At 46.1% G+C, this 57,671-nt stretch carries 41 protein-coding genes (1 of these 41 only partly in view); 25 read left to right on the top strand and 16 right to left on the bottom strand.

Features of this window, described 5'->3' with window-relative positions:
• Positions 1-43 precede the first annotated feature (43 nt).
• The 5 genes from ACFOEK_RS13290 (at position 44) to ACFOEK_RS13270 (ending at position 12,734) form a co-directional block, all read left to right on the top strand.
• Positions 44-2,122, top strand: a complete 2,079-nt coding sequence (locus ACFOEK_RS13290; protein ID WP_386721738.1) for a methyl-accepting chemotaxis protein — start codon at positions 44-46, stop codon at positions 2,120-2,122.
• Positions 2,123-2,165: 43 nt separating this feature from the next.
• A complete protein-coding gene (locus tag ACFOEK_RS13285; protein WP_386721736.1) occupies positions 2,166-3,041 on the top strand; it encodes a CheR family methyltransferase in 876 nt (291 codons plus the stop codon).
• A gap of 51 nt (positions 3,042-3,092) precedes the next feature.
• The gene (locus tag ACFOEK_RS13280) at positions 3,093-11,057 is read left to right on the top strand and encodes a hybrid sensor histidine kinase/response regulator (RefSeq protein WP_386721734.1); all 7,965 of its coding nucleotides are present in this window, start codon (positions 3,093-3,095) and stop codon (positions 11,055-11,057) included.
• A gap of 12 nt (positions 11,058-11,069) precedes the next feature.
• Complete coding sequence (locus tag ACFOEK_RS13275) at positions 11,070-12,215, top strand: chemotaxis protein CheB (RefSeq protein WP_386721732.1); 1,146 nt, start codon at positions 11,070-11,072, stop codon at positions 12,213-12,215.
• A 69-nt stretch (positions 12,216-12,284) separates the two neighbouring features.
• Complete coding sequence (locus tag ACFOEK_RS13270) at positions 12,285-12,734, top strand: chemotaxis protein CheW (protein ID WP_386721730.1); 450 nt, start codon at positions 12,285-12,287, stop codon at positions 12,732-12,734.
• An 87-nt stretch (positions 12,735-12,821) separates the two neighbouring features.
• Here ACFOEK_RS13270 and ACFOEK_RS13265 read toward each other — a convergent pair whose 3' ends face one another.
• Positions 12,822-13,550, bottom strand: coding sequence for a 16S rRNA (uracil(1498)-N(3))-methyltransferase (locus ACFOEK_RS13265; protein ID WP_386721728.1), 729 nt, complete (start codon positions 13,548-13,550; stop codon positions 12,822-12,824).
• A gap of 129 nt (positions 13,551-13,679) precedes the next feature.
• On the opposite strand from ACFOEK_RS13265, the gene ACFOEK_RS13260 reads away from it, so the two are divergent.
• Positions 13,680-15,368 carry a Na/Pi cotransporter family protein gene (locus ACFOEK_RS13260; protein ID WP_386721726.1) on the top strand — a complete coding sequence of 563 codons (1,689 nt, stop codon included), beginning with the start codon at positions 13,680-13,682 and terminating at the stop codon, positions 15,366-15,368.
• Positions 15,369-15,388: 20 nt separating this feature from the next.
• Here ACFOEK_RS13260 and ACFOEK_RS13255 read toward each other — a convergent pair whose 3' ends face one another.
• The 12 genes from ACFOEK_RS13255 to ACFOEK_RS13200 all read right to left on the bottom strand — a co-directional run bounded on the left by ACFOEK_RS13255 (position 15,389) and on the right by ACFOEK_RS13200 (position 28,796).
• A complete protein-coding gene (locus ACFOEK_RS13255; protein WP_386721724.1) occupies positions 15,389-15,793 on the bottom strand; it encodes a hypothetical protein in 405 nt (134 codons plus the stop codon).
• Positions 15,794-16,023: 230 nt separating this feature from the next.
• Positions 16,024-16,869 (bottom strand): methylenetetrahydrofolate reductase [NAD(P)H], encoded by an 846-nt coding sequence (metF, locus tag ACFOEK_RS13250; protein ID WP_386721722.1) that lies wholly within the window; start codon positions 16,867-16,869, stop codon positions 16,024-16,026.
• A gap of 181 nt (positions 16,870-17,050) precedes the next feature.
• The gene (gene ahcY, locus ACFOEK_RS13245; protein ID WP_386721720.1) at positions 17,051-18,448 is read right to left on the bottom strand and encodes an adenosylhomocysteinase; all 1,398 of its coding nucleotides are present in this window, start codon (positions 18,446-18,448) and stop codon (positions 17,051-17,053) included.
• 58 nt (positions 18,449-18,506) lie between these two features.
• Positions 18,507-19,718 (bottom strand): methionine adenosyltransferase, encoded by a 1,212-nt coding sequence (gene metK / locus ACFOEK_RS13240; protein ID WP_386721718.1) that lies wholly within the window; start codon positions 19,716-19,718, stop codon positions 18,507-18,509.
• 65 nt (positions 19,719-19,783) lie between these two features.
• A complete protein-coding gene (locus ACFOEK_RS13235; protein WP_386721716.1) occupies positions 19,784-20,782 on the bottom strand; it encodes a metalloregulator ArsR/SmtB family transcription factor in 999 nt (332 codons plus the stop codon).
• Between the two features lie 188 nt (positions 20,783-20,970).
• Positions 20,971-22,872: a hypothetical protein gene (locus tag ACFOEK_RS13230; RefSeq protein WP_386721714.1), complete on the bottom strand. Its 1,902-nt coding sequence runs from the start codon at positions 22,870-22,872 to the stop codon at positions 20,971-20,973.
• A 286-nt stretch (positions 22,873-23,158) separates the two neighbouring features.
• Entirely contained in the window at positions 23,159-23,842 is a 684-nt protein-coding gene (locus tag ACFOEK_RS13225; protein WP_386721712.1) for a DUF799 domain-containing protein, read from the bottom strand.
• Positions 23,842-24,195: a DUF4810 domain-containing protein gene (locus ACFOEK_RS13220; protein WP_386721710.1), complete on the bottom strand. Its 354-nt coding sequence runs from the start codon at positions 24,193-24,195 to the stop codon at positions 23,842-23,844. Before ACFOEK_RS13220 ends, ACFOEK_RS13225 begins: the two co-directional genes overlap by 1 nt.
• Before the next feature lie 124 nt (positions 24,196-24,319).
• Positions 24,320-24,982: a CsgG/HfaB family protein gene (locus ACFOEK_RS13215; protein ID WP_386721708.1), complete on the bottom strand. Its 663-nt coding sequence runs from the start codon at positions 24,980-24,982 to the stop codon at positions 24,320-24,322.
• Positions 24,983-25,204: 222 nt separating this feature from the next.
• Entirely contained in the window at positions 25,205-26,659 is a 1,455-nt protein-coding gene (locus tag ACFOEK_RS13210; protein WP_386721706.1) for a flavin-containing monooxygenase, read from the bottom strand.
• Positions 26,660-26,714: 55 nt separating this feature from the next.
• Entirely contained in the window at positions 26,715-27,785 is a 1,071-nt protein-coding gene (locus ACFOEK_RS13205) for a hypothetical protein (RefSeq protein WP_386721704.1), read from the bottom strand.
• Positions 27,786-27,812: 27 nt separating this feature from the next.
• On the bottom strand, positions 27,813-28,796 hold the full coding sequence (locus tag ACFOEK_RS13200; protein WP_386721702.1) for a hypothetical protein: 984 nt from the start codon (positions 28,794-28,796) through the stop codon (positions 27,813-27,815).
• A 283-nt stretch (positions 28,797-29,079) separates the two neighbouring features.
• Between ACFOEK_RS13200 and tkt the strand changes: the two genes are divergently transcribed.
• From tkt to ACFOEK_RS13130, 14 genes are all read left to right on the top strand, one after another.
• Positions 29,080-31,077, top strand: coding sequence for a transketolase (tkt, locus tag ACFOEK_RS13195; RefSeq protein ID WP_386721700.1), 1,998 nt, complete (start codon positions 29,080-29,082; stop codon positions 31,075-31,077).
• Positions 31,078-31,166: 89 nt separating this feature from the next.
• The gene (locus ACFOEK_RS13190; protein WP_386721698.1) at positions 31,167-32,222 is read left to right on the top strand and encodes a glyceraldehyde 3-phosphate dehydrogenase NAD-binding domain-containing protein; all 1,056 of its coding nucleotides are present in this window, start codon (positions 31,167-31,169) and stop codon (positions 32,220-32,222) included.
• A gap of 66 nt (positions 32,223-32,288) precedes the next feature.
• Positions 32,289-33,449: a phosphoglycerate kinase gene (locus tag ACFOEK_RS13185; protein WP_386721696.1), complete on the top strand. Its 1,161-nt coding sequence runs from the start codon at positions 32,289-32,291 to the stop codon at positions 33,447-33,449.
• An 88-nt stretch (positions 33,450-33,537) separates the two neighbouring features.
• On the top strand, positions 33,538-34,602 hold the full coding sequence (fba, locus tag ACFOEK_RS13180; RefSeq protein WP_386721694.1) for a class II fructose-bisphosphate aldolase: 1,065 nt from the start codon (positions 33,538-33,540) through the stop codon (positions 34,600-34,602).
• 285 nt (positions 34,603-34,887) lie between these two features.
• Positions 34,888-37,068, top strand: coding sequence for a transcriptional regulator NosR (gene nosR / locus ACFOEK_RS13175; RefSeq protein WP_386721692.1), 2,181 nt, complete (start codon positions 34,888-34,890; stop codon positions 37,066-37,068).
• Between the two features lie 68 nt (positions 37,069-37,136).
• Positions 37,137-39,044, top strand: coding sequence for a TAT-dependent nitrous-oxide reductase (gene nosZ, locus ACFOEK_RS13170; protein ID WP_386721690.1), 1,908 nt, complete (start codon positions 37,137-37,139; stop codon positions 39,042-39,044).
• 293 nt (positions 39,045-39,337) lie between these two features.
• Positions 39,338-40,684 carry a nitrous oxide reductase family maturation protein NosD gene (locus ACFOEK_RS13165; protein WP_386721688.1) on the top strand — a complete coding sequence of 449 codons (1,347 nt, stop codon included), beginning with the start codon at positions 39,338-39,340 and terminating at the stop codon, positions 40,682-40,684.
• Complete coding sequence (locus tag ACFOEK_RS13160; RefSeq protein WP_386721686.1) at positions 40,681-41,640, top strand: ABC transporter ATP-binding protein; 960 nt, start codon at positions 40,681-40,683, stop codon at positions 41,638-41,640. Before ACFOEK_RS13165 ends, ACFOEK_RS13160 begins: the two co-directional genes overlap by 4 nt.
• Positions 41,633-42,460: an ABC transporter permease gene (locus ACFOEK_RS13155; protein ID WP_386721684.1), complete on the top strand. Its 828-nt coding sequence runs from the start codon at positions 41,633-41,635 to the stop codon at positions 42,458-42,460. Before ACFOEK_RS13160 ends, ACFOEK_RS13155 begins: the two co-directional genes overlap by 8 nt.
• The gene (locus ACFOEK_RS13150) at positions 42,460-43,104 is read left to right on the top strand and encodes a nitrous oxide reductase accessory protein NosL (protein WP_386721682.1); all 645 of its coding nucleotides are present in this window, start codon (positions 42,460-42,462) and stop codon (positions 43,102-43,104) included. The genes ACFOEK_RS13155 and ACFOEK_RS13150 overlap by 1 nt, the downstream gene beginning before the upstream one ends.
• A 99-nt stretch (positions 43,105-43,203) precedes the next feature.
• Complete coding sequence (locus ACFOEK_RS13145) at positions 43,204-44,190, top strand: alpha/beta hydrolase (protein WP_386721681.1); 987 nt, start codon at positions 43,204-43,206, stop codon at positions 44,188-44,190.
• A 51-nt stretch (positions 44,191-44,241) separates the two neighbouring features.
• The gene (locus ACFOEK_RS13140) at positions 44,242-45,999 is read left to right on the top strand and encodes a tetratricopeptide repeat protein (RefSeq protein WP_386721679.1); all 1,758 of its coding nucleotides are present in this window, start codon (positions 44,242-44,244) and stop codon (positions 45,997-45,999) included.
• 102 nt (positions 46,000-46,101) lie between these two features.
• Positions 46,102-46,719 (top strand): penicillin-binding protein activator LpoB, encoded by a 618-nt coding sequence (locus tag ACFOEK_RS13135; protein WP_386721677.1) that lies wholly within the window; start codon positions 46,102-46,104, stop codon positions 46,717-46,719.
• Between the two features lie 66 nt (positions 46,720-46,785).
• Positions 46,786-47,814 (top strand): LPP20 family lipoprotein, encoded by a 1,029-nt coding sequence (locus tag ACFOEK_RS13130; protein ID WP_386721675.1) that lies wholly within the window; start codon positions 46,786-46,788, stop codon positions 47,812-47,814.
• Between the two features lie 90 nt (positions 47,815-47,904).
• On the opposite strand, the gene ACFOEK_RS13125 is transcribed toward ACFOEK_RS13130, so the two are convergent.
• Together ACFOEK_RS13125 and serA are read right to left on the bottom strand one after the other, a co-directional pair.
• Entirely contained in the window at positions 47,905-48,510 is a 606-nt protein-coding gene (locus tag ACFOEK_RS13125; protein WP_386721673.1) for an LPP20 family lipoprotein, read from the bottom strand.
• Between the two features lie 141 nt (positions 48,511-48,651).
• Positions 48,652-49,881 (bottom strand): phosphoglycerate dehydrogenase, encoded by a 1,230-nt coding sequence (serA, locus tag ACFOEK_RS13120; protein ID WP_386721671.1) that lies wholly within the window; start codon positions 49,879-49,881, stop codon positions 48,652-48,654.
• 163 nt (positions 49,882-50,044) lie between these two features.
• Between serA and ACFOEK_RS13115 the strand changes: the two genes are divergently transcribed.
• The 4 genes from ACFOEK_RS13115 to ACFOEK_RS13100 all read left to right on the top strand — a co-directional run bounded on the left by ACFOEK_RS13115 (position 50,045) and on the right by ACFOEK_RS13100 (position 55,341).
• Positions 50,045-51,448, top strand: coding sequence for an FAD-binding oxidoreductase (locus tag ACFOEK_RS13115; RefSeq protein WP_386721669.1), 1,404 nt, complete (start codon positions 50,045-50,047; stop codon positions 51,446-51,448).
• On the top strand, positions 51,441-52,139 hold the full coding sequence (locus tag ACFOEK_RS13110; RefSeq protein WP_386721667.1) for a fumarylacetoacetate hydrolase family protein: 699 nt from the start codon (positions 51,441-51,443) through the stop codon (positions 52,137-52,139). Before ACFOEK_RS13115 ends, ACFOEK_RS13110 begins: the two co-directional genes overlap by 8 nt.
• A gap of 127 nt (positions 52,140-52,266) precedes the next feature.
• Entirely contained in the window at positions 52,267-54,462 is a 2,196-nt protein-coding gene (locus ACFOEK_RS13105; protein WP_386721665.1) for a GspE/PulE family protein, read from the top strand.
• A gap of 135 nt (positions 54,463-54,597) precedes the next feature.
• Complete coding sequence (locus ACFOEK_RS13100) at positions 54,598-55,341, top strand: SDR family NAD(P)-dependent oxidoreductase (RefSeq protein ID WP_386721663.1); 744 nt, start codon at positions 54,598-54,600, stop codon at positions 55,339-55,341.
• 124 nt (positions 55,342-55,465) lie between these two features.
• On the opposite strand, the gene ACFOEK_RS13095 is transcribed toward ACFOEK_RS13100, so the two are convergent.
• A complete protein-coding gene (locus tag ACFOEK_RS13095) occupies positions 55,466-56,395 on the bottom strand; it encodes a hypothetical protein (RefSeq protein WP_386721661.1) in 930 nt (309 codons plus the stop codon).
• Positions 56,396-56,816: 421 nt separating this feature from the next.
• On the opposite strand from ACFOEK_RS13095, the gene alr reads away from it, so the two are divergent.
• Positions 56,817-57,671, top strand: partial view of an alanine racemase gene (gene alr, locus ACFOEK_RS13090; RefSeq protein WP_386721660.1) — the 5' portion only. Its footprint extends 222 nt past the window's final position; only the first 855 of its 1,077 coding nucleotides appear in the window; the start codon lies at positions 56,817-56,819; its stop codon lies off the right edge, out of view.

Below are 57,671 nucleotides of genomic sequence, written 5' to 3'. Positions count from 1 at the left end.
TACAAACTTGTAAGAATAAGAAATGCGGCTGGGAGTCCGAAGCATGAAAGCAACAGGTGGTATTAACACCAGTAAACTGTTCGAAAATCCATTAATGGGTGGCTCGGTAGTTTTAATGATCTTAGCGATCATAGGGCTATTTGTGACCTCATGGATTCAGACAGTCGAAGGTGCACGAGATAAAGAATACATTGCAAACGCTGGTGAATTACGAGTTCTGTCTCAGGCAATTGCTAAGAACTCCACCGAGGCAGCGGGCGGTAAAGAAGAAGCCTTTAACCAACTTCAGATGACCCGGCAAGCGTTTGAACAACACTGGACGAACCTATTGAAAGGTAATCCTGAGGTTGATCTCCCACCAAGCCCAGAATCGGTTCAATCAGAAATGGACTCTTTGCAAACCGTATGGGGCCGTGTTCGTGATAATGCTGACCAGATCATTGAGTCTCAAGAAGTTGTACTGACGCTTCATGAAGTAGCGGAAACACTCAACGAAACGATTCCTCAGTTGCAAATTGAATACGAAGAAGTTGTAGAAATTCTTCTTGAAGTAGATGCTCCGGCTGAACAGGTTGTAATTGCTCAGAAACAATCCTTATTAGCGGAACGTATTGCTCGTAGTGTCAATAAAGTATTGGCTGGTGGTGATGATGCAGTATTAGCTGCTGATAACTTCGGTCGAGATGCAAGTCTATTTGGGCGAGTATTGAGCGGCATGCTGGAAGGCAACGTTGCAATGAATATTTCTCAGGTAGAAGATGAAGAAGCGGTATACAGCCTTGAAGAAATTTCTGATTTGTTTGAATTCGTAAGCGGCAGCGTTGACGAGATTCTTGATAACTCCCCTGATCTTTTCCACGTTCGTGAATCTGCAAACTCCATTTTTATTGATTCCCAAGATTTGTTGAAGTCTACCTCTGCGTTGGCGGTTCGATTCCAGACATTATCTGACGATCGTCCGTTCTATAAGACCGCGATGGGTGTTTATATCTGTTTGATTGCTCTGTTCTTTGGTGGCGCAGGTTACGGTTACGTTGTTTATAAAGAAACTGAGAAAGAGCGTTTGGAAGAAGCAGACAGTAATGAGCAAAACCAAACTGCGATTCTTCGACTTCTTGATGAAATTGCTGATCTGGCAGATGGTGACTTGACGACTCAGGCAACGGTAACCGAAGACTTTACCGGCGCGATTGCTGACTCTATTAACTTCGCGGTCGATCAGATGCGTGGTCTGGTATCTGCGATTAACGAGACCGCGGTACAGGTTTCGGCGGCAGCCCAAGAAACTCAGGCGACAGCGATGCATTTGGCGGAAGCATCCGAGCACCAAGCGCAAGAAATTGCGGGAGCCTCGGCGGCGATTAACGAAATGGCAGTATCTATTGATCAGGTATCTGCGAACGCCGCTGAATCATCCGCGGTAGCAGAGCGATCGGTTGCGATCGCAAACAAAGGTGCTGAAGTTGTACAGAACACCATTAATGGTATGGATACGATCCGTGAGCAGATTCAAGAAACCTCGAAGCGTATTAAACGTCTGGGTGAGTCGTCGCAAGAAATTGGTGACATCGTATCTTTGATTAACGACATTGCTGACCAAACCAATATTCTGTCTTTGAACGCGGCAATTCAAGCATCTATGGCGGGTGAAGCCGGTCGAGGCTTCGCCGTGGTTGCGGATGAGGTTCAACGTCTGGCGGAGCGTTCGGCCGCTGCAACGAAGCAGATTGAATCTCTGGTAAAAGCAATTCAGAGCGATACAAACGAAGCGGTAATTTCGATGGAACAAACCACCACCGAGGTGGTAACAGGAGCTCGCTTGGCGCAAGACGCGGGTGTGGCACTGGAAGAAATTGAAACGGTATCGAAGAACCTGGCTGATTTGATTCAGAACATTTCGAATGCAGCTCGTCAGCAGGCATCATCTGCTGGTCATATTTCGAATACGATGAACGTGATTCAGGAAATTACATCACAGACATCTTCTGGTACAACGGCAACAGCGAAATCGATTGGTAACCTGGCAGAGCTGGCAAACCACCTTCGTGAGTCGGTTGCAGGCTTTAAACTTCCTGACTCTGAGTTGGTTCCAACCGTTGAGGAAGAACACGCCCAGGTATAAGCCTGGGTTTGTTGTCTAGCAATAAGAGGGTTGGCAATCGCGCATGTCTAGTCAAGATGAAGCCCATAGTGATAAGAGGCTTCAGCACTCAATGCATGGTCAATTTGATGATCATAGCTATGAGCAGTGGCGTGCGCTTATCGAGCAAAGAACGGGGCTTCAACTGGCAGATCACCTGAGGTCGTATCTTCAAGGTGGCTTAAATCGTCGAATGAAACTACTTAATATCGATGATTATGAAAGTTACTTGGAATATGTGACTGACGAGCGAAATGGCTTTAAAGAGTGGTCTGAGTTAGTCGATACCCTGACCGTTCAGGAAACACAATTCTTCAGACACCCTGACTCCTTTACTTATTTGGAATCTTACATTGATGAGCTGATTTGTCAGAATGACAGAGCTCGTTCGATTGAGATTTGGAGTGTTGGATGTTCTTCTGGAGAAGAGAGCTATAGCCTTGCCATGTTAGCTGATAAGTCATTATCAGCGGTTGATAGAATTGGCTATGGTGTGATCGGAACGGACATCAGTTTATCCGCCATTAGTAGTGCCAAAGCGGGTAACTATAAAGCTCGAAAAGCCGAATGGATTCCTGAAACGTACCAGGACTCTTATGACAAGCTGGATAACAAAATAAAAATTAAACAGAGCATTGCTGATAGAGTCTGCTTTGCTCGAGTTAATATTCTGGATCTTGATCGTGTTCCAATACGCGATATGGATATCATCTTCTGTCAAAACTTGCTGATATATTTGAGAAAGTGGCGCCGAAAAGAAGTAGTTAACCGACTAGCGGAACGACTAAAAATCGGTGGTGTTTTAGTATTAGGATTAGGAGAAGTGACTGATTGGAGTCACCCTAAGCTTCGACAAGTAGACAGTAGGAACGTATTAGCATTTGAGCGCTTTAAAGCATAACCGTTTTAGAGTGAGCAGCTAAAGAGCATATAAGGTGAGATTGGAGTCATTATGACTGAGCACCGCGATTATGTTGCCCTTGAATGGGTAAAAGGTGAAATTGAAGAAACTTTGAAGCAAGCGGAACAGGCGCTTGAAGCTTATGTTGAGTCGCCAGAAGATGGCACTCGCATGCGTTTCTGTTTGACCTACATCCACCAGGTACATGGTACGCTTCAGATGGTGGAGTTTTATGGTGCTGCGCTTCTTGCCGAAGAAATGGAAAAGGTTGCTCAAGCTCTCATTAACAATAAAGTGCCAGAGCCTAAAGAAGCGCAAGAAGTGTTAATGCAAGCTATCTTGCAATTGCCAGGCTATCTTGAACATTTACAGTCGGGTCGAGAAGATATACCTGTAACTCTGCTCCCCCTCCTTAATGACTTACGCTCAGCTTGTGGCGAAAGTCTTCTGACAGAAACTTCTTTGTTCAGTCCAAATCTGAGCCCATTAAAGTCGGAAGGCGAATTTTCATTTGCGTCTTCGGAAATTAAACAAAAGCTTAAGCGCTTACGAGAAGCTTATAAGTTAGGTTTCTTGGGTATTATTCGTAACACAGGTCTAGACAAAAGTTATGCCACACTGGCTAAAGCATGTATGCACCTTGAGCAATTGTGTGGTGAAGCTCCGATGGCCCGCTTATGGTGGATTGCAGGGGCGGTCATTGAAGGGATGTCCAATAATACGGTCGAGGACAGCTTTGCCGTTAAAACTCTGTTGCGCCAACTGGAAAAAGAGATAGGTCGCTTAATCGCTGACGGCGACAAGGCGCTGAATGATCCTGTGCCAGAAGAGTTGGCCAAGAATTTACTCTACTACGTTGCAAAATCGAAATCAGAAACGCCTTCAGTTCGCAGTATTAAGCAAGTGTTTGGATTGACTGCGGCACTGCCTGAAGATCAGGGTAATCAAGCTCTGCAGGGGTCTTACAAATCTGCAATGGGCTCTGTTGTCGAGGCGCTTTCGGAAGAACTCGCAAATCTCAAAGAACGATTTGATCTTTTCACTCGTTCATCAGAGTATGACTTTGAGCGCTTGACTGAATTGGCGACGAGTTTCAAACAGATTGCGGACACCCTTGCGGTATTGGGCTTGGGGCCTCAACGCAAAGCCTTGCTGGACCAAATCGATAAAATTAATCATTGGGTATCTGAACAAGAGAAGCCAGAACATTCAGAACTGATGTCGATTGCCAGTGAATTACTTATGGTCGAAGTGGGCCTTAATGCATCGGCGTCACGAAAGGCAAAGAGCACAGTTACTTCTGATATTCCGATAGATGCGTTAAACACCGCTCAATCTGCGGTGGTTAAAGAATGTCGTAACGGATTAGAACAAGTTAAAGACGCCATTATTGGTTACATCGCATCACAATGGAATGCTTCTGAAATTGCCCCTGTACCTGAACTGCTCAAAGGCGTGGAAGGCGCTTTGGCAATGGTGCCTCAGTTATCTCAAGCCTCGTCAATTCTCTCGCAGACACGCGAAATCATCGAATCACGTTTGTTGTCTGAAACGCCGGAAGAACCAACGTGGGATATGATGGACAGTCTGGCGGATGCGGTTGCCGGTGTTGACTATTATCTTGAGCGTGTTGCTGAAAACAGCCAGGAAGAAGGTGGTTCGGTTCTGCAGGTTGCTGCTGAAAGTATTGCTTCACTGACTGGTCAGTCATTGGAATCCTTAGGCTTTGAAGCTGAAGATACGCCGCTTTCTGAGCATGATTATGGCGATGAGATTGATTTGGATGTCGCTGCTGAGGATAGTTCAATTGCTTCGGTAGACGATAATGTCAGTTTGGATCTACCTGTCCTCGATGAGACGGTATCGGATTCAGCTGAAGATGCTAATGAAACTATAGAGTTGGCCGCCCAATCTGCTGATGATTTTACACCTGAGTTTTCTGAAAAAGGCCCTATTGCGGGGTTGGAAGAAAGCTTATCTGAAGTACCCGATGATGAAGAGCTGCCAGAGCTTGAACTGGATAGCATTGATCTTAACTCTACTGAGGATGCTCTTGGTTCTGACATTCCTGTACTTGAAACCTCTGATGATGGGTTAGATCTCGGTCTGGTTTCTGAGGAAAGAACTGATCTTGAATTTGAGCTTCCTGATGTAACCGATGACTCTTTGATACCTCAATTAGAGGTTGAAGAAGAAATTGAGCTGGGTCTGGATGCAGACATTCCTGAAATAACCACTTCAGACGATCTGAATGTAGGAATGGCTTCTGATGATGAACTAGCCTCTCTTCTTGAAGAGGAGACTGTCATCACTGAAAGCGCTGAAGTTTCTGCCGATAGCGCTTCCGAGAATGACGCTGTACCTGAAACGGCTGCTGAGACCGAAGAATCGGATAGTATGATTGATGATGAAATTATCGAAATTTTCATCGAAGAAGCCGAAGAAGTTCAGGAAACCATTGCCGAGTTCTTACCGCAATATAAAGCGGACTATGAAAATATTGATGCACAAACGGAAGTAAGACGTGCATTCCATACGCTGAAAGGCAGTGGACGTCTTGTTGGTGCGGAACAGGTCGGGGAGCTGGCCTGGAAAATTGAAAACATGCTTAACCGTGTTATCGATCAAACGATTCAGGCCTCACCTGATCTATTTGCTTTGATTGATGACGTGTGTGGTGTCTTGCCTGAGTTGGTTTCTGCTTTTGCAAAGGGTGAGAAGGCAGCTATTGATACTCAGAGTATGATGGATGCGGCAGACGGCATTGTCGATGGCAAACCATATCAGGCTCAAGATCTTCAAGAGCAGAACCTTGAAGATCAAAGCCTTGAGAATACTTCTGAGGAAATCAGTGATCTAGACGTATTGTCAGAAGTGAGTTTAGACACCGCTGACTTGAATGCGGACATCGATGTTAACGATGTGGAAGAAGAGCTTTCGCTCGATCAGTTAACTGCGTCTGAGGACAGTCTTGCATCAGACGATACCGAAGAGTTTGATTTAGCGCCGGAAGACATTACCGCTCAGCTCGCTGAGTCTTTGTCTATTCCTGACTCTGAATTGGATACCTTGCCAACTCTGGAGTCGTTAAGTGAAACGGATGATCTCAGTGATGAGATTCTTCTGGATAGCGAAGAATCATCCAGCTTATTAGAAATATTCCGTGGTGAAGCCTTAACGCATCTCGATGTATTGGATGCCTACGTTGAGGAAAATCTCTATAAAGATTCTGCCCTGCTAACGGATGATGTTCAGCGTGCTTGTCATACCTTAAAAGGTAGTGCTCATATGGCGGCGGTTACCCCAATCGCTGATTTTGCTGGTACGTGTGAGAAAGTCGTTAAAGAGGCGCGCGCTGCGCATTTGTTGGCAGACCAATTATTGGTTTCTCAACTCAAGGATGCCGCGAACTGGATTCGCGAAGCGGTCGCTGAATTAGAATCTCAGGTTACCGTGACGTTGGAGATTGATAGTGATTGGTTAGAAACTTTTACTAATTCGCAATCTCGTTTGCCGAGTGAAACCCGTCGAGATGACGCAGACGCGCCAACCAAAGTTGATACATCTCCTGATCATCAAATGATGAATATCTTCCTTATGGAAGGTATGGATATTCTTGGTGATATTGAACTGGTGATTCAACAATGGCGTGCCGATGCATTAAGTACGCAACTTGCGAATGATCTGGATGCGGAATTTGAAACATTAGCGAAAGCGGCGCGGATGGCTCGAGTCAATGCGTTTGCGGACGTAGCGGAAGCTTTAAATCATCTGATCAAAGACATTATCCGACTGGATGGAACTCCGAACGCACAATTCTTTGATGTGTTGGATTCAGGTTACGAGTCGCTAGTGTCGTTGATGGATCTTCTTGCAGCAGGGCAAGCGCTGGCGTCGACCGAAGCCAAAGTTTCTGAAGTGAATGCGTTGAGTCGTCCTGAACTGGTTGATCCGCTAGAAAATGTAACTCTCGAAGACGTACCGGAGTTAGCAACCAGCGGGGTTCATATTTCAGAAGATGACTTTACTTCACTGGTGGAAGCTGAACTTTCTGAGTCTCTTGAAGAACTCGAACTTGCGGATTCGGAGGAAGACGACTTCACATTGGATGAGTTAGCGTCTGATGATGATCTGGCGGCGTTGGTTGATGAGTTCGATGAATATGGAAGTGTTCAGGACGCTGAATCGATTGAAGCGACAGAGGTCGTTGAAAGTGTTGCCGAAGACGAGGAAGAGGACAGTGAACTTGTTAGCATCTTCCTGGAAGAAGCCGACGACATCGTGTCTCATCTGGATGAAAACCTACAGCAGTGGCGCGGACAGCTGGATAACGCTGAACCAGTTCAGGAACTGCAACGTGCTATTCATACCTTAAAGGGTGGCGCTCGCCTTGCTGAGATTAAGCCGATTGGTGACTTGTGCCATGAATTGGAAAATCTTTATGAAGGTTTATCGGAAGGGCGTTTTGGTTTCAGCGAGCCGTTAATTGAGTTGCTGCAAGATTGCCATGACGCCATTGCAACACAGGTTTCAGACATTCATGAAAATAAAGAGCCTGTATCGTATCCGGAACTAGAGCAGCGAATCCTTAATCATATGTCGTCTGCTACCGAGAGTGAATCGTTAGCAGAGAATAATGAGATTGATGAGCTGAGGGAGCAAGCGGATCAAGAACTGGTTGATTCAGCACCGCAGTCGCTGAGTGAGAATGTAGATCCGGAACTGGTGGAAATCTTCCTGGAAGAAGCGGAAGAAATTCTGGACAGCATTACTGAGCATCTTGAGCAATGGGCGGATCAACAAGACGACTTGACGCCAGTTGCTGAGCTTCAGCGTGAATTGCATACGTTGAAGGGAGGCGCGCGAATGGCCGAACTGTCTCCGGTTGGAGATCTGGGCCATGAGCTTGAGAACCTCTATGAAGGCTTGGTGAACGGTATGTTCACCAGTTCAGAAGAATTAATTGAGTTACTAAGATCTTGTCACGACCGTCTTGGCGATATGATTGAGGCGGTGCAGCGTCAACACATGCCAAGTGCAGCTCCAGATTTGATTGAAGCGATTACACAATATTGTCGTACAGGAAGCTACGATGAAGCTGTGTTGCATCAATCTTCAAATCTGACATCGATGGATTCGGAATCCGATGACACTGAAGAAGTGAAGGATGCGATTGAGGTTGTTGATAGTGAAGATGTTGTTCTTGAACCTGAGGCAGAAGCACAAGATGACTTCGACCTAGCCTCGTTGGATCAAGAGAGTGTTACTTCTGATTCGGATGAATTATCTGAAATAGACACCTTACTTCCTGACCTGGATGTTGATGAGTCACTGGATGATAGTGACGTCGACGACAGCAATTTTGAAGCCGCGTTAAGCGAATTAGATCTTGGTGACACTGATTCTTCTGAGGATTCCAGTGTTGAATTTGTCAGTGAGCTCGATGACAGCGATACAACGCTGTCAGAGTTACCTGATGATCAAGTCACTGCTGACGACAATGATTTTGACTTGAGTGTGCTTGGCATCTCTGCGCTAGACGCAGCGGCCTTAGAAGTTTCTGAGATCTTTATTGAAGAAGCGTCAGAGCTGGCAGAGCTACTTGATAATGCCTGTCATGCCTGGGCTCAAGATCCATATGGTTCGGCCCAAAAAGATGAAGTATTGCGAGTCCTTCATACGCTCAAAGGCGGTGCTAAGCTGGCCAAATTAGATGTGTTAGCACAGCAGTCTCATGATTTAGAGACCCATGTAGAAGAGAGCTCCGATGATTTAACGGAAGCCTTCTTTGTCGATCTTCTTGAGCGAGTGGATCAGATTGGGCAGGCGATTGAAGAGCTGAGTTCTGGGGCATCGCATGCTGAAGATGGAGAGGATAAACTCGACAGTATTACCGACCACAGTCAGATCTTGAACGAAGATATTCCAGAACTCGATCTTTCTGAAATAGAGAGTGAGTTGGAGTCGTCATTCCTTGAAGAGCCTTCTCAAGCAGATGATGTATCTGCTGACGTCTTTGAATTATCCGATGAAGATTTACTGGAAGAGCTGACGCACCTTGATGACGATGAAGAAGCGCCAGAAGAGTTAATTCTAGGCGATGAGATTCTCGCAGAACGTATTCCAGCACCAGAATTTGGTCCATCTATTCGTGAAGCTTTGTTGGATCAAAATGCCAAAATGGGGCAGGAAGCCGTTAAGGTTTCTGCGGATCTTCTGGAAAACCTAGTTAATTTGGCGGGTGAGACCTCGATCACGCGTGGTCGTTTAGAAACCGAAGTATCGGACATTGGTTTCACGCTCGAAGATATGGACATGACGGTTAGTCGTTTACGTGACCAGCTGAAGCGTCTTGATATCGAAACTCAAGCACAGATTTCTTATCGTACAGAAATGCAGCAAACGCATGCGTACGACGACTTTGATCCATTGGAGATGGATCGCTATACCAATATGCAGCAGTTGTCTCGTGCATTATTGGAGTCGGTTACCGACATTTTGGATTTAAGAGCGACGCTTGAAAATAAAGTTCGCGATTCTGAGACCTTATTGCTACAGCAGTCCCGAATTAATACTGAGTTGCAAGAAGGATTAATGAAGACCCGAATGGTACCGTTCAGTCGTTTGGTGCCTCGTCTTCGTCGAATTGTTCGTCAAGTGGCTCAGGAGTTGGGCAAACAAGTTGACTTCAAAGTGAATAACGCCGAAGGCGAAATGGATCGTACGGTTATGGAACGTATGGTTGCGCCTCTAGAGCACATGCTGCGTAATGCGGTTGACCATGGTGTTGAAATGCCTGACGTTCGTAAGAAAGCAGGTAAGAAAGCCAAAGGGACAATTGAACTGTCGGTGAGTCGTGAAGGCGGTGATGTGGTGCTAAGACTCAACGACGATGGCGCGGGTGTGAATCTTGAGGCTGTTCGCAATAAGGCGATTGAACGCAACCTGATGAAGCCAGACGCAGACCTTACTGAACATGAAGTGATGCAATTCATTTTCAGTCCAGGGTTCTCGACGGCGCAGAAGGTCACGCAAATTTCCGGTCGTGGCGTCGGTATGGATGTGGTAAACAGTGAAATTAAGCAGCTGGGTGGAAATATCACTATTGATTCAGAGTACGGGAATGGCTCTGAGTTTGAAGTTCGCTTGCCTTTCACGGTATCTATGAACCGAGCCTTAATGGTGAAGGTTGGTGATGATCTCTATGCGGTACCTTTGAATACCATTGAAGGTATTGTTCGGGTTAGTCCTTATGAACTTGAAGAGTTCTATAAGGAAGGCGTCGAGATGCCTTATAACTATGCGGGTAAAGAGTACCGCATGGAGTATATGGGAACGTTATTGAAGTCTGGTCATCGACCTAAGCTGCAGGGGCAGGTGCTGCCACTACCCGTGTTGTTGGTTCGTGGTGCTGAGCATCCGATTGCCTTACAAGTCGATAGCTTGATGGGTAGCCGTGAAGTGGTTGTGAAGTCGTTGGGGGCTCAATTCAGTAGTGTCGATGGGGTCTCTGGTGCGACCATTTTGGGTGATGGTAGTGTGGTGATCATTCTTGATCTCGCTGCGCTGATCCGTGCAGAACACGCTCGCTACATTGAACAGGCCAATCAAGATTTGGTGGCGGCCGAAGAGACCACATCTTCTGATCGACCTTTGAAGGTTATGGTGGTTGATGATTCGGTGACGGTACGTAAAGTTACTTCACGGGTGCTGCAGCGCCAAGGCTATGAAGTGTTTACTGCTAAAGATGGCGTGGATGCGATTGCAAAACTTCAGGATGAGCGCCCTGATATCATGTTGTTGGATATTGAAATGCCGCGTATGGATGGTTTCGAAGTGGCTTCTCATGTTCGACACAATGAGCAGATTAAAGATCTCCCGATAATTATGATCACTTCCCGTACAGGTGAAAAACATCGAGATAGAGCTATGTCTATCGGGGTGAACCATTACATGGGGAAACCATTCCAGGAAGCGACATTATTAGAAACCATTGAGTTGTTGGTTGGTAAATAAGAAGGTATTGGATTGGGTATTGCAGGTTGTAAAGTTGGTATTGTCTCGGACCAACCATTAAATAAAAGTACTCTTAGCAAAACGCTGGAAGAGCTTGGGTTGGTTATTGCTCTCAATACTTCTCCTGACAGAGTTACACCGGAAGACATCAAGAACGAGATGATTTCGGCATGGATTATTGACTTGGCGGATGAAGATCGCTGGTCGGATTTTTTGGATGATTTGTTGGATTTGGCAACCGCACCGTTGTTATTCGGTGAAGGGGAAGTACCGGTATTTAACAGCGATGGTTTCAAGCGTTGGCAGCGACGTTTTCATAAGAAGGTCAAAGAAATATTAAGCCCAACTGAGAGCATTAATATTCCTGCTATTGAAATTCCAGAGATACCTGATTTATCAGTACCGTTCAACAGTAAGGCTTCTGGGGCAGAGACTTCTTCTCCTTTAAAGGAGGATCAGCCGTCAGAGCGTCTAACCTTGCCTGAAAACTTATCAGGCGTTTGGAAGAAAGGCGCCCCAGCTCCTTATGTATGGATTCTTGGTGCATCCTTGGGTGGGCCTGGCGCCGTGAAGCGTTTTCTTGATGCCTTGCCCGAAGGCTTACCTGTGGGCTTTGTTTACGCTCAGCATATTGATAATAACTTTCTGCCGGTCCTACATCAGGTTCTTGGGCGACACTCGGTGTTTGATATGCGCCAGTGCGCACACCGACGTAAAGTCGGCATCGGCGAAGTTCATATCGTACCGGTTAATCATCAGATTCAAAGCTCAAAGTCGGAAGGTGTACTCTTTCTTCATAACCGGCCTTGGCAGGGATTATATAGCCCTAATATTTCCCATGTAATGAAGGAATTTGCGCAATGCTTCGGCCCGGATACGGGCGCTATTGTTTTCAGCGGTATGGGCGATGATGCCTCAGACGGTGCGATGGCAATGAAGGAAGCGGGTGCTGAAGTTTGGGTGCAGACCTTGAGTACCTGTGCCAGTGCCTCGATGCCTGAAGCCGTATTAGCTACCGGGCGAAGCTCGTTCCAGGGGACGCCTGAAGAGCTGGCTGCGAAACTGGTACAAACCATTGCTTCCCGTCATGGGGATGCGGTGAGAATTGATGAGCACGGAGACGATGTCTCCGTTGATGATCCTATTTATCCGTATTAATTTTTAGGGCATAACTGCTTTGCAGGTATGAGTTCTGCGGAGTAATTTACCAATCAAAGGAATGGCATCATGTCAGAACAAACGAATCAGGTTGCTTGTTTAAGAATACCTAAAGACCCGAATAATTTGTTATTGCCCAATGTGTCTGTGGCTGAAGTGATTCCTTATCAACAGCCTATCGCAGAAGAAGGGCCTGATTGGTTTCAGGGCTACTTTCTATGGCGTAATACCAAGGTTCCGGTGTTGTCATTGGAAGTGATCAATGGTGATGCGCCGTTGGAATTGACTGAACGTAGTCGTTTGGCGGTCATTAATCGTCTTTCTGCTAGCTCAAAGTTTGATTTCTTTGCGATACCGATTAAGGACTTACCCACCTTGGTTCGTGTGAATGAGGACGACTTGAAACCTGCGGATGAGAGTCTTGGGAATTCGGATCTGAGTGTTGCCCAGTTGGATCAATTTACGGTGGTAATTCCTGACCTCGAAAAGCTTGAAATCATGGTTAATCAAGCCCTTTAAACCGCAATACCATTCGATTAGAGAGAGTCTCTACTCTTTTTTCTTACTGTAGAGACCACTACAGCACTATTACGTGCTGTATCGGCTCTAAAAGTCTCCCCACTCATATTGCATCAGCGTCAGTGCTGCCAGGCTTGCAGTTTCCGTTCTTAATACTCGTGGCCCCATAGCAATCGATAGGAAGCCATGTAGCTCACTTTGTGCGATTTCTTGCTCGGTTAATCCGCCTTCCGGACCAATTAACAACGCAGTTTGGGTGGGTGTGGATAACTCTTTTAGGTTGGTGGTCGCTCGATGATGGAGGGTGATTCGAGTCTCTTCGTTTCGCTGTTTAAGCCATTCTTCTAACGTTATAGGTGTGTGTATCTTAGGTACCCGGTTTCTTCCACACTGTTCACAGGCGGATACTGCAATCGATTGCCAGTGATCCACTTTTTTCTGGATACGATCGCCTTTGAGTTTTACCTCGCAACGCTCAGCCCAGATAGGAGTGATTTCTGAAACGCCCAGTTCGACTGATTTCTGAATGGTAAAGTCCATTCGATCACCTTTAGAAATACTTTGGCCGAGGTGGATATGGATGGGGGATTCCGTATTGATATTAGATACTTCCAGCACCGTCACTTGGGTTTTGTTTTTCCCTTCAAAGGCCGTGATTTCAGCCAATACCTCATAGCCTTCGCCATCGAACAGATACAGCTGCTGATGTGGCTTCATCCTCAATACTCGACCGAGATAGTGGCTGGTATCAGGATCTAGCCATAAGTTGTCAAGGTTGGCTTCTAGTGCTTTGGTATATATACGGGGTATGCGCATGGTGTGAAATCTATAGTGTAGGCCAGCAGTTGTAATGAACCGGATTGTAAAGATTAGCGCTGATTTTATCCACGATGGATTGTTTGCTGTTCTATATATCACGGCTTGGTTTTTTGAGGTTGGAGGTAGATGCTGTTGAGCAATGACGTTGAATGGTTACCTATGCTGATGGGGTTGCTGGGCGGACTTGCCTTATTCTTGTATGGCATCGGTAAGATGTGTGACTCGTTGCAGGAGATCTCCGGTCGTCGTTTAAAAAGCTGGTTGGCGTCTGTGACTAGAAATCGCTGGTTAGGTGCTTTCTCTGGGGCAACGGTCACCGCGGTGATCCAATCTTCGTCAGTCACTACTATTTTGGTGGTTGGTTTTGTCTCTGCTGGTCTGATGAATATGACGCAATCGATCGGCGTCATTATGGGGGCTAACATCGGCACTACGGTGACTGCACAGATCGTAGCATTCAAAATTACGAAATTATCACTTGTCTTTGTTGCGGTGGGATTTAGTTGCCACTTCTTTGGTAAGGAAGAGAAAATTAAAGCCTACGGCAGCGCGATCCTGGGGTTGGGGCTTTTATTCTTGGGCATGAACATAATGAGCGATGCGATGGCGCCGCTTAGGAACTATCCGCCCTTTCTGGAACTCATTAAAAGCTTATCGAATCCGTTGCTTGCCATTGTGGTGGGTACCGCGTTCACTACATTGGTTCAGTCGTCATCTGCCACAACAGCGATTGTGGTGGTCATGGCAGGGCAAGGCTTTATTGGTTTAGAGGCGGGCATTGCGTTAGCTCTGGGGGCGAACATAGGAACCTGCATTACTACCGCTGTGCTGGCTTCGATTGGCAAAACGGTGGAGGCCAAAAGAGCAGCGAGCATTCATGTGATTTTTAATCTTTTAGGTGCTTGTCTTTGGTTACCTTTAATTTCTGAATTGGCACGCTTAAGTGTATTTATTTCTCCAATATCGAATGACCTTTCGGGCATCGAGCAAGCGGTGAGAGATACACCGAGACAAATTGCGAACGCCAATACCCTATTCAATGTCATTAACACCTTCCTGTTTTTGCCCTTTGCTCAGAGTTTAGGACGCCTTGCCTGTTGGTTCTTTCCTGAGCGTCCTGCTCCAACAAAAGACATTGTTGTTGCTAAATTCCTCGACTCTGCGTTGGTGGATTCTCCGGCGTTGGCATTGGCGCGTGTTCGGCTTGAAGTGACGCACATGGGCGGTTTGGTCATTACTATGATTTCCCGCTTTGGAAAGGCTCTTGGTACGCAGGCGTTAAATAAGCTTCATGAGTTAAATAAGATCGATGATCAAGTGGATGTGCTGCAAGAAAAACTACTTAACTATCTGGGTTCGATAAAGCGAAGCAGTTTAACCAATGCTCAGATGCAGGAAGTCGTGCAGTTGATGGCGACCATAGATCATATTGAGCACGTAGGTGATGATATTTCTGTGGGGTTATTACGAGTGGCTCGAAAATCCGTAGAGTTTGAAATAGAGATCAGTGAAGAAACTCAGCAGGACTTCCAGCAGTTGTTTGAGAAGCTGGAAACGGCTTTTGCCTATGCCATTCGTTCTGTCGGGTTTGAAGACCAAAAAGCAGCACAGGAAGTGTTATCTCTGGACGATGAGATTGAGTCTTTGATCAGTCGAGTGTTAGATCGCCAAGCCAAGAAATTAAAAGGTTCTTCGAATCGGGCCATGGTGTTTCGGATTGAAATGGCATTTTGCGAACAGGCTCGACATATTTATTCACTGTCACGGCGCATTGCAATTTTAGTCTTGCCTAAACACATTGCGCCGGATGCTTAATCTACTAAACACTCCAAGCATTAATGGCTGGGATTCCAACGAAACACGTAGTACTGACTGTGTTCACCCTTGGAAACGGTATCGACTTTGATGTCGGCATGGTGCTTTAACCACATAATGGCGCGTTTAATATTGGCGTCTCGGTGGCCTTCATCGGCGAGATGATCAATCAGTTGGTACTGGCTAACTTCTTTCTTTTGTTCAATGTATTTGAGAGATAGAGCCAATTCGGAGCTTTTAGCTTCAGGTCGACTCTTAATCAGCGCAGATTCTTGCTCTTGCGAGGTTTTTTCAACGTTGTTTTTGACCAGCTCTATTTTGGTATCTTTAAGCAGGCTAACCGCTTGCTGGAAATCGCTGTCTTGGATCTCTACTTCTAGATCAACGTTAGATTCTCCGATACTTCCTTTGATGGTCAGTTTCATGGCTGATAGCGTTCCTGTAGTAAAAACGTCTTTGAAACAGGCGTTTATGGCAAATAGATGAGAAGGAATTTCTCTTGATTCAACATAGCTACCAACACTCTACACAAAGTCCCTACAGATAAGAAGCACAAAAAAGGCAGAGCTGGGATCACCAGTTCTGCCTGGAAGACAGTTTATTCGTGGATCGACAAATAAACTGTTAAACGGAAAATGAATTCTATGAGCGTGTCTTAAGCGTCTTCGCCAAGCTCCAGATTACGCCATACCGCTAAATTCGGTGCCGCTTGGTTTAATGTATAGAAGTGCAATCCTGGTACGCCTTGATCGACCAACTCTTGGCACATTTCTGTGACCACTTCTTCACCAAACTTCTGAATGCTTTCAATGTCGTCGCCGTAAGCTTCAAGTTGTTTACGAATCCAGCGTGGAATTTCTGCACCACACGCATCAGAAAAGCGGGCTAACTTGCTGTAGTTAGTAATTGGCATGATGCCCGGCACGATTGGAATTTGAACGCCTTTGGCTTGAACTCGATCTACAAAATAATAAAAGGAATCGATGTTGTAGAAATACTGGGTAATGGCTGAGTTTGCGCCCGCTTCGACTTTACGAACGAAGTTATCAAGATCGTTTTCAAAGTTTTGAGCTTGTGGGTGCATTTCAGGGTAGGCCGCGACTTCCAGTTGGAAATGATCGCCGGTTTCTTCACGAATGAACTCAACCAGTTCATTGGCATAACGCAATTCACCTGATGATGCCTTCATACCGGATGGCAAATCACCACGCAGTGCCACAATACGGTTAATGCCGTTTTCTTTATAAATATTCAGCAAGTCGCGGATTTCAGCTTTTGAATCACCCACACAAGATAGGTGAGGGGCTGCAGGAATGCCCATGCTGTTCATTTCAGTTACGATGCTTAGAGTACGGTCGCGTGTGGAGCCACCCGCACCGTAAGTCACTGAGAAAAACTCAGGCATTTCAGTTGCCAGCATATCGCGTGTTGCTAATAACTTTTTGTGGCCTTCTTCCGTCTTTGTTGGGAAGAACTCAAAACTTAATCTGAAATCGCTCATAATTTTTCTCAATCTGTCATTCAATCATTCTAGAGTTTCGCTCGTAACGGTATAGCTAAAGCCGTAGCGAGCGACTTAGATTCGAGGCAAAAACTTCTTTGGTGGCGGAGTGTACTGCTGTACATGAGCAAGCCAAAGAAGTTTTTAACAAAGAATCTATAAGCGCAGTAGGCTCAACAAATTAGTATTTGTAAGACTCTGGCTTGTACGGCCCATCAACATCCACATTGATGTAGGCTGCTTGGTCTGTGGTCAATTGAGTGATCACACCACCGAAGCCTTCAACCATGTCTTTTGCTACTTCTTCATCCAGTTTCTTAGGTAGCACTTTCACATAGATGCTTTCTTTTTTCTCTGCTTCCATTAGATCCGCAAATTTACGCTCGTATAGGTAAATTTGAGCCAATACCTGGTTAGCGAATGAACCATCCATGATACGGCTTGGGTGACCGGTAGCATTACCTAGGTTAACCAGACGACCTTCAGAAAGAAGAATCAAATGATCGTCAGCGGCTTTGTCACGGTAGATTTTGTGAACTTGCGGTTTAACTTCGTCCCACTCCCAGTTCTGACGCATGTACGCTGTGTCGATTTCGTTATCGAAGTGACCGATGTTACATACCACTGCACCGCTCTTAAGCGCTTGAAGCATGTTGGCATCACATACGTTAACGTTACCGGTAGTAGTGACGATGAGGTCTGTTTTACCAAGAAGGTCTTTGTCGATACCGTCTAGTTTGCCGGTGTTAATGCCGTCGATGTACGGTGATACTACTTCGAAGCCGTCCATGCAGGCTTGCATCGCACAGATTGGATCAACTTCGGTTACCTTAACGATCATGCCTTCCTGACGAAGAGACGCCGCAGACCCTTTACCTACGTCACCGTAGCCGATCACAAGTGCTTTCTTACCAGAAAGAAGGTGGTCAGTACCACGCTTGATGGCGTCGTTCAAAGAGTGACGGCAGCCGTACTTGTTGTCGTTTTTAGATTTAGTGACTGAATCGTTTACGTTGATTGCAGGCACTTTCAGCTCGCCTTTTTCCATCATTTCCAGCAGACGGTGAACACCAGTAGTCGTCTCTTCAGAAATACCGTGGATGTCTTTTAGAAGTTCTGGGTACTTGCTGTGAACCATTTCAGTTAGGTCGCCGCCATCATCAAGGATCATGTTCGCATCCCAAACGTCGCTGCCATCTTTCTCAGAAAGAATGGTTTGCTCAATACACCACAAGAACTCTTCCTCTGTCTCGCCTTTCCACGCGAAAACAGGGATACCTGCGGCTGCGATCGCTGCGGCTGCGTGATCCTGAGTAGAGAAGATATTACAAGAAGACCAACGGACGTCCGCACCCAGATCAACCAAGGTTTCAATCAAAACGGCGGTTTGAATGGTCATGTGGATACAACCCATGATCTTGGCACCCGCCAGAGGTTGTGATGCTTTGTACTTACGACGAAGCGCCATCAATGCTGGCATTTCACCTTCAGCGATTTGAATTTCCTTACGGCCCCATGCTGCATCCGCTTCGAATGCTTCTGGCGTTTGTGCTGCTACTTTGTAATCGGTAAATGACATGTTCTTTTCCTTTTTAAAGCCTGAGAGTTACTCAGGCTTGGATAATGTTCTTTCGCTATTAAAGACCAGCTGCTTTTTTCAGCTCATCTACTTTGTCGGTTCTTTCCCAAGTGAAGGCAGTGAAGGTCTTAGACTTCTCTTCGCCTTGGTCAATGTAAGTATAAGTATGCTCGAACGGTTCGCGACCGAAGTGACCATAGGCGGCTGTGATTTGATACATAGGGTTTAGCAGCTCAAGTTGGTTCTGAATCGCGTATGGGCGAAGGTCAAAGACTTCACGAATCACTTTCGCCAATTCGATGTCGGTCAACTTGCCAGTACCGAAGGTGTTTACAGAGATTGACGTTGGCTCTGCCACACCAATTGCATAAGACACCTGGATTTCACACTTGTCTGCTAGACCTGCCGCTACAATGTTCTTAGCTACATAACGACCCATGTACGCTGCAGAACGGTCTACTTTTGATGGATCTTTACCAGAGAATGCACCACCACCGTGACGAGCCATACCGCCGTAGGTGTCAACGATGATTTTACGTCCTGTCAGACCTGCGTCACCTACTGGGCCACCGATAACGAAGTTACCAGTTGGGTTGATGTGGTATAGGGTATCTGATGTTAGCCACTCTTCTGGAAGTACTGGCTTGATGATGTTTTCAAGTACGGCTTCACGTAGATCTTCCAAAGAAATGCTTGGATCGTGCTGGGTAGAAAGAACGACGGCATCAATCTTAGGGGTGTCGCCTTCCCAGTTAATGGTGACCTGAGATTTAGCATCCGGGCGCAACCAAGGCAAAGTGCCGTTGGTGCGAAGTTCAGATTGACGTTCAACCAAACGATGCGCGTAATACACAGGCGCTGGCATTAGACTTGGTGTTTCGTTAGTTGCATACCCGAACATTAGACCTTGGTCACCGGCACCTTGGTCTTCAGGCTTAGCACGGTCAACACCTTGGTTGATGTCAACAGACTGCTTACCAATACCGTTAAGCACAGCACAAGTTGCACCGTCGAAACCAACGTCTGAGCTGTTATAGCCAATGCCTGTGATCACATCACGAACGATGTCTTCAAGATCCACATAACAAGCAGTGGTTACTTCACCGGCTACGATTGCCATCCCTGTTTTAACCAGAGTTTCAACCGCAACACGTGCATATGGGTCACGTGCAATAATGGCATCAAGTACCGCATCAGAGATCTGATCGGCAACTTTATCCGGATGACCTTCTGATACTGATTCAGAGGTAAAAATGCTGTATTCACTCATTCCTATATCCTTTTTATTGTTAGGGATCGTATTACCTGCTCGATCCAGGTTAACCGCATGTTGAATTAGTTCGGAGTAGACAACTTCCGGTAGATCAACACTTGAATTTGAAAACCGTTCCTCAGTGCCAGGAATTGCTGGCTCTCAGGTGTTAAACCAACAATGTTGGCCCAGCGATCGATGTCGCTTTGCTCAAAGCCTAGCCATAGGTCGCCGCAATGATCTTGCGTCCACTTCTGGTCATGAGCACATAATTCAGTAATTAATAAGTAGCCGTTGTCTTTTAAAGACGATGCGGCTGATTCGATCAATTGTTCTGGGGCAGGTACGTGGTGAAGTACCATGTTGCTGACCACAAGATTGGCTTGATCGGCACTTTTTAGGCTGCTGGCATCGGCGTGGAGTAAATCTATGTTGTGGATTTCTGCTACCGTAGCACGTGCTTGAGCAAGCATTTCTTCCGAGGTGTCGATTCCGACCACCTGGTCATAGCTTTCGGCCAGTTCTACTAACATCTCACCCGTGCCTGGGCCAAACTCGATGGCCAGTTGATCACCTTGTGGCGTGAGATCCCGAATCAGATCCGAGGTGAACGGGCCGTAATCTTTCCAGCTGGCAATTAGGTCTTGCTGTTCCCGGAAGCGCAGGGCGTTCTTCTCAAAGAATTGACGCGATAATTGAGCGCGCTCTTCGTAGGTTTCCGATAAACGTTGCTGGATACTTTCAGGTAATACCGTTTGATCCACAGACACGAATAAGGTGTCGATCAAAGGTTTCAGTGCATGTTGTTCAAGATTGGTGGTGCGGCGGTAAAAAATTGAATTACCTTCTTTACGAGTTTCCACCAAGCCTGCGGTGGCCATCACTTTTAAGTGGTGGCTCATGCCGGATTGTTTGGCATCAAAGATTTTGCACAGCTCCATCACCCCAAATGATCCGTCACGTAATGCACGAAGAATATCCAGACGTAATGGATCAGCACTTGCTTTACACAGTTGCGCAAGTTTGGCGGTGTCGATAGAAGCGTTTTGATTCGCTTCTGCAGATGGGCTAGTTAAGTTCATGGGGAACTAGACTAGCACTCTGAAGTGTGAGGTCAAGATCTATATCGAAATTTTTTGATATAGATTTGCATCTGGCGAGATAAATATCCTACAGATAAGAAAAAGCCTTTGAGAGTAGTTTGTACTGAGCACCCTCAAAGGCTTTTCGATAGCACTTTGTTCGCAATATGAAAGATGTAAGCAAAGGCTTAATTTTTATCCGTATCTGTTGATAGGTCGGCGCCTTCCGCTTCTATCTCGGCTTGTTTTTCAAGGAAGCCGGCTGCTTCTTCATCATGCGCCAGGCGTTGCTCGGTAGGAATTGCACGGGTTTGCTGGTTGAGCTGATGAATCTGAGAGGCATTACCTAAATCACGCTCGCTGGTGATGGCGGCAATGGATTCTCTGTCTTTCAGGAAGCCGATGACGTCTTGTTTGATTTCCTGAAGTTCTTGCTCGTCCTTGTGCATTTCCAGAATGTAACGTGGGAATTCCAGATTTCGCATGCCGGTGGAGGCAAAGGTGGTAGAAACGATACGCGAGACAATCACCCATGGAGTGATGCTGCTGCGAACTAACACATTTTCAGAACGGGTGCTGTCGTGAATGCCAGTACCGGTGGAGATTTTTGATTCGGTAAAGGTGCCTTCACACTTAAAGTAGATCAGCATGGATTCAAACTGCATTTCCGCAAAGAATAAATGTGCTGTGTTGCTGAGTAGGCCAGCAAAAGATTTCACCAGTACGCCAATGACAAACAGGTGTAAGGACACCACTACTACATCCAGGGTGGATTGAATTTGGTCGATGGAGAGATTCTTGATGCTATCCGCGACAGTCATGCCCTGTTGGTAAACATCAATCAATGAGAAAGCCAAAAAGACGGATAGGATGGAAGCTAATACAAAAAGCACATTGCCCGTTAGCAAAGCGATAAAGCGGGTTTTGGTGAAGAGTGCCCCGAGTTCAAGGGGTTTAACCTTCGGCTGAACTTCCTGGATCATTTCGCCTTTGAAGCCGCCTTTACCATCCACTTGTTCGTTTAGTTCAGGGTCAAGCTCTCGGTACACTCGGTTGGGTACTTCCTTGTAACGACGATTAGCCATTACTAGGTTATCCAGGTTAATGAATATTTCGTTTGGATGAACAGATTCTTGCCAGTTTTCTCTGAGCTCGGAGACCTCTGACTTGCTGATGATGGCGTTTAGACGTTTTTTCAGCATGATCAGCAATGCACTACTGCAAGCAGCGGCGATGGCTAGAATGCCAATAAGGTAGGCGCCAACATGAAAACTTGGGATTATTTCTAACCAGTGAGAAATGTCTTCGGGGGTAAGTCGCGTCTGGTTAATGACCCAGGACGCAGATACGCCGATGAGCACAGGCAGAATCAAAGACATGCTAATGATCTTTACCAAGGCTCCGCTGCCCAGGGATTCAATTTGTGTCTCTGCTTTGCGGGAAATGGCTTTACCAGCTGCTCTCCAGGTTAGCAGCATATACATCATCAAGACTGCAGAATAAACCGGGAAGATTAACTCGCCGACGCTTCCTGCAAATCCGGCCAGGGAGATGAAAGCCACCAAGCCATACGCGCACAGTGCAACCAGAGTGCTGATCCAAGCGCCAAACAGTCTTTGAGCCATGTTGCGAATCGGGTACGGCATAAAAAGCAATTTCGGTAACAGGCTATGGAGCAAGCGGGCAAGGAACCCTTGTGGTTCTACAAAGGTAGTGTTTTTACGGCCGACCAGCATTTCTTCTAGGTCTTTGGCGGTGTAGGCAACGTAGGGCTTTTCTTCTGCAGCGGTTGAACTTTCGGACTTACTGTAGTTTAGGGCCAGAGACGTTGGGTGGTTGCGGCCAACAAAGTATCTCAGGGTTGCATAAATGCCGGACGACAGCGATTTAATGCCCAAGCCTAGCGTGACCACGCCGAATAGCATTAAGATCCAGCCACTGGCTGCGTCTTCTTTTACTTTTCCTGCTGCTAATATCAGCAGAAAGATACCTAGACCGCTTTGTATTAGTCCACGTACTGCTGTGACGTAACCTTCTGCTTTAAAAGGATTCTTTAATCCCAGATCTATTGATCCGTAATCAAACGCCATATGTTCTCCTTGCTATAAACTTTCCGAAATAAGGTCCTAACCGGGTGAAATGGTATTGTAAGCCAGTTAGAGTAAATAATGATGCCTATATTGTTAACTTTTTATGTCCGAGCAGGCAAAGAAAAAACCAGCTTAGATTCGTAACGTTTTTGATTTTACTAAAATTTCACTATCGCTGAATTGTGGAAGGTTGGGTTGGTACGAATATTAAAGCTTTATACAAAAAACGCATCTCGATGGATGCGTTTTTTGTAGGTTTTATGCAAGCTGCTTTTTATACAGTTTCTTAAGGTGTTTCTGATTCTTTAGGTTCAGGCTTTGGAGCGTACGGACCTGGCAATAAGCCGTTGTGAGAGTTGTTGACCGCTGCTGAGTTAGCAAAGCGAGATAAACGAGGTGTCTTATCGTCCATAGCGCTGGCTACTTGCTCTACTGCTGCGCTTACAAGCATACCAACGATGCCGCCACCACCGTCGCCAGATTTTTGTTGGGCAAAGGCTTTACCATCCCATAGCGTCTGACCTGTTTTGGTGTCTACCAGTTTCCATGATGAGGAGACAGTAGCTACTGATTGAATCAACTGATAGCTTTGTCCCCAGTTATCGATAGTGATGTAAAGTACCGCATCAGGGTTAATGATTTCATCAATTTTATCCAACGGAATGCGGTTCATTTCAGCTGGCGTAGGTAAGCCGTTATCTTTTAAGAGTTGATCAACTACCGCAACTGGGTAAACATAGTACCCTCTTTCTGCTAGTGGAAAGGTGATCGTAGAAAGCAAGATATATGGCGCACTCACTTCAACGGTTTGGTTAACTGGTGGAATGACTAGAATAGATTTAGGGTTGCTCGCTTTAAGTGCCGTGTAGTCATACGGTTGTTGAACAGCACAGCCAGTTGCCAGAATCGTTAGGCTGATAATAAGTGCTTTAAGCAATGATGCATAGTTGGTGCGATATAAATTTGTCATTAGTTGGCACTCGCTCTGCTTAGCATGCCATCAATAAATGTGGCAGATTCCGGATAGTATTTCTTTTCGTTTTCGAATGCCGAAATGGCATTAGGCATATCGCCATTCTTCGCATAAATCATACCTAAGTGAGCATAGATACCCGGAGCTACTTTTAAGCCTTTGCTTTCTGCATAAGCAATACTTTCATTAATTTTGGTGATTTGTGTGTAGTTATCTACTTCACCTGGATTGGTGTACATATCCAGTAATAAGGTTTCATACTCTCCCCAGTGGTAGAGAGTTTTATGACTGGTTGCACAGCCAGTCATGAATGCCAGCACGATTGCTGGCAGCCAAAGTTTATTCTTCATTACTTAGTCCTAAGTGCTATATCAATGTTTGTTGTGTTAGTGCGCTTATAGTTATTTTTAGAAGGTGATCAGGCGCACTTCCCAATCACTCGTTTGTCTTCTTTGATGTTTCTATTTGGACGTATTACAGCTCGATTACGTTTGCATCCAGATCGCGAACGAAAGCATTCACCGCTTCGGTGATAGCGAAGTTCAACACTTTGCCATTAAGTGTCGCGTCGTAACCTGCGGTTCCGCCAAAACCAATAACTTCTCGATTGCTCAAAGAATATTCACCTGCACCTTGGGTAGAATAAATAATCGCGCTGGTGTGGGTGTCGATCACTTGCAGGGTTATCTTTGCGTAAGCAATTTGCTCTTTACCTCGGCCTAAAATACCAAAGAGTTGTCTGTCCCCTGTTACTTTACGGCCAAATTCAGTTACGTGGCCGGTAAGTACATAACGAGAGCCTGTAATTTTCTGTGTTACACCTGAAAGCTCAGCTTCTCGTTTTAACTCTTCCATGTTGTCTCTATCCATAAGATTGAAACGGTTGGATTGTTGTAGGTGAGTTTTGAGAATGGTTTTTGCCTGGTTGCCTAAGCGGTCTATGTTTGAGGAAAACAATCCTTGCATGTAGTTGGACTTATTTGAAAAGCCTCCCACAACAAGAGTGCTGCGTTTTCCTGTATATGCAGTGTTGTAAGTGGCAACTTTCTGTATTTCAACTGCGCGATGACTTTCTGTAGCACAACCCGTCATAAAAAAGGTAAGAATGATAGCTGTGAAAATGTTTTGTCCTTTCATTGTAGGCTCCTTTAGGTCTTAATTTTCGCGGCAAGAATAGCGTTAAATTCGTTTTGTATATACTAAAAAAACAAAGAGAATTCTTGAGAGTGTGAAGATATAGGATAGATGCACTTTCCATGTGCGATTGGACAACTAAAGGTCGGGGCCTTATGTCGTTAATTTTTGTGCGGAAAATAGAGTGTATTTGGGAACGACTTTAAGCGTTTTAGAGGGGGGCGTCTATTTTTCAACTATTTTATTGAACTCTAACACCCCATCATTCAGCTTGCCGTAACGCAGCATCAGCATATCTTTCAGATAATTTTGGTATAAACGCCAAGGCAGTTTTTCACCTTGTTTGGGCGCTCTATTAAGTGCTCGTTGGATATAGCCTGAGGTCATGTCCATAAAGGGGATGTGTTTCATGGATTGGTTGTCTTTAGGTACTGCCATTACAGTGTCAGACTTATCCAGATGATTGATGACTCGACACATATATTCACTGACTAGGTCGGCTTTCAGAGTCCAGGAGGCATTGGTGTAACCGAAGATCATGCCCAGATTGGGTAAGTCCTCAAACAGCACGCCGCGATAAATCATCTTTTGAGAGAAGTCATAAGGTTGGTTGTCCACCAATACCTCTATACCTCCCATAATTTGAATGTCTAAGCCTGTGGCGCTGACAACGATGTCGGCTTCCAAGGTGTTGCCGGAGGCTAATTTAATACCATTCTCAGTAAAGGTGTGAATGGTGTCGGTGACTACATCGGCATTGCCCTGTTTGATGGCTTTAAACATGTCGCTGTCAGGGACAACACAGACGCGCTCATCCCAAGGCTGATACTTGGGAGAAAAGTGTTTCATATCAAAGTCATTCGGCAGATCTTTTTTGGCCATTTTTGAAATGAAGCTTCGGGCATTGTTCGGGAAGGTTCGACAATAGTTGTAGAACGCCATGGTAATGCCGATGTTACGAGTGCGAGCAAAGCGATAAACCCAGTTGTCCGGCAGGTATTTTCGCATCATATTGAGTAGCTGATCTTCTCTCGGCAGAGTGGTGAGGTACGAAGGGCTGCGTTGCAGCATAGTGACTGATTGAGCTTGTTTTGCAAGTTCTGGTACCAGTGTTACGGCGGTCGCACCACTGCCAATGACTACGATCTTTTTATCTTGATATTTCAGATGTTCAGGCCAATGTTGAGGATGGATAAAGCTCCCTTGAAAGTGTTCACGACCAGGAAATTCCGGAGTGTAACCAGCTTGATAGTTATAGTAGCCAGTGCAGGTTATAAGGAAATTACAACGGATTTGTTTGCTCTGACCATTGGTCTCGATGGATATCGTCCAACGCGCCGTATTGCTGTCCCAATGGATGTGAGTGACTTTGTGTTGATAGCGAATAAGATTGGTTAGGTCGAATTCTTCGGCGGTGTTTTTGATGTACTTTAGAATTGCGGGGCCATCTGCGATGGCTTGAGGATCGGTCCAGGGTTTGAAGTTATACCCCAAAGTGTACATGTCGCTGTCACTGCGAATACCCGGGTACTTGAATAAATCCCAGGTCCCGCCCATTTGAGTTCGTCCTTCGAGAATCGCTAAGCTTTTATTGGGACAGTTCCTTCTTAGGTGACAAGCTGCGCCAATACCAGATAATCCAGCCCCTATGATGACGACGTCCTTGTATTCGATGCTCATGTTATTTTCCTATTATTATTTTTATTTAAAGGGATTGGGATTCTCTGCAGTATTTCTACAATTCCGTAATATTTCCCGAGCAATTGACGGTGTTATAGGTATTGCTCAGTAGATTGCCGTTTTCAACCTTGACCAGATCGTACTTTTGAATTTGTTCGATTAACTCTGGATCACTGACTTTGATCAGGCTGTGTTTAGGTTTAGCTTCTTCGACGGTGGCTTCACCGAGTAAATCGCCTTGGTGCTTACCGAGAGCATCAATGCGGTAGATTTTGAGATTTTGGCCGGACTGGAAGCCGGCTGCTGTACCGCCAGAGATGTCAAAAATGTGGTCTTTACCATCGCTGAAATAATTAAGAATGTAGCCAGTGGGGGCGAGAAATCGTTGTAAGGCAACGCCACCACATTCACCGATTTGTTCAAGGATGTCTTTACGCATCTGTTTGTAGAGGTTCTTCGCATTGTGATGGCTACGTGGGGGACAATTAAAGCCTTCAAGATCGTCTGACTCTTGAGATTCCAGCCAGTAGGATTTGAGCGTGCGATATTCCGGTAATGGTTTGATGTTGATGTCGAGATGCGCTTCCATTTCGTAGTCGCAACTGCCAGGACGTTTAGGATCCATGAAGGGGATGTAAGTCGGTGCAGAGTAGCTGTCTTCATAGGTAGAGCGGTTGACTTTGACTTCCACCACGTAATCGACGGTTTGACGACCCAGGTATTCACCGGAGCTACTGTATCCTGCTTGCTGGATCAGTTCTTTCAGGGTGGTTTGGTTCGGAGATCGTTTGCCATAAATCTGGCCTAAATAGCCCATGGAATCTTTTGGTGGGCTATGAAGGGTAATGCCACTTTTGCGCATGGCTTCTACCCAGCGACTGAGAATTTCATCTTCAATATCAAGCTTATCGGTTCTGCGATTACTTTCGATATAGACCCAGACGTTGGTTGGATTGCCTGCTAGCTCTGCATCAGTGGGAATATGTTGTGACTCAGGCAGCGGACGCTCCCCCAGTTTTATGATGTGATCATATTGGCCTTGTGAGCTTGGAACACAACCGACCAATGTTAAGAGGCTTGCTGCCAAGCCGGTTACGATAGCTGGTTTGAAGGCGTTCAATAACATGGGAGAGCGTTTCCTTTCAGTGTTTATTTATACGCTTTTCAGGCGTTGAATGACGTCAGTTTCTTTCAATTGTTTTAGCAGCTTTTGATAGCTTTTGGTTCTGGCTTCTTTTTTCGAAGAAATGGAAACGCCTTTAGAACTAAGGGTAATGCTACTCATGGTTTGACCCTTATGTGATTTAAGGTCAAGCGTAAGTGTTGAAGCGGCATAATAATCGCCTTGCAAATGTTGTGTTTGATTACTCAGCGTGGCGTGCAGCTCTGGCTGGGTGCTAAAGAAACGGACTTTCTTGGTAATAATGCCGTGCTTACTGAGTTGGCTTTCCAGGGCGTTGGTCAGACCGGGTACGGGCGTATCGTCATTAATCGCTAAGATTAAACCGCTCTTGGATTGATTGTAGGCGATATTAAATTGTTTCAGTAAATCGGCTGCTTTCTCATTCTTTGGTGTGAATAAACTGTTGTGAATCAGTGTTTGATCTGCCAGTGAATTAATCTGTTGCGATTGCATTTCATATTGCCACCACTGTTCAAACGGATTCTTAAGGCCCTGAATGTTAGATAGGGTGATTGTGTTTTCTTTTATTAAGGTATCGAGATTGGTTTCAAGGAAGGCACGCAGAGAGTTTTTATCCAGCTCTACTTCAGCGAAATAAGTGCCTTCAACTTTGGTCGCACGATTGAATCGAACGGCAGGCAGAGGGATGTCGTGAAATGAGGCCTTGCTGAGTCGTTCGGTGTAGGTTCGGTGGAAATCACCATCGGCAATAGCGAGCACGGTGAGTTCATTGCTGACATGGCTTAGCAGTTGCGATGCCAGTGCTTGTTGTGCGTTTACTTGTGCTTCTTTTAGCGAGATACCTTCGCCCACAGCGCTGAAACTGTCATTGTCTTGAGTTGGGTTGGTGACCCAATCCGGTATGCTGGTAGATAGTGTCTGGCAGGCAGTGAGTGTTAAGGCCAGAGTAAAGATGAGGGATAGGCTAGTCATTAGCCGAGTCAATGCATGCATTTTAGATCCTTTAAAATGTCTTTTGTGGTTGTGAATGTGTTTGAGTGCGAATGATAAAACAAAGTCATTTGTTGTCCTAGGGTGGCAATTCAAATCAGTTCTCATAACCGACGACTTGAGTGTGTAAATAAAGACGTAAAACTGTTACCTGATACCCATTGATGTATCGCAGCAAAAAAGCGAAAATACGCGCATTTTTTGGTTCTTCAATTAACCCTATGGATTGTGGCTTTGGCTAAGCCTTCTATCCTTACGTGAACATACACTGTTCAGGAGTCTCTTAATGGCAACTCGTACCGAACGCGCTAATGCAATTCGCGCATTAAGCATGGACGCAGTTCAAAAAGCTAAATCAGGTCATCCAGGTGCCCCAATGGGCATGGCAGACATTGCTGAAGTGCTTTGGAATGACTTTCTTTCGCATAATCCAGCGAATCCAGAATGGATGAACCGCGACCGTTTTGTGCTATCAAACGGCCACGGTTCTATGTTGATTTATTCTTTGCTGCACCTTACCGGTTACGATGTTTCTATCGACGACCTGAAAAACTTCCGTCAGTTGCACTCAAGAACCCCTGGTCATCCAGAGTATGGTTACACTGCCGGTGTTGAAACGACCACTGGCCCACTAGGTCAGGGTATTGCGAATGCGGTTGGTATGGCATTGGCGGAAAAGATCCTTGCTGATCAATTCAACCGTGACAACCACGAGGTGGTTGACCACTTCACGTATGCTTTCCTTGGCGATGGCTGCATGATGGAAGGTATTTCTCACGAAGTATGTTCTTTGGCTGGCACCCTAGGTCTGGGCAAGTTAGTTGCGTTCTATGACGACAATGGCATCTCGATCGATGGTGAAGTGGAAGGCTGGTTCACAGACGATACTGTGAAGCGTTTTGAGTCTTACGGTTGGCAAGTGATTCCAGCGGTTGACGGTCATAACCCGGAAGCCATTGAAGCGGCGATCAAAGCAGCGAAAGCCAATGCGGATCAACCTACTTTGATTTGTTGTAAAACCATCATTGGTTTTGGTTCGCCAAACAAAGAAGGTAAAGAAGACTGTCACGGTGCCCCACTGGGTGACGACGAAATTAAACTAACTCGCGAGCGTTTAGGTTGGACTCACGGTCCATTCGAAGTGCCATCTGATATTGCTGGTGAGTGGAATGCGCATGAGAAAGGAACTGCGGCTGAAGCGGCTTGGAACGAGAAGTTCGCAGCCTATGAAGCCGCGTATCCTGAATTAGCTGCTGAGCTTAAGCGTCGTGTGGCCGGTGAGCTTCCAGCAGATTTCTCTGAGAAAGCCGCTGCATACGTGAAAGAAGTAAACGACAAAGCGGAAAAAGTGGCGTCTCGTAAAGCGTCTCAAAACAGTATTGAAGCGTACGCGAAACTATTGCCTGAGTTGTTGGGAGGTTCTGCGGACTTGGCGGGTTCTAACCTGACGCTTTGGAGTGGTTCGAAAGGTGTCGAAGCGAAAGACGCCTCTGGTAACTACGTATTCTACGGTGTGCGTGAGTTCGGTATGACTGCGATCATGAACGGTCTGAGCTTGCACGGCGGTTTCCGTCCTTACGGTGCAACCTTCCTTATTTTCATGGAATACGCTCGTAACGCTGTTCGTATGTCGGCGTTGATGAAACAGCCAGTGATTCATGTGTATACGCACGACTCTATCGGTCTGGGTGAAGATGGCCCGACGCACCAACCTATTGAACAGCTTCCTAGCTTGCGCGGCACGCCTAACATGCACGCATGGCGCCCATGTGATGCAGTAGAATCTGCAGTTGCATGGAAATCTGCGATTGAGCGTAAAGACGGCCCAACGGCGATGGCGTTCTCTCGTCAAGGCTTACCTCATCAAACTCGTACCGATGAGCAAATCGCAAATATTGAGAAAGGTGCATACACCTTGGTTGATTGCGCGGGTACACCAGACGTAATCCTACTTGCAACTGGTTCTGAAGTTGAATTGGCGCGTGAAGCGGCAGAAGCGTTGACGGCGAAAGGCAAAGCGGTTCGTGTAGTGTCTATGCCATGTGCTGAAATCTTTGCAGAACAGTCAGCGGATTACCGTGAATCTGTATTGCCTTCTTCTGTAACGGCACGTGTTGCCATTGAAGCATCGCACAAAGACTACTGGTACAAGTGGGTTGGTCTGAACGGTGACATCGTGGGTATGAGCACCTTCGGTGAATCTGCTCCGATCAATGACTTGATGAAAGAGTTTGGCTTTACCGTCGACAACGTTGTTGCTGTTGCGGAAAAAGTTGCAGGCTAATTCAGTTGTTGCTTTAGGGTCTCTTCGGAGACCCTTTATTATGTTAATGATGAATTGATTAATCACGGAAGTTTGAGTCGAGCGCGTTAATGCTAAGAATTGCAGTGAATGGGTATGGTCGAATAGGGCGAGGCGTTGTCCGCGCGCTGTTTGAAAACGGCTATCGTGAGCGAATGCAATTAGTGGCGATTAATGAGCTCGCAGATCTCGAAACCGTGTGTTATCTGACTCGTTATGACAGTACCCACGGTCGTTTCCCGGCTCAAGTCAGTTGTCGTTCAGAGCAAGGAAAAGACTGGTTATCGATAGATGGTCAAGATATTCGGGTATTGAATCAACCGGATGTAGCACTTTTGGACTGGAACGAACTGGGTGTCGATCTAGTGCTTGAATGTACCGGTGCTTTCAGTGATCGAGCTACGGCTGAGCGACATATTAAAAATGGTGCTAAGCAGGTGTTGTTTTCGCAACCGGCGTCGTCGGATGTAGATGCCACCATCGTTTATGGTGTGAATCATCAGACTCTGACGGGCGAGGAAGTGATTGTCTCGAATGCTTCCTGTACCACCAATTGTGTGATTCCGGTGTTGTCGGTATTAGACGATGCTTATGGCATTAAGCGCGGCACCATTACAACGATCCATTCAGCGATGAATGATCAGCCGGTGATCGATGCCTATCACAGTGATTTACGTCGAACACGCAGCGCCGGACAGTCGATTATACCGGTGGATACGGGGTTAGCTGCCGGGATTGAGCGTGTATTGCCGAAATTTAAAGATGCCTTCGTTGCTCTGCACATGCGTGTGCCGACTCAGAATGTGTCTTTGATGGATTTAACCTTAGAGCTGAATCATAACGTGACGGCTGATGAGGTAAATCAGCTGTTAAAGAAAGCGTCTGAAAATGGCTTGTCCGGCGTGTTGGGCTATACCGAAGAGCCTCATGCATCGATTGATTTTAATCACGATGTACGTTCCGGCATCGTGGATGGTACTCAGACTAACGTCGTTTTCGGTGGTGTTGATTCGACTGCGCTTGATTCCCAGACAAACTGCTCCCTGTTAAAGCTGGTGGTGTGGTTCGATAACGAATGGGCGTTTGCCAATAGAATGTTGGATACAGCACTGGTGATGGCTCCATAAGAGCTGGCAGCAGGTGCTGATCCCTAAGTTGTTAAAAACTTTTTAACTAATAGATGAGATAGAAAGATGTCTGTAATTCGTATGACTGATTTGGATTTGGCGGGTAAGCGAGTGCTTATTCGTGAAGATCTAAACGTTCCTGTAAAAGACGGTAAAGTAACTTCAGATGCGCGTATTCGTGCTTCGTTGCCAACCATTCAACATGCGCTGGATGCAGGCGCGAAAGTCATCGTGATGTCTCATCTAGGTCGTCCGACCGAAGGCGAATACGCTGAAGAGTTCTCTATGCAGCCAGTAGCAAATTACTTGGCTGAGTCGTTGGGTCGTGATGTACCTGTCGTTAAAGAGTTCAACGACGGCATTGAATTAAACGATGGTGAGTTGGTTCTTCTGGAAAACGTTCGCTTCAACAAGGGCGAGAAAAAAGACGAAGACGAGCTAGCGAAAGCTTATGCATCTTTGTGTGATGTGTTTGTGATGGACGCCTTCGGTACGGCGCACCGTGCACAGGCATCAACGCATGGTGTGGCTAAATTTGCACCCGTGGCGTGTGCCGGCCCATTGCTTTCTGCGGAACTGGATGCACTAGGAAAAGCGTTGGATAAGCCTGCGCGTCCATTGATTGCCATCGTTGGCGGTTCAAAAGTATCGACTAAGCTGGAAGTGCTAGAAAGCTTGTCCGATATCTGCGACCAAATCATCGTCGGTGGTGGTATTGCGAATACTTTCTTAGCCGCAGCAGGTAAGCCAGTTGGTAAGTCTCTGTATGAAGAAGATTTAGTATCAAATGCGAAAGCTTTGATGGAGAAAGTGACCATTCCTGTGCCGACCGATGTGGTGTGTGGTAAGGAATTCTCCGAGTCTGCGGAAGCTACGTTGAAAGCGGCTGAAGACGTACAAGACGACGATATGATTTTTGACATTGGCCCGGATTCTGCTGCAGCATTAGCAGAGGCTTTGAAGGAAGCGAAAACCATTATCTGGAATGGCCCGGTCGGTGTATTCGAGTTCGATCAGTTTGGTCAAGGCACCAAGGCACTGTCGCTTGCGATCGCTGAGTCTGATGGTTTTTCGATTGCCGGTGGTGGTGACACTCTCGCCGCTGTGGATAAGTATGAGATTGCAGACAAGGTATCGTATATCTCAACCGGTGGTGGTGCCTTCCTTGAGTTTGTTGAAGGCAAAACACTTCCTGCGGTAGCGATCTTGGAAGAGCGCGCTAAATAAAACGAATTGAATAGAATGCTGGATTGGATGTTTTAGCTTTTTTGTTTTCCATCCAGCGTTAAGCAAAATATAAACAGAGGAAAAACACATGGCACTTATTTCAATGCGCCAAATGTTGGATCACGCTGCTGAGTTCGAATACGGCGTTCCTGCATTTAACGTAAACAACCTGGAACAAATGCGCGCAATCATGATGGCGGCAGATAAGACGGATTCTCCGGTAATCGTTCAGGCGTCTGCGGGTGCTCGTAAATACGCGGGTGCGCCTTTCTTGCGTCACTTGATCTTGGCGGCAATTGAAGAGTTTCCTCACATTCCTGTGTGTATGCACCAGGATCACGGTACCTCGCCAGCAGTATGTCAGCGTTCTATCCAATTGGGCTTTTCATCAGTAATGATGGACGGTTCTTTGGGTGAAGACGGTAAGACTCCAACTTCTTACGAGTACAACGTAGATGTAACCAAGCGCACCGTTGATATGGCACATGCATGTGGTGTATCGGTGGAAGGTGAGCTGGGCTGCCTGGGTTCTTTGGAAACCGGTGAAGCGGGTGAAGAAGACGGTATTGGTGCAGTAGGTAAACTGACGCACGATCAGATGCTGACAGATCCTGAAGAAGCAGCAGACTTCGTTAAGAAAACCGGTGTAGATGCATTGGCTATTGCGTGTGGTACCTCACACGGTGCTTACAAGTTCACTCGTCCACCAACCGGTGACATTTTGGCGATTGACCGTATTAAAGAAATCCACAAGCGTATTCCTGACACGCACTTGGTAATGCACGGTTCGTCTTCTGTTCCGCAAGAGTGGTTGGCGGTGATCAATGAATTCGGTGGTGAGATTCCGGAAACTTACGGTGTGCCTGTTGAGCAGATCGTTGAAGGTATCAAGCACGGTGTTCGTAAAGTAAACATTGATACCGACTTACGTTTGGCATCTACTGGCGCAATTCGTCGTTTCTTAGCTCACAACACCAGTGAGTTTGACCCTCGTAAGTATTTGGCAGTGTCTGTTGAAGCGATGTCTGAGATCTGTATCGCGCGTTACGAAGCGTTCGGCACCGCAGGTAATGCCTCTAAGATCAAACCAATTTCTTTAGACGACATGTTCGTTAAGTACGAAGCGGGCGAGCTTGCACCTAAGATTGGTTAAGTCGATTAGCGATCTTCCGTATGAACGGTGATTGCTAAATCTACTCTAAGAGTGCGGTCTTTCTGATGAGGAAAGACCGCATTTTTTATGTCTTCAATTCCTTATTTTTAATAAGGTTTTGTCCTGAATTTCCACCTTGGTGGCTTGCCAGTTTTTGACCGATTGAAAAACTTTTTCTGATCATTTGACGTACATCAACAGAGCCTGATTCCGGGTGTGACAATTTGACGCACCCTATGGATACTCAAACTCACGGAATTTTGGTGTTCAGTGTGAGTTGGATGTATGAATGTAGTAAGAAGTCATTCTCGGGTGTTCGAGTTGTTAGGGCTATTTCTAGTGCTAGCAATGGTGGTCTTTGCTTCTACGGTTAATGCGGCAGGGTTAATGGTCAGCCCGGCAAAACCGGCTGAACCTTTCATTAAACAAGCGTTTCCTGATGCCACGGATTATGGCACCAAAGAAGGTGAACCATTAGCTTGGACCATCAAACAAAGCGATGATGTTGTAGGTTATGCCTTTGAAACCAACGACATCGCGCCGATTCCAGCCTATTCCGGTGAGCCGGTCAATGTATTGGTTGCCATCGACCCTGAAGGTAACATTCTTACCGCTAATGTTCTGGAACATCACGAACCAATCTTGCTGGTGGGTATTCCCGAACAGAAACTCCAAATCTTTACCGATCAATACCAAGGTCGTCATGTTTCCGATACCGTCAAAATCGGTGGTCAGCAGGAAGAGGGCGTTGTCCACGTCGATGGTCTGTCTGGTGCGACCGTGACTGTGATGGTGGAGAACCTAGCGATCATGCGTGCGGCCAAGAAAGTCGCTAAAGCCAAAGGCATCATCGACTTTGATGAAGCGGCGGCTGAGGCCATGGCTACCATCAAACAAGACGTTTATCAGCAAAGCGATTGGGTGACCTTGACCGGCGACGGCTCGATTCGTCGTTTGGCGTTAACCAATCAACAGGTCGAAGATTCGTTCGCGGGAACGGAGGCGGCCAGCGATGAAGCGCTGTCACAAGAAGACGCAGCGGCCTCGTTTACCGATCTTTATTACACCTTATTGGATATTCCTACCATTGGCCGTTCGTTACTCGGCGACAGTGAGTTCCAATGGTTGGTGGATACTCTACAGCCGGGCGAGCACGCCATCGGTTTGATGGGGAACGGTTTCTCGTTTAAAGGCTCAGGCTATGTTCGTGGCGGCATTTTTGACCGTATTCAGATTCATCAGGGCGATAATGTATTCAGCTTCCGCGACTTAGATCATTACCGCATTAATGACTTGTATGCGGAAGGCGTGCCGTACTTTAAAGAAATGTCGATCTTCATCGTGCGTGAGCATCACGATTTTAATCCGGGTGCTGATTGGCAGGTGGAATTGTTAGTGCGTCGTCAGACTGGGCCGGTAGACAGTTTATTCAGCAGTTTCAAAGCTGACTACATGACGTTGGACAAATACGTGGATCGTCCTGAACCTGTGGCGAGTTTAGAAGATCAGCCGCTGTGGAAACAGGTGTGGGCGGAGAAAGAAGTCTCAGTCATCATTTTGATTAGCAGTATGGTGCTTCTGACGTTAGTGATCTTCTTCCAGGATTGGTTGGTGCGCTTCCCGAACTTCCTACATCAGTTCCGTCGCGTGTTCTTACTCTACACCGTGGGCTTCATTGGTTGGTATTCCATGGGGCAGATTTCGGTGGTCAACGTCTTTACCTTCACTCAATCATTGATGAGCGAATTCCACTGGGAGACCTTCCTGCTTGATCCGATGATCTTCTGCATGTGGGTGTTTGTGGCGGTCACCATTCTGTTGTGGGGACGCGGCATCTTCTGTGGTTGGATGTGCCCATTCGGCGCACTTCAGGAGCTGGCCGGTGAATTGGCTGAGAAGCTGAAAATTCCGCAATACGTGGTGCCGTTTGCCCTTCATGAACGCTTGTGGGCGGTCAAATACTTAATCTTGTTGGCGTTGTTCGGTTTGTCTCTGGAGTCATTGCAAACCGCTGAACAATACGCCGAAGTCGAACCGTTCAAAACCGTGTTCTTACTGCGCTTCGACCGCGATTGGCCGTTCATCACGTACGCCTTGATCTTGCTGGTGATCTCTTTGTTCAGTCGCAAAGTCTACTGTCGTTACATTTGCCCGCTGGGCGCGGCCTTGGCCATTCCATCCGGTGTGCGTTTGTTCGATTGGTTGAAGCGTCGTAAAGATTGCGGTCAACCGTGTCAGCTGTGTGCCGTGGAATGTGAAATCGGCGCGATCGAGAAGAACGGTGAAATCAACCTTCGTGAATGTCATCACTGCCTCGATTGCCAGGTGACCTATTGGAACGACGATAAGTGCCCACCGTTGGTAAACAAAAAGCGTAAACGAATGAAGAAATCAGCAGCGGCCAATGCCGAGGCGTTATCAAAAGAAGTAAAAGCGGAACCAGTAAAGATCATTGAACCAAGCTGAGCCGCCTAATCGATTAACCAAAAATAACCGTAAAACGGTCAATAAATAAGCAAGCCAGGAGCATCACTATGGATAAGCATCAAAGTGAAGTTAACAAAAGCTCTCTTCAAGAAGAGCAATCCCAAGGCATGAGTCGTCGTAGTTTTCTTGGTGCCGGTGCTTTAGCCGGTGCAGCTGGAGCAGTTGCAGCACCAATGACAGCAGCGATGTTCGCAGCGACGGCAAAAGCACAAGCGGCGGAACTCGCCAACTCACCTTTCGTTCATCCGGGCGATTTGGATGAATACTATGGTTTCTGGAGTGGTGGTCACTCGGGTGAAGTCCGTATTCTCGGCATTCCCTCAATGCGTGAGTTGATGCGTATTCCGGTATTCAACATCGACAGCGCCACCGGTTGGGGGATTACCAACGAAAGTAAGCGCATTAAAGGTGACAGTGCACACTTGTTAGCAGGTGACTCGCATCACCCACACATGTCGATGACCGATGGTAGCTACAACGGCAAGTATGTGTTCATCAACGATAAGGCTAATACTCGTGTGGCTCGTATTCGCTGCGATGTGATGAAGACAGATAGGATCCTTACCGTTCCAAACTGTCAGGCTATTCACGGTCTGCGCGTTCAGAAAGTGCCATACACCAAGTACCTGATCTGTAATGGCGAGTTCGAAGTGCCTATTGAAAACGATGGTAAAGCGTCGTTGGAAGATACATCCACCTATCGCTCTATGTTCAACGTGATTGACGCAGAGAAGATGGAAGTGGCTTTCCAGGTGATCGTCGATGGTAATTTGGACAACACCGATGCTGACTATGATGGTAAGTATTTCGCATCCACTTGCTATAACTCTGAAATGGGGATGAACCTGGGTGAGATGATCGCCAACGAGCGTGACCATGTGGTGATTTTTAACCTTGAGCGTTGTGAAGCAGCCGTTAAGGCCGGTAAGTTCAAAAACTTCAATGGCAATAAAATTCCAGTGTTGGACGGTACTAAAGGATCAGAGTTAACTCGATATGTTCCTGTACCTAAGTCACCGCACGGGTTAAATACCTCGCCAAGCGGTAAGTACTTTGTTGCCAACGGTAAGCTATCGCCAACTGTGTCAGTGATTGCCATTGATAAGCTGGATGACCTGTTTGACGATAAGATCAAACCGCGCGATGCCATCGTTGCCGAACCTGAGCTGGGCTTAGGGCCATTGCATACCGCGTTTGATAACCGAGGTAATGCCTATACCACCTTGTTCCTTGACAGCCAGATCGCCAAGTGGAATGTGGAAGATGCCATTCGTGCTTACAAAGGCGAAAAAGTAAATTATCTGCGTCAAAAGCTGGATGTGCACTATCAGCCTGGTCATAACCATACCTCAGCGGGTGAAACTCGTGATGCAGACGGCAAGTGGTTGATCTCTCTATGTAAGTTCTCCAAAGACCGTTTCTTACCGGTTGGTCCATTACGTCCTGAGAACGATCAGCTGATCGACATCTCCGGCGATGAAATGAAGTTAGTTCACGACGGCCCAACCTTCGCGGAACCACACGATTGTATGATCGTGCACCGCAGTAAAGTTAAACCGAAGAAGTTATGGACACGTGATGATCCAATGTTTGCGGAAACCGTTGCGATGGCGAAAGCCGATGGTGTAACGCTGGAAGTGGATAACAAAGTGATTCGCGAAGGTAATAAAGTTCGCGTTTACATGACTTCCATTGCGCCAAACTTTGGCCTGACTGAGTTTAAGGTCAAGTTGGGTGATGAAGTGACTGTGGTGGTGACTAATCTGGATCAGGTGGAAGACGTGACGCACGGTTTCTGTATGACCAACCATGGTGTGCAGATGGAAATCGGGCCTCAGGCGACGGCGTCTGTGACCTTCATTGCGAATCAGCCTGGTGTGCAATGGTACTACTGTAACTGGTTCTGCCATGCGCTTCACATGGAGATGAGGGGGCGGATGCTGGTAGAAGCCTAGTCGGATTTTTAAAACTACCTGCGTTGCCATCGCGGTGTTAAAAATGATCTCCAAATGCTCATTTATAACCCATAGACTGCGCGTTCTCGATCATTTTTGCCTAGCGCTGGCGGCCTCGGTAACGTTTTAAATTATCCGATTGATCTGGTGTAGCCCATTTGGATTATTACCAGATAGGGTTCGGCCAGATAGGGTTCGGCCTGACATGGCTCAAACAAGCGTAGCGTGAACAGCGCTATGCTTGTTTTGTCTTTACCGATAGTGAGTGTTTTATGGTTTCAATGATGCGGATAATGATGGGTTTTGTTTGGGTGTTCTTATGGATGCTGTGCTTGCCCGTGTCTGCAAACTTGCCTGTGTCTGTGAACTTGCCTGTGTCTTCTAAAGAGTGGCGGGTTACGCCGGAGCAGGATCTACAGCAGGTGTTGGATCAGGCGGTCGCGGGTGATCAGGTAATACTTGGCGCCGGGGTGTATACCGGAAATTTTGAGATCAAAACCAGCATTCATTTGTCGGGAGATCAGAATGCCCGTATTGATGCGCAAGGCCAGGGGCATGCGGTTCGTGTCTATGCCGAAAATGTCACCATTACCAATCTTACTATTAAAAACTGGGGTGAGGATTTAACGGATCAGAACTCAGGTATTTATTCTGAGCGCAATTCCAATGGGCTTGTGATTGAGAATAACTACTTGGAAGGCAGTGGTTTTGGGATTTGGCTGCAACGAGGCAGTAACTGCAAGGTGCTTAATAATCGCGTTGTTGGAAATCCGACGTTGCGTTCTGCCGATCGAGGCAACGGTATTCAGCTGTCGGGTATGAAAGACAGTGTGGTCAAAGGCAACGAAGTCAGCGAGACGCGCGACGGGTTGTACGTCATTAATAGCCAAAATAATGTGCTGCAAGAAAATGTGATGCACGATCTGCGTTATGGCATTCATTACATGTATTCCTACAGTAACAAGATTCTGAATAACTACGCCTACAGTACGCGGGCGGGGTACGCGATGATGAACTCTCGTCATTTGGAAATTCGGGGTAATGTGACTGAAAACAGCGAAGACTACGGGTTTCTGCTGAATTACATCATTTATTCCATCATCGATGGCAATGTCATCAAGAACGTCTGGACGAAGCCGGAAAACAAGGTATTAGGGCGAGATGGTAAAGCCTTGTTTATTTACAACTCTGGCTATAACACCATCAGCAATAATTTCATCGAACGTGCGGAAATCGGCATTCACCTCACGGCAGGCTCTGAGAACGTCAAAGTGTTTGGGAACAGCTTTATTGAAAATCCGATTCAAGTGAAATACGTGTCAAATCGTGAGCAGGAATGGAGTCAGGACGGCAAAGGCAATTATTGGAGTAACTATCGAGGGTGGGACATGGATGGCAACGGCTATGGTGATGTGGCATTTGAACCGAACGACAGTGTGGATAAGTTATTTTGGAAGTATCCGGAAGCCAAGATGCTGATGGACAGCCCTGCGGTATTGCTGCTGCGTTGGGTGCAGCGTCAGTTTCCGGTATTGAAATCAGTGGGGGTACAGGATTCTTATCCGATGATGACGCCAGCCAGTGATCCTTCCCTTTATAAATCTCACTCGAATGACATGTTGATTGGAGGTCGTCAATGAATGATGTAATCGTAGATCTTCAACAGGTAAGTAAGTACTACCGTAATGTGCAGGCCCTGCACCCGCTGACAATGTCTGTTAATGCGGGTGAAGCCTTGGGGTTGTTCGGTCATAACGGCGCCGGTAAAAGTACCTTGATGAAGTTAATTTTGGGGGTGTTGGCCTCGACCTCTGGTGAAGTGAAGGCCTTGGGGCATTGCCCACGCTCCAATGGTGCCCATGAGTACCGTCGTCAGTTCGGCTATTTACCGGAAAATGTTAGCTTTTACGATCAGTTGACCGGTCGCGAAGTGCTCTATTATTTTGCCAAGCTCAAAGGTCACACTAAGGTACATGCAGAAAGTCTGTTGGAAGAAGTGAATCTGGCGCCTGCCGCAAACAGGCCAGTGAAAACCTATTCCAAAGGCATGCGTCAGCGGTTAGGTCTGGCGCAAGCCTTTCTCGGAAGTCCTAAGTTATTGATTTTGGACGAACCAACGGTGGGCTTAGATCCGGTCGCCACCAGTGAGTTTTACCACATGGTTGATCGCCTCAAGACCGAAGGGTGTGCGGTGATTCTGTGCTCCCATGTGTTACCGGGCATTGAGGGACACATTGACCGCGCAATGATTTTGAGTAAAGGCCGCAAGTTAGCGTTGGGCTCACTAGATGAACTCAGAGCTGAAGCCGCTTTGCCCACCGAAATCATGGTGTCGGGAATGGCGGAAGCAGAGATTAAAACGCTGTTGAATGGTCAATTGACGGCGTCTACATGGTTGCCTCAGGATGCCGGTCGAGAGCGCTTTACCATTACTTCGGATCACAAGTTGGCGGTTATGAAGCGTTTATTGGCGCAAGACCAAATACAGGATCTTCAACTCAAACAGCCGTCGTTGGAAGACCTGTATCACTTCTATCTTTCGAGCACGCACTCGAGAAGTGCTGATACCGTTTCGGGAGGGGCTACTCATGAATAAGATTCTGATCGTTGCTCAAAAAGAATTTCGCGATGGTATTCGTAACCGTTGGGCGGTGGCCATTGCCTTGGTGTTTGTGTTGCTATCACTGGGCTTGGCATATTTCGGATCGGCAACGGCCGGTGTCATTGGCTTCTCGTCGCTGGAATCGACTCTGGTCAGTTTGGGCAGTTTATGCGTCATGTTGGTACCATTGATTGCCTTGATGTTGGCCTACAACAGCTTTGTCGGTGAGTTAGAGCAGGGTACTTTGCTGTTGCTGTTGACCTATCCGCTCAGTCATAACCAATTACTGTTGGGTAAGTTTATGGGGCAGGCAGCGATATTGTCTGGGGCTGCGTTAGTCGGCTTTGGTATTCCGGCGGTGGTGATTTCTGTGATGAGTGAAGTGGACGTGAGTGAAGTATTGCTGGCGTTCTCTGCCTTCATTGTAGCTGCCAGTGTGTTGGGTTGGGTGTTTATTGCGTTGGCCTATGTGATCAGCTTGTGTGTGGCGGAAAAGTCGAAAGCGGCAGGCTTGGCCTTGGTGGTGTGGTTTTTATTCGTGTTGGTGTTTGATTTGATGTTAATGGCTATGCTGGTGGCCAGTGAAGGCGACATCAATCAAACCTGGGTGCCGTATTTGTTGTGGTTAAATCCAACGGATGTGTTTCGAATTTTCGTCTACATGATCGTGGGCAGTAGTAATCTCACCGGAGTGTTGAGCATTGCCGATCAAGGGGCGAATGGCCTCATTCATTTGAGTGTGGTGATGCTGGCTTGGGTTGGGTTGCCTTTGATGTTGTCTGCCTGGATTCTGAAGCGCAAGGAGCTGTCGTAATGCGTGTATCTCAAAAGTATAAGAAAGAATCAGTTAAGCTGTTTTCGATAGTGAACGTGGTCTTGGGGTTATTGATTGTGTTTGGTCTGTCGGCCTGCAGTAAGCAGGAGTCAGCCGAATCCATTGTTCAAGTACCTGTGCATATACATGATGGTCGGGAATGCGATTTGTGCGGCATGATCATCAGCGAGTTTCCTGGGCCTAAAGGGCAGCTGTTTACACGAGGAAGTAAACACCCATTGGCGTTTTGTTCGACTCGAGATATGTTTGCCTATGCATTGCAGCCGGAGCACAAACACCGTGTCCAATCGATCTTTGTGCACGATGTGGCAACGGCACAGTGGAGTGATATGAGCACGGCCAAGTATGTGGATGCAACATCCGCATTTTATGTGGTGGGTCACAGTCAATTGGGCGCTATGGGGCCAACCTTGGCGGCGTTTGCTGATCGTAGCTCGGCAGAACACTTTGCTCATCAATTCGGTGGAGACGTTAAAGCCTATGAAGAGATTGATCAGACACTGCTGAACAGCATGAATCATATGGATATGCAGCATTCGTCTATGGATATGCCGTCGTCTTCAGAGGGTGTATCGAATGCCTCTATGAGCCAGCATCAAGGCCATATGGCTCATCATAATTAAGAAAAGCCAACATTTTTAATGAGAAGCGGAAAAACCGCTTTTCATTTACCTCCCCGGCAACTAATCTTGTTACTCCTCTAGCTAACATAGAAATCAGACATGGATTGGTCAGCTGACGATATCAGATCTGGACTTTCTGAACTTCGCCAGAAACACGTATCACATTCTCTTTCCGATCAGGCAGGCACTGATCCCCAAGTTATTTCCGTCATGAAAGCCTATTGGCAGTTTTATGGGCTGGATTTGTATCAATCGGGATTGGCTCAGCAAACAGCATGGTTGGTGAAATCCCATAATTACGATATTTGTGTCCAGCAATTTCAAGCCAAGAATGAGTTGGGCAAAGTACTGGTATTGCATGGTTATTATGACCATGTCGGCTTGTACCGCCATCTGATTCGTGAATGTCTGGAATTAGGTTTCTCTGTGACTGCCTTTGATTTGCCTGGGCATGGGTTGTCTTCGGGTGATCGGGCCAGTATTGATTCGTTCGACAGTTATCAAGATGCGCTGGTGGCGGTTATGACGGACGTCGGTATTGACGCCAAGCACCGTTGGAGCGTGGTCGGTCAGAGCACTGGTGGTGCTGTGTTGATTGATTACTTGTCTCGAAATGGTTTTGACCGAACCACCTGTCCGTTTGCCAATGTGGTGTTATTAGCGCCTCTGGTGCGCCCTGAAAGCTGGCTAAAAGCGCGTGTTATGTTGACGCTACTTCGTCCGTTCGTTAACAGCATTAAACGTGGTTTTTCAGAAAACAGTCATGATCAGGCGTTTCTTAATTTTATTCGGAACGATGACCCGTTACAGCATCACCGGTTGGAAGTGGATTGGGTGTCTGCTTTGGAACGTTGGATTCCGGATGTCGAGAAGCGAGCGAGTGTTGATCTTTCAGTTTCCATTATTCAAGGGACAGATGATCAAACGGTGGATTGGCAGCATAATATAAAAATACTAAAACGTTTGTTTTCTGATGTGGTGTTATCGACAATTGAAGACGGGCGACATCACTTGGTGTGTGAAAGCTTGGAATACCGACAGAAGGTGTTCGCTCATTTGCGTAGAGCATTGAGTAGAATAGACTAATCTTAAAGCGCACGACTTATCAGAACATAACAACATCAAAGGGAAGATTGAATGTATCGACATCTCATCATCTTGTGTCTCGTAATATTTGCCAGTGGCTGTGCTACTTACGGCAATGACATTCAAACAGCATTGACCTATACCCAATCTGGCCAACCGGATAAAGCGGCGCAAGCCTTTGAAAAGGTAATTAAACAAGATGGCTCAGATCGTCTGCTTTATTACATGGAACTGGGTGTTTTAAAACATCTGAATGGCGACTATCAACAGAGCAATCGATTGTTGGAAGAAGCTGAGCGCTTGGTTGAAGAGTTCTATACCCAGAGCATTTCTGAGGCTGTTCTAGTCGCTATGTCGACCCCAACCTTGGCGGACTATAAAGGCCAGGTGTTTGAAGATGTTTACATTAATTATTACAAAGCGCTGAATTATCTATTTATGGCCGATCAAGCGGCCAATCGTAATGAACGTGCAGATCTGCTGGACAGTGCACTGGTTGAAGCTCGTCGTTTGGATAACAAGCTGACCAAGCTAAGAAATGAGCGTGGTAGCTACCAAGATGTGAAAGACGAGGAAGAACAAACCTTTACCCAAATCTTGTCGTTATTTGAAAAACTGTTAGGCAATTACATCGATGAAGAGAAATTGGTGTTTCGTGAAAATGCCTATTCTCACTACTTGTCCGGGCTTTTGTATGAACAGCAGAAAGAGTGGGACGATGCGCGCATCTCTTATCAGAAGGCCGCTGAACTGTATGAACAGGGTTATGCGAAACAGGTAGGTGTTGGCGACAATATGATTGGCCAAGCTTGGCTGGATACTATTCGCATGATGCAGAAGGCTGGTGGTTGGGATTCCAGCATCAGTAAGCTGAAGTGGGAAAAGCTGGATGATGATCAGCGAGATAAACTAAGAGACTACCAAAACTCGGATGCTGAACTGGTGGTGTTGAACCATCTGGATTTTGTTCCGCAGAAGAAGGAATTGAACTTCGTAATGTACGTTGAGCCAGCTCGTAAAGAGATGGTATTAACACCCTTATTGACCGGTGCTGTTCAGGAAAGTCAGGACAAGTACGCCTGGTTCTGGATGATGTACGCCGATAAAGGCATATTAGATGTGGTAGAGCGTTATTCCAATGGTGGCTTGGATAACGTAGTTCGTACTCTGATTAACAAACGAGTCATTCTTGGCCCCGCATGGGATCTGGTTGAAAGCCTGAACATTGATTCGGCGTTGAGAGATGGTGGTGTTCGTGTTGCAGTACCGTATTATTCGCCAATTCGAACCATCTCTCATCAGAATCGGCTTTCGGTAAATGGTCAGGATTATGACTTAATTAAGGCGGAGTCGTTGGCGAGGTTGGCTTTGAATGAGCAAATTCTAAAAGCGCGTACGGATTTGTATGAGGCATTGGCGCGGGAAACCTTAAAGAACACCTTATTGGTTGAGTCTGCCAACAGCGCTCTGGGTGAAGAAAATGCCCTGTTGAACTATGGTTTAAAAGCCTTAACGGCGACCACCGCTCGTGCGGATACTCGTACTTGGTTGACCTTACCTGCCGAAATTCATGTGGTTCGTATTCCGATGACTTCGGGTGAACACCATGTTTCTTTAACGAATCGCTTCACTAAGGGAACAGGCTTGGCTTCTGTTAATCAAACCATTAACTTAGAGAAAGGTGACATGCATGTATGGCGTCAGCGCTCGTTCCCGGGCTTGAGCCATGCGGCACAGCAAACCTTGATTGAAAACGAAAAAGAGCCGGAGCCTAGTGCATTCTCGGCATTTGATAAGTATTTGAACTGATCCATACTGATTTAACCTTAAAAGGGCAGAAATACGATTTGGTTCAGATCTGTTAAAATTAAATGATGTGATTCACCATAAATTTGTGGCAAGGAAGAGAAAATGACTAACGCATTTAAAAAGACGGCACTTTCGTTGATGACTGTTGCAGCGTTGACTGCGGTGGCTGGTTGTCAAAGTACAACTGTATCTCGTGTAGATACCAATACCGAAGTGGCGTTGACGGATCGCTGGAATGCTACTGATTCCCGTTTGGTATCCGAAGAAATGATTTCAGATATGTTGTCTTTCCCGTGGGCGGCGGATTATGAGCGTCAGAATCCAGGCAAACGTCCGACCGTAATTATTCAGCGTATTCGCAATAAGTCACATGAACATATTGCAGTGGAAACTTTCTCGAATGATCTTAAACGCGCTGTGATCCGCAGTGGTCGTGCGGACTTCGTAGCAGGCGGTTCAGAACGTGATGATGTGCGTTCAGAGCGTCGTGATCAGGAATTTAATGCGCGTACCGATACACAAGTCGCGATGGGTGAAGAAACAGGCGCGCGCTTTGCGTTGTCTGGTTCAATCAACTCCTTTGTAGATTCATTAGATGGTGATCGTGTGACTTCATATCAGGTGGATTTGAAGTTGATTGATATGCTGACTAACCGCGAAGTGTGGAACGGAACTAAGAAGATTCAGAAGTTTCAGGAAAAAAGCAGTTTTGGCTTCTAATCGAAACATGATCCATGAATGCCGAGGGCGAGAGCTCTCGGCATTGTTCGTTTAAGGAAGATAAGAATGACGTTAGTTCGAATAGTTGTCGTGGGGCTGGTGGTTGCTCTGGTGGGGTGTAAATCCTCGCATGTGGTTGCGCCGGCTTCCAGCGAGCAGCGCTTGGAAAGCCAAGGTGCACCAAGTTGGGTGGTCACTCCACCACATGATTCTCAGTATTTGTATGGCGTTGGAAGTGCTGAAATTTATGGCGATAAAGTCAGAGCTTTGCAGCAAGCGGAAGACGTAGCGCGTGGGGATTTGATCAAGCAGTTGAAAGTGAATGTTTCGCAAAGCCTGACTTCCACGACCAATGTGAATAACTCTGTGGTGTCGAAGACCGCAGAAGTCATCGTTAAGAGTCGAGTGCCGGAAACTGAAATGGCAGGTATAGAGCGTTTGGATTCTTTTGAAGATAAGGTGGCTCGCTCTGTGTATGCCTTGGTTCGTTTGGATCGAGTCAAAGCTATTTCTAGCTTACGCCAGGATTTACAGACAATGGAGTTGGATTTGTCCAGGTTTGAGAGGCGAACGTCATCTAATGACTTGATGGAGGACATTAAGTTCTTCTTACCGGCGTTGCCAAAAATCCGTGCTTATCAGTTGAATGCGGATAAGTTGAAGTTGCTGGCAGCAAACGATAAGTCTTCTGGGACCTTGAATTATGATCCTTCAGGATTGCAGCAACGTATTTACGAGATGTTGGGGCGTATACGCGTACGTTTGTATCCAGAGAATGAATTAGCCCGCAGCATGGCAATTGAGCTGGCTGAGCAATTGACTGCTCAGGGCGTTAAAGTCGTTTCTCATGGTGATTTTGAATTGCTGGTGAGCTTTAATCTGTCAAAGATCGATAAGCAAAATCAGGGCACTCAGTTTGTTCTTCTGCAAGGGAATATGAAGGTTAAAGACGATCAAGGTCAGATTCTGAAAGCCTATGGTGTGGATGCTAAAGGCGGTGCTTATGATCAAGACTTAGCCCGTCAAAGGGCGATGAAAAAGATTTCTGATAAAATGGGCAGCGACTTAGTGAAAGGGCTGTTCGAATACTTATAGCGATATTTGAGTTACAAAAAAACCGGGCAAATGCCCGGTTTTTTTTTTGTTATCGGCAACTCAACGAATTGTTGATGTTTTCTCGCGATATTAGTTGTTCATTTCGCGATACTTGGCAATTTCGTCCGCTAGCTCTTCATGACCTTTCTGAGCTTTGAACTGTTGCCATAGAGCACGTTCATTCTTCATAGAGGTTTTAAGTGCTTCTTTAGCTGCTTTTTCAGCCTGCATGTCGTCTAGACCAACCAGCACGTATAGTGTGCCGTCAGGGCTCTTACGGCTCTTATAGACGCGGCTACCAACTAAAGACTCGTCAGTAATCTGCTTGGTTACAGACGTCATTACACGGTCAACAGTCTCAGTATCGCCAGCGCCAGTTGTTTCAACGTATTGTTTTACCATGTTTTGCACATGAACTTTCATACGCTGAGCCAATTGTACTCGTGCGTCAGTGGCTGCCATTTGTTTCATATGAGAATGGCCTGCTGCTGAATGCTGAGAAGAACCAACGGCTGATACTTCAACGCCTTCTACTGGCTCATCACAAATCCAACCAGGTGCCGGGGTATTAGGAGTATCAGGGAAAACACAGTCATAAACAGGTGCGGCAACGGCAACTTGTTGTTGCTGAGTTTCACAACCTGTAAGAGCAACAGTTACTGCTAGTGCTGCACCTAGTGGGAGTAATTTCTTCATCTATCTTTCTCCGTTAACTTGATATGGCTGATTAGGGATAATCAGCGTCCTTTTAATGAAATGGATATCCTAAGTCTAATATAAAAAAGCCTGCAGGGTATAGTGACTTACTGCAGGCTTTTGTTTCTAAATCAGTGATGATTAGAATAGTCGGCGGATGCGAATCGTGCCATTCACTTGTTGTAGTTTTTCTAGTGCCAACTGACTGAAATCGGCTTCAACATCAATTACGACATAGCCTACTTTCTCATTCGTCTGTAGGTATTGGCCGCAGATATTAATGTTGTTTTCTGAGAACACAGTGTTGATCTCAGTAAGTACGCCAGGAATATTCTGGTGGATATGAAGAATACGGTGTTGGCCTGGGTGAGAAGGCAACGCCACTTCTGGGAAATTGACAGAAGAAATAGAAGTACCTGTATCTGAGTACTTAACGAGCTTTTCAGCAACTTCCAGACCGATATTTTCTTGAGCTTCCTGAGTGCTACCACCAATGTGCGGGGTTAGGATCGCATTGTCGAATTCACGCAATGGCGATACAAATTCGTCTGCGTTACCGCGAGGTTCTACCGGGAATACATCGATCGCTGTGCCTAGTAGTTTCTTGCTGGCAAGGGCTTCAGCAAGGGCGTCGATATCAACAACGGTACCGCGAGATGCATTCAGTAGAATGCTCTTTTCTTTCATTGCGTCGAACTCAGCCTTACCGAACATGTCTTTTGTTTCTGGTGTTTCAGGAACATGCAAAGTAACGATGTCAGACATACCGAGCAGTTCGTTTAAGTCACGAATCTGTGTTGCGTTACCCAGAGGCAGCTTAGTGATGGTGTCATAGAAGAACACTTTCATACCCAAAGATTCAGCCAGAACCGACACTTGTGCGCCGATGCTGCCGTAACCAATGATACCTAGGTTCTTACCGCGGATTTCGAAAGAGTCCACCGCGCTCTTCAGCCAGCCACCTCGGTGACACACAGCGTTTTTCTCTGGGATGCCACGAAGCAGCATAATCGCTTCAGCAATCACAAGCTCTGCGACTGAACGAGTATTTGAGAACGGTGCGTTGAATACAACCACACCTTTCTCTGTAGCCGCTGTAAGGTCAACCTGGTTGGTACCAATACAGAAACAACCAACGGCGATCAGCTTTTCTGCTGACTCAAATACTTCTCTAGTTAATTGAGTACGGGAACGAATGCCAACGAAATGAGCATCTTTGATCTTTTCTTTCAGCTCATCCTGAGGAAGTGCGGTTTTTAGATATTCGATGTTGGTGTATCCCGCTTGCTGAAGTGTATCCAGCGCGGATTGATGAACACCTTCTAAAAGAAGAAATTTGATCTTGCTTTTATCAAGAGATGTCTTGGACATGTTTCGTTGACCTTACATAATTTGTCAATCTTTCCCGAGAAATCTCGTGGATCACGAGACGCTCAATTTTGAGGGCACTTATGTTACCATAGGCGCCCGTCAATGGTAGTGGCTTGTGGCAATTTGCTGCATTATTTTGATATGTAAGAGCGATGAGAAAAGCATGAGTACCGTAAGTTCAGAACAAATTATCGAACAATTACAGGCAATTGTGGGCGCTGATAAGGTCAAAACCGATCAGGATTCTTTAGAGCAGTTCGGCAAAGACTGGACAAAAATCTATGAGCCAAACCCATTGGCGATTGTGTTCCCCAAGACTACTGAGCAAGTTCAGGCGGTTGTTAAGCTCGCAAATGAAGCCGAGGTGGCGATCGTGCCATCGGGTGGGCGTACCGGCTTGAGTGCAGGTGCTGTTGCTGCAAACGGTGAGATTGTCGTTGCGATGGATTATATGAATGAGATTCGTAACTTTAACGCAGTCGACCGCACTGTGATTTGTGGTGCTGGGGTGATCACCGAACAACTACAGAACTTTGCAGAAGAGAATGGTTTGTTTTATCCCGTAGACTTCGCCTCTGCGGGTTCAAGCCAGATCGGCGGGAATATTGCGACCAATGCCGGTGGTATCAAAGTAATCCGTTATGGCATGACGCGTGATTGGGTGGCAGGCCTTAAGGTGGTCACTGGTAAAGGTGATGTTCTTGAGTTGAATAAAGATTTGGTCAAAAACAATACCGGTTATGACATGCGCCAGTTGTTTATCGGTGGTGAAGGAACGCTGGGCTTAATCACTGAAGCTACCATGCGATTGGCTCGTCAGCCACTACCGCTTACTGTGCTGGTATTGGGTGTGCCAGAGTTCGAAGCCATTATGAGTGTGTTGAATACCTTCCAGTCGAAAATGGATCTGACAGCGTTTGAATTCTTCTCTGAGAAAGCGATGCAGAAAGTGATCGCTCGTGGTGATGTGCCTCGTCCGTTTGATACCGAAGCGGAGTACTACGCACTGTTAGAATTTGAAAACTTGTCGGATGAAACCGCTGAGTTAGCCATGTCGTTGTTCGAAGAGTGCATGGAGCAAGGTTGGGTGCTTGATGGCGTAATGAGTCAGAGTGAAACTCAAGCGAAGAACCTATGGCGCTTGCGTGAGGACATTTCTGAGACCATTTCTGAATGGACTCCGTATAAAAACGACATTTCTGTTGTGGTTTCGAAAGTTCCACCGTTCCTGAATGAGATTGAATCCATCGTTACTGAGCACTATCCGGATTTTGAAATTATTTGGTTCGGTCACATTGGGGACGGCAACCTTCATTTGAACATCCTGAAACCAGAGGATTTACCGAAAGAAGAGTTCTTTGCGAAATGTAAGGATGTCAGTCGCTGGGTCTTCGAAATCGTTGAAAAATATCAAGGCTCGGTATCTGCAGAACATGGTGTCGGTATGACCAAGAAACATGCGTTGAGTTATACGCGTAGTGACGCTGAGATCGGTTACATGAAGGCATTGAAGTTGGTCTTTGATCCAAACAACATCATGAATCCAGGAAAAGTAATCGATGCTTAAGACGAATGTGACTGAGTATCGACATCAGTGGTTGGGAGGGGAAGAAATTCCTCTTCCAGTGGGTAAGGTGGTGTGTGTTGGGCGGAACTATGCTGAGCATGCGAAAGAACTGAATAATCCGATTCCAACTGAACCTTTGCTTTTTATGAAACCTTCGACTTCGCTAGTGCCTTTTTCGGAATCGATTTCTATTCCTAAAGGTTTTGGCGAAGTACACTATGAATCAGAAATCGCCATCTTGATTGGTAAACGACTCTCGGTTGATGTAGGTGGTCAACTGCCGGATCAAGCAAGTGTTGGAGGTGCCATTGAGGGTGTTGCTGCTTCGCTGGATTTGACCTTACGAGAGCTCCAGTCGGATCTTAAAAGTAAAGGTCAGCCTTGGGAGAAGGCTAAAGCGTTCGATGGTGCGTGTCCGGTATCTCAATTCGTGAAGCCTGAACTAGTTGGTTCCTTGACGGATTTGACGATTGGCTTGGCAATGGACGGTGTTCAAGTGCAGTCTGGTTGTTCAAAGGATATGTTGACACCGATTGTTGAATTACTTCGCTACATCACTCAATTCTTTACGCTGATGCCGGGTGACGTGGTGTTAACTGGTACACCCAAGGGCGTTGGTCAGATACAGCCGGGTCAGCAGTTGACATTACAGCTTGGGGCAGACTTTAGGTTTGATGCCCAAACCGTCTGATTCGGTCGATGTCTTCCAAATGGTGAAAAGCGATTCTTTAATTGTTTTTCGCCTTATTATCTTTCTTCTTTCCTCATGAAATCATTTCTTAGCATATACTCAAAAGAGTGTGTGATGAGGATGTTTTATGCTCTCAGATTTAAGCTCTTGGTGTAGCCCTCCGGATGGCTGTGGTAAAGATATGACCTTGGATCAGCCTCCGGTGTCGTACTTTCGATGTGACCAAAAAGGTGGATCAGCAGTCTTATTGACCTTTGATGCTCAGGAAGGCACGGTGACTTTATTTGAGGGCGGAAAGAAGCGAACGGATCTGCTCTCTGATTACCGAGCGATCGTTTTTTCTGATCCTCTCCTTGATGTTGATTCTGATGTCGAGCAGGAAGCTCGCTGTTATGAGTTTGTGTTCTCAGATAAGGAAGTATTCGTTAGTCGCGCAATCGCGGTTATGGAGTGTGAAGGTGTGCTTCATGTTTTTCGGGTGCATGATGACAATGTTTATCGGGTCATAATTCCTCGGACGCACTTACATCAATACCATGAGAAAACCTCAACAAGCCCGGTAGTGGGTGAGAAGTTGCAAAGCATAAGCGTACCTATCACTTCTCGATCCCAGCTGGGTGAAATGTTACGAGGAGGGCTACTGCCTACACGACGAAATATTCTTGATCAAATGAGGCATAACGAGAGCCTTACTGAGCAAGAATATTCCCAGCTAAAAATTGAGTTTCAGGGCAATCATAAAGATACTGACGTCATTCAGTATTTACTTTCATCTGGCGTATATGCCGAACCGGCTATCCAATTTGCCAGAGCTCAATCCATCGGGTTGCCTTATGTCGAGGTGGATCAATTAGAACCGGATAAAAAAGCGATTGCGTTATTTGATGAAACCACTGCGCGGAACTTACATATTTTCCCCATTATGTTTCATAAAGACCGGGTTGTGGTGGCGATGATTAATCCTGCCGATTATGGCGTAATGACACAATTGCGTTTCTTAGTTGGAAAGGACATCGAGCCAGTTGTAACCAATGAAAGAGCGCTGCGTCACGCGATAGATAATTTATATAGTCCATTATCTTCGGATGAAATTTTTATTCAGGCAGAGGCCTCTGTTGAACCTGATGTTGTTCATGATGGAGGAACCCCAGAAACGGACTCAGATCAAGGGTCCGACAAGCCTACCGTGCGTCTGGTGGCAAATATTTTATCCGACGCGATCAATAAGAAAGCATCAGATATTCATATAAGGCCTCAAGAAAAACATGTGGATCTTATCTTCAGGATCAATGGGTCTTTGATTACGATCAAGCGATTCTCTCGTTCTATGCTCTCTTCGCTTGTAAGCCGAATTAAAATTATTGGGCAGATGAATGTTGCTGAGCATCGCTTGCCTCAAGATGGCCGGACACATCTTAAGCATTCTGGAAAAGACGTCGATCTCCGTATTTCAATTTTACCCAGTGTGTACGGTGAAAGTGTTGTAATGCGGATCTTGGATACCTCTGCTGGCTTGAAAGGCATGGATGAAATTGGTTTTTCAGAGTCGGATCAAGAGAAGTTTGCACATTTGATTAACCGTTCCTCAGGAATGATATTGGTAACAGGGCCTACGGGCTCGGGTAAAAGTACTACGTTATATGCAGCACTTAAGGAAATATCAAAGCGCAATGTGAACGTCATTACGGTGGAAGATCCGGTTGAATATCATATGCCTGATATATTGCAGGTTCAGGTTAAGTCTAAAATTGATATGACGTTTGCTCGAGTGTTGAGGCAGATGTTAAGGCATGACCCGGATGTCATCATGGTTGGTGAGATTCGTGATCGTGAAACAGCGCTCATCGCCTCTGAAAGTGCTCTGACGGGCCATATTGTGCTATCTACTCTTCACACTAATAGTGCCAGTTTGACCATCAGCCGCTTGCTGGAAATGGGAATAGAGCCCTACATGATTAATTCCAGCTTGGCTGCAGTTTTGGCTCAGCGACTGGTGAGGACAAATTGCCCGCATTGCTCCGAAGAGTACCGACCCGATCCTGCCATGTGTGATCTGATGAATGTATCTCATGATGATGTCTTCTATAAAGGCAAGGGATGCGTGGATTGTATGCAGACCGGTGTGTTGGGACGTCGAGCTGTCTATGAGTTACTGCAAATTGGCAGTGAGATGCGCCGTCTTATAGTGAGTGATCCAAACCCTGTTCAATTGGAAGAATTAGCTCGCAAGGAAGGCATGAAGCCTTTGACCGAGTGCGCAGTTGATTTGGCTAAGCAAGGTGTGATCTCGCTCGATGAAGCTTATCGAGTTCGTTTAGAGTGATGTTTTCTGGATAAATGTCGGTCGTTGAATAAGTCTTTTGTTGGATGATTTATGTGCTGTATGCTCTTTATAGTGAATTATGAGAGTTGTACTTAATATCTGAATTCAGACTAATACTTTATTTAAGGAAGGCTTATGACTAAGACATGCTTAATAACGGGCGCTAGTCGAGGGATTGGTCGGGCGCTGGCGTTAGAAATGGCCAAGCAAGATTATATGCTGGCTTTGACTGCTCGTGATAAGTCGACACTGGAATCCGTTAGAGACGAAATTGTTAGTGTTCTTCCAAGTGCTCATGTAGAAATACATGCTCTTGATGTAACAAATTATGAGCAAGTTTTTAAGGTGGTTGAGGCAGTTGATGCTTCTTTAGGTGGACTGGATTTAGTTGTTGCAAATGCAGGTATCAGTGTCAGTCGGCCTGTTGGCGTCGGGGCATTTGAAGAGCATAAATCGGTTATTGAAACTAATGTACTTGGTTTGATGGCAACAGCCGAGGCGATTATTCCTACCTTTAAAGAGCGTAACCAAGGGCAGTTTGTGGCTATTTCCTCCGTTGCTGCATTTCGTGGACTACCAAAACACTCTTCTTATTGTGCCTCTAAAGTGGCTGTAAAAAGCTATATGGAAGCTCTGTCCGTGGAATTAATAGGAACGAAGGTAAAGACGACAACGTTATTTCCAGGCTACATCGATACGGACATTAATCGTCATATGGCGAGCCGTCCATTCTTGGTTCCTGTCGAAGAGGGGGCGAAGGAAATCCTGAATTTAATTCAAAAAGAAATTAAATCCTCAACGGTTCCGAGAAAACCATGGAGTGTCGTCAGTCAGCTTATGAAAGCAGTGCCTGAGTCAGTTTTGGCAAAAATGAGTTGATAGGGAGTTTGATGCTTCGCAAATACCTTAATGGTTATGATTTAAAGCTAATGGCTTAAAGGCGGTAAAATAAAAAAGGCACCCGAAGGTGCCTTTTTGCTCTAATTTTCCCTTAAGGGAAGGATTAGAATGCAGCGCCAACAGCTACTTCAAGAACTACGTCATCGCTGTCGTCGTACTTGCTGTCGAAATCAAGCTCTGCTTGAACATAAAGCATGTCATTGATGTCTTTGTTAACACCGAATGCGATACGATCTTCAACGCCTTCACCAACTTGGTCTGCTTCTTCAGTTGTTTCATAAGAAGCAATCAGTGTGTAGTCGTTCATAGTGTATTCAGCACCAAGATGTAGGAATGAAACATCTTCGTCGTTCACTTCATCAGACAGCCAGTTGTATTCTGCAGCTAGAAGGATGTTGTTAAGTGTAGCTGTACCACCAACAGAGAATGCGCCAGTATTTGGAGCACCATCTACAGAGCTGATGTAGCCAAAATGAGCAGAGAACATGTCTGCTTCATAATCTACAGAAGTACCGAAGTTTTGTAGATCGTCTTCACTTCCACCGTTTTCAGTATGCTCTGCGCCATTAGTGATGTAGATGGTTGAAGAGATAGGGCCGCCAGAAATTTTAGCACCGTACATCTCGTCACCGTCATGGTCAACTAGAGTATCGTTAAGAGTATCGTTCCACTTTGAAGTCGCTTTTTGGAAGCCGATGTAAGTGTCATCATGCTTTGCGAATAGAGTGTAGTTGTCATTTAGCTTGTAGTTGATATAAGCGTTATCAACTACTTCACCTGTTTGGTCATCGCCGTAATCCAATGCAAAACCAGCAGTAACAGGGCCGTTCGAAGCTTCTACTTCAAGCCAAACAGTATCAAGATATAGGTTTGAAGAGCTACCAGTGTCATCGTTATCAGTGTAGTTACCAGCAAAGATAACTTCACCGCTTAACGTTACTTCGGTATCGCCAGTTTGCATAGTACCCGCATGAACCGCACCTGCAAGAGAAGCTGCTGCGATCGCTGCTGCAAGACGTGTAAATTGTGCCATAGTGTTTTCCTTTTACTTACGTTAAAAATCCAAGTCAACCTTCATTGGTTGTGCCAGTAACCTATGGGGTTAAGCTAAGCAGACATTGTGCCAGTTCTTATCCCTAAGATTGCGGGCGTCCTGAAAATTATTATTAAGATAACTGCACCGATAATTAACACTTACTTATCGGTATATGTCAATAATTGGTGCTTAAGTTACCCATTTATTAATTTCGTAGTGTAGTCATAGTTTTTCATTTGTCGAGTTAGAAAGCAAAAAAAATAAGTTACTTTATGTTATACCGATAACTGGTTGTTTATACGATAATTTATGGTCTGGTTGGGGGCGGTGCTTTTTTGTTAACTAATCTCGCCATTTTGCATTCATATTCTGATAAACTTAGCGACCACTTTTTTATAGGCTTTAGTATGAATTGCTTATGTCCAGTCGTGTTTCTGCAACCGTAAATCTGTCGGCTATTTCTCATAATTTAGATGTAATTCAACAGGCTGCGCCTCAGAGTTGTGTATTGGCTATGGTCAAGGCTGATGCTTATGGTCATGGTGCCGGGGAAGTGGCTCGTGTGATTGAGCCTCGTGTTGGTGGTTTTGGTGTGGCAACGCTGGATGAAGCTGATGTGCTGCGAAGTGTTGGCATTGTGGCCCCTATCGTCTTATTAGAAGGCTTTAATTTTTCTCATGAGTTAGCTATTGCCAAAGAGTTGAAGTTGGATCTGGTGATCCATAATTTAATTCAGTTAACTGAACTCGTAAACGATGGTGCAGAGGGTATTCCTCGGATTTGGCTAAAGTTGGATACAGGAATGCACCGTTTAGGCTTTTCTTCAAAAGATTGGAAGAAAGCATTATCTGTGCTGACTGACGCTCATTTACCTGTTGAGTCGGTCGTTATGACACATATGGCATGTGCTGATGAGATTGGTCATGAGCAGAATCAACTTCAAGAACAATGCTTTGAGGAAATGAGTCGAGGCTTACCTTTCCCGTGTTCTATTGCCAATTCAGCCGTTATTCTTTCCCGACCTGACTTGCACCGTGATTGGGTGCGACCAGGGATTATGTTGTATGGAGTGTCTCCTTTTGGTGCAGGTCAGTTGGTTGATTCTTTGAAGCCTGTGATGACTCTTCGTGCTTCGGTGATTGCGTTGCGGGATGTCGAGGAAGGCGAGTGGATCGGCTATGGTGCAACGTATCAATGCTCTACTCCGAAGAAGATCGCTACTGTTTCTTTAGGTTATGGTGATGGCTACCCTCGTTCTGCGCCGTCAGGTACG

It is taken from the genome of Litoribrevibacter euphylliae (genome assembly GCF_042646085.1).
Classification (GTDB): domain Bacteria; phylum Pseudomonadota; class Gammaproteobacteria; order Pseudomonadales; family Litoribrevibacteraceae; genus Litoribrevibacter; species Litoribrevibacter euphylliae.
Note: the sequence above shows the minus strand (reverse complement) of the source record. Positions and strands in the feature narration are given on the sequence as shown.

What these genes read in the sequence shown, in the direction of transcription:
- ACFOEK_RS13165 (WP_386721688.1), top strand. Translation starts at nt 39,338, where the DNA reads ATGATGGGTTTTGTTTGGGTGTTCTTATGGATGCTGTGCTTGCCCGTG.
- nosR (WP_386721692.1), top strand. Translation starts at nt 34,888, where the DNA reads ATGAATGTAGTAAGAAGTCATTCTCGGGTGTTCGAGTTGTTAGGGCTA.
- ACFOEK_RS13185 (WP_386721696.1), top strand. Translation starts at nt 32,289, where the DNA reads ATGTCTGTAATTCGTATGACTGATTTGGATTTGGCGGGTAAGCGAGTG.
- ahcY (WP_386721720.1), bottom strand. Translation starts at nt 18,448, where the DNA reads ATGTCATTTACCGATTACAAAGTAGCAGCACAAACGCCAGAAGCATTC.
- ACFOEK_RS13255 (WP_386721724.1), bottom strand. Translation starts at nt 15,793, where the DNA reads ATGAAACTGACCATCAAAGGAAGTATCGGAGAATCTAACGTTGATCTA.
- ACFOEK_RS13280 (WP_386721734.1), top strand. Translation starts at nt 3,093, where the DNA reads ATGACTGAGCACCGCGATTATGTTGCCCTTGAATGGGTAAAAGGTGAA.
- metK (WP_386721718.1), bottom strand. Translation starts at nt 19,718, where the DNA reads ATGAGTGAATACAGCATTTTTACCTCTGAATCAGTATCAGAAGGTCAT.
- ACFOEK_RS13290 (WP_386721738.1), top strand. Translation starts at nt 44, where the DNA reads ATGAAAGCAACAGGTGGTATTAACACCAGTAAACTGTTCGAAAATCCA.
- ACFOEK_RS13125 (WP_386721673.1), bottom strand. Translation starts at nt 48,510, where the DNA reads ATGAAGAAATTACTCCCACTAGGTGCAGCACTAGCAGTAACTGTTGCT.
- ACFOEK_RS13270 (WP_386721730.1), top strand. Translation starts at nt 12,285, where the DNA reads ATGTCAGAACAAACGAATCAGGTTGCTTGTTTAAGAATACCTAAAGAC.
- nosZ (WP_386721690.1), top strand. Translation starts at nt 37,137, where the DNA reads ATGGATAAGCATCAAAGTGAAGTTAACAAAAGCTCTCTTCAAGAAGAG.
- ACFOEK_RS13115 (WP_386721669.1), top strand. Translation starts at nt 50,045, where the DNA reads ATGAGTACCGTAAGTTCAGAACAAATTATCGAACAATTACAGGCAATT.
- ACFOEK_RS13140 (WP_386721679.1), top strand. Translation starts at nt 44,242, where the DNA reads ATGTATCGACATCTCATCATCTTGTGTCTCGTAATATTTGCCAGTGGC.
- ACFOEK_RS13205 (WP_386721704.1), bottom strand. Translation starts at nt 27,785, where the DNA reads ATGTTATTGAACGCCTTCAAACCAGCTATCGTAACCGGCTTGGCAGCA.
- ACFOEK_RS13190 (WP_386721698.1), top strand. Translation starts at nt 31,167, where the DNA reads ATGCTAAGAATTGCAGTGAATGGGTATGGTCGAATAGGGCGAGGCGTT.
- ACFOEK_RS13130 (WP_386721675.1), top strand. Translation starts at nt 46,786, where the DNA reads ATGACGTTAGTTCGAATAGTTGTCGTGGGGCTGGTGGTTGCTCTGGTG.
- tkt (WP_386721700.1), top strand. Translation starts at nt 29,080, where the DNA reads ATGGCAACTCGTACCGAACGCGCTAATGCAATTCGCGCATTAAGCATG.
- metF (WP_386721722.1), bottom strand. Translation starts at nt 16,869, where the DNA reads ATGAGCGATTTCAGATTAAGTTTTGAGTTCTTCCCAACAAAGACGGAA.
- ACFOEK_RS13135 (WP_386721677.1), top strand. Translation starts at nt 46,102, where the DNA reads ATGACTAACGCATTTAAAAAGACGGCACTTTCGTTGATGACTGTTGCA.
- ACFOEK_RS13145 (WP_386721681.1), top strand. Translation starts at nt 43,204, where the DNA reads ATGGATTGGTCAGCTGACGATATCAGATCTGGACTTTCTGAACTTCGC.
- ACFOEK_RS13260 (WP_386721726.1), top strand. Translation starts at nt 13,680, where the DNA reads ATGCTGTTGAGCAATGACGTTGAATGGTTACCTATGCTGATGGGGTTG.
- ACFOEK_RS13265 (WP_386721728.1), bottom strand. Translation starts at nt 13,550, where the DNA reads ATGCGCATACCCCGTATATATACCAAAGCACTAGAAGCCAACCTTGAC.
- ACFOEK_RS13235 (WP_386721716.1), bottom strand. Translation starts at nt 20,782, where the DNA reads ATGAACTTAACTAGCCCATCTGCAGAAGCGAATCAAAACGCTTCTATC.
- ACFOEK_RS13215 (WP_386721708.1), bottom strand. Translation starts at nt 24,982, where the DNA reads ATGAAAGGACAAAACATTTTCACAGCTATCATTCTTACCTTTTTTATG.
- ACFOEK_RS13210 (WP_386721706.1), bottom strand. Translation starts at nt 26,659, where the DNA reads ATGAGCATCGAATACAAGGACGTCGTCATCATAGGGGCTGGATTATCT.
- ACFOEK_RS13110 (WP_386721667.1), top strand. Translation starts at nt 51,441, where the DNA reads ATGCTTAAGACGAATGTGACTGAGTATCGACATCAGTGGTTGGGAGGG.
- ACFOEK_RS13095 (WP_386721661.1), bottom strand. Translation starts at nt 56,395, where the DNA reads ATGGCACAATTTACACGTCTTGCAGCAGCGATCGCAGCAGCTTCTCTT.
- ACFOEK_RS13150 (WP_386721682.1), top strand. Translation starts at nt 42,460, where the DNA reads ATGCGTGTATCTCAAAAGTATAAGAAAGAATCAGTTAAGCTGTTTTCG.
- ACFOEK_RS13285 (WP_386721736.1), top strand. Translation starts at nt 2,166, where the DNA reads ATGTCTAGTCAAGATGAAGCCCATAGTGATAAGAGGCTTCAGCACTCA.
- ACFOEK_RS13225 (WP_386721712.1), bottom strand. Translation starts at nt 23,842, where the DNA reads ATGACAAATTTATATCGCACCAACTATGCATCATTGCTTAAAGCACTT.
- fba (WP_386721694.1), top strand. Translation starts at nt 33,538, where the DNA reads ATGGCACTTATTTCAATGCGCCAAATGTTGGATCACGCTGCTGAGTTC.
- serA (WP_386721671.1), bottom strand. Translation starts at nt 49,881, where the DNA reads ATGTCCAAGACATCTCTTGATAAAAGCAAGATCAAATTTCTTCTTTTA.
- ACFOEK_RS13220 (WP_386721710.1), bottom strand. Translation starts at nt 24,195, where the DNA reads ATGAAGAATAAACTTTGGCTGCCAGCAATCGTGCTGGCATTCATGACT.
- ACFOEK_RS13160 (WP_386721686.1), top strand. Translation starts at nt 40,681, where the DNA reads ATGAATGATGTAATCGTAGATCTTCAACAGGTAAGTAAGTACTACCGT.
- ACFOEK_RS13155 (WP_386721684.1), top strand. Translation starts at nt 41,633, where the DNA reads ATGAATAAGATTCTGATCGTTGCTCAAAAAGAATTTCGCGATGGTATT.
- ACFOEK_RS13105 (WP_386721665.1), top strand. Translation starts at nt 52,267, where the DNA reads ATGCTCTCAGATTTAAGCTCTTGGTGTAGCCCTCCGGATGGCTGTGGT.
- ACFOEK_RS13100 (WP_386721663.1), top strand. Translation starts at nt 54,598, where the DNA reads ATGACTAAGACATGCTTAATAACGGGCGCTAGTCGAGGGATTGGTCGG.
- ACFOEK_RS13230 (WP_386721714.1), bottom strand. Translation starts at nt 22,872, where the DNA reads ATGGCGTTTGATTACGGATCAATAGATCTGGGATTAAAGAATCCTTTT.
- ACFOEK_RS13200 (WP_386721702.1), bottom strand. Translation starts at nt 28,796, where the DNA reads ATGCATGCATTGACTCGGCTAATGACTAGCCTATCCCTCATCTTTACT.